The sequence below is a fragment of the Cupriavidus sp. 94F1 genome (genome assembly GCF_057798875.1).
The window spans coordinates 638,907-687,901 of the sequence record NZ_JBYOJT010000003.1 but is presented as its reverse complement, the minus strand read 5'-3'; the positions used below and the strand labels follow the sequence as shown (position 1 = coordinate 687,901).

Below are 48,995 nucleotides of genomic sequence, written 5' to 3'. Positions count from 1 at the left end.
CGCTGCCGTTCGACTTGCATGTGTAAGGCATGCCGCCAGCGTTCAATCTGAGCCAGGATCAAACTCTTCAGTTCAATCTCTGTGTGGTGCCGAAGCACCTCGCTCTTTCGAGCGGTCGCTCACTCTCAGAAAACTGACTGGTTCACGTCTCGCGACGCAAACCAACATGTTTTACTGTGCGAGCACTGATAACTTTTGAAGCATCACGAAGCCGAAGCTCCGTGGCGTTCGCCATCAAGCGCCCACACTTATCGGTTGTTTGTTTGTTAAAGAACCCGAGCGACCGGCTTTGCCGTTCGCTGTCGCTGCGTCTTTCGTCGCAGCGGAGAAACGAGATTATGCAGAGCATTCAACGTTTCGTCAACAGTTTTTGCAGAACTTTTTTCTGCCGGCCGGTGCCGCGAACATCGCAACGCCAACCTCCTGCCAACCCCGCAACCGTTGTCGCTGCTGCGTTTGCAGCGCGCTTTGTCTTGCGAGGGGGCGAATATTAGATGGGATTGGCCGGGGGCGCAAGCGCTTTCCGCGAAAAGTTCAAGGCGCCCGAATCGGCCCAACTGTCACGGGGGCGACAGCCTTGGTTTCGGAACTGTCCTAAGCTGGCAGCCAACCTATCAGAAGACGCTGTTGAAGGAGACACCCATGAAGCCATCCGTGCCCATCGACCGTTCACACGTGGTTGGTGCGACCGATATCCCGCTGTCCGACGATACGATCCCCGCGCTACTGGCGCGTGCCGTCACAGCAAACCCCGACGGCGACGCAGTGATCTTCAGGGAGCAGTCCATACGCTGGACCTGGCGGGAATTTTCCGATCAGGTCGATCGGCTGGCCACCGGCCTGCTGGCCAGAGGGATCTCCCCTGGCGACCGGGTAGGCATCTGGTCGCCAAACCGGGCCGAATGGCTGGTGACGCAGTTCGCCACCGCCCGGATTGGCGCAATCCTGGTCAATATCAACCCCGCCTACCGTCAGGCAGAGCTGGAATACGCGCTAAACAAGGCTGGCGTGCGGATGCTGATCACGGCGACTCGATTCAAGTCGAGTGACTATCTAGGCATGCTGCAGGCGCTGGCACCCGAATTGTCCGATGCGACGCCTGGACAGTTGCGCGCCGCCCGCCTGCCCCATCTCAAGTCAGTGGTTCGTCTGGGGGAAGACCCGACCCCGGGCATGCTCAACTATGCCAGCCTGCTCCAGCCGCCCGAACGCGGCGCGCTCGATACCGTCACCCGCCAGCTGGACGCCCAGGACGCGATCAATATCCAGTTCACCAGCGGCACCACCGGCAACCCCAAGGGCGCGACGCTGACCCATCACAACGTGGTCAACAACGGCCGCTTCGTTGCCATGGCCATGCGCCTGGGTGCCGCCGACCGCCTTTGCATTCCCGTCCCGCTATACCACTGCTTCGGCATGGTCCTGTCCGTGCTGGCTTGCGTGTCAGTCGGCGCCTGCATGGTCTTTCCGGGCGAGGCATTCGATCCACTGGCGACCATGCAGGCCGTTTCCGACGAGCGGTGCACCGCGCTGCATGGCGTGCCGACCATGTTCATCGCCCAGCTCGATCATCCGGACTTCCGCCAGTTCGATTTCTCGACGCTGCGCACCGGCATCATGGCTGGCGCCCCGTGCCCGATCGAAGTGATGAAGCGAGTGGTCACTGACATGCATATGGCGGAGGTGACCATTGCCTACGGCATGACGGAAACCAGCCCGGTGTCGTTCCAGAGCGCCACCGACGATCCGCTCGACAAGCGCGTGGCCACGGTGGGCCGCGTCCAGCCGCACCTGGAATGCAAGGTCGTCGATGCCACGGGCGACATCGTGCCGCGCGGCGAGACCGGCGAACTCTGCACGCGCGGCTACTCCGTGATGCGGGGCTACTGGGACGACGACAAGCGCACGCGCGAGGCCATCCGCGACGGCTGGATGCATACGGGCGACCTGGCGACCATCGATGCGGACGGCTATTGCAACATCGTCGGACGCGTCAAGGACATGCTGATCCGTGGCGGCGAGAACATCTATCCGCGCGAGATCGAGGAATTCCTGTTCCGTCATCCCAAAGTTCAGGCGGTACAGGTGTTCGGCGTGCCCGACCCCAAATACGGCGAGGAAGTCTGCGCATGGATCGTGCTCAAACCCGGACAGACCGCCACCGAGGACGATATCCGTGCCTTCTGCCGCGACCAGATCGCGCATTACAAGATTCCGCGCTATATCCGGTTCGTTGAAGAAATGCCGATGACTGTGACAGGAAAGGTGCAGAAGTTTGTCATGCGTGACACCATGATTCACGACCTCGGGCTGCAGCAGGCCGTCACGGCGTAATTCCGGAGATTCTGGAGACATTACGATGACCATCCGCATCGTCAGGCTCGGCGAACCGCGCACCCAGGGCGAAGGCCTGCGCATGGGCACCGTTCGCCGCCCGCCGCGCGGGGTGCCGAAAGCCGAATTCGCCAGCCGGGATTTCTACGATGTCTGGTATCCCGTGCTCTCGCCGTCCGCCGAACTTGTATCTGAAGCCCTGGCAGCCCAGGCCGCCAACGATCCCAAGGCATGGCGCGCCTTCGAGAAGCACTTTCGTGCCGAGATGGCCCAGCCCGATGCCAGCCGCACGCTCGATTTGCTGGCCGCCTTCTCCCATCAGACGAATTTCTCGCTCGGTTGCTATTGCGAGGATGCGTCGCACTGCCATCGCTCGATCCTGCGGGCGTTGCTGGCGGAACGCGGGGCCGACATCGCGTGAGACCGGCAGGCTATGATGCTGGGCTTCGCCGCGAGCCACGTGGCGAAGTCCTCCACTGGCCTTATTTACGTCGATGGCACTGAACCTCGTCTGGCTCGGATTCTTCCTACTTTCCTTCCTGGCCGCCTGTGTGCGGCTCATTGGCGGCGACACTACGGTGTTTCCCGCCCTGCTGACCAGCCTTTTCGACAGCTCCCGCACCGCGTTTGAGATTTCTCTCGGCCTGGTCGGCGTGATGAGCCTGTGGATCGGCATCATGCGGATTGGCGAACGCGCCGGGGTCATCGACCTGTTCGCGCGGCTGGTGAACCCGTTGCTGCGCCATTTCTTCCCGGGCGTGCCGCAGGGGCATCCGGCGCAGGGCGCGATGATGATGAATGTGTCCGCCAACATGCTGGGGCTGGACAACGCGGCCACGCCGCTGGGCCTGAACGCGATGCGCGAACTGCAGTCGCTGAACCGGCAGCCGGACACGGCGACCAACGCCCAGATCATGTTCATCGTGCTGAACACGGCCGGTCTGACGCTGATTCCGACCTCGGTCATCGCCATTCGCCAGGCCATGGCCGTCAAGCAGGGGCTGGTCAATTTCAATGCCGCCGACATCTTCCTGCCCACGCTGCTGGCCACGGGCGCGTCGTGCCTGGCCGGGTTGCTGGCCGTGGCGTGGGTCCAGCGACTGAACCTGCTCAAGCCCGCCGTGCTGGCCGCCTTTGCGGTGGCGGGCCTGGCCGTGGCCGGCCTGTTTGCCTGGCTGCGGCACGCCCCGCCCGATCAGGTCAGCCAGGTGACGGCGCTGGCCGGTAGCGGCTTTATCCTGTCGCTGATCACGCTGTTCCTGGTGTGCGGCGCGCTCCGCCGCGTCAATGTCTACGATGCCTTTATCGACGGCGCCAAGGAAGGTTTCGGCGTGGCCGTGCAGATCATTCCTTATCTGGTCGCGATCCTGGTGGCGATCGGACTTTTCCGGGCCAGCGGCTGCATGGACGTGGTCATGCAGGCGCTGACCGCCGGCTTTACGTGGCTGGGGATCAACACCGACTTTGTGCCGGCACTGCCCGTCGGGCTGATGAAGATCCTGTCCGGGGCCGGCGCCCGCGGCCTGATGGTCGATGTGATGACCACCTACGGCGTGGATTCCTTCCAGGGGCGGCTTGCCGCCATCATCCAGGGATCGACGGAAACCACCTTCTATGTGCTGGCGGTCTACTTCGGCAGCGTCAATGTGCGAAATACCCGGCACGCCCTGGGCTGCGCCCTGTTTGCCGACGTCGTCGGCATGGGTGCCGCGGTGTGGATTGCCTACCTGTTTCGGTGACTTGTCCGCCCTTGTTGTACGACAACAACGGTGATTGTGCTGGCTTGCAGTCATTTTTTTCGATGCCGCTTGGTGCGTCGCAACAAGTCGTGTATAGTGAAGTCTGTCTCCTCCACCACCTCGGTGGATTCCAACCCGCGCACAACCTGCGCGGGTTTTTTTTACCCAAAATCCGGGGAATCCCACCCCGACCGAAGTTCTTTCAATCGTAGAACTTCGGAAATGTGACAATTGCACCGTCTTGCGTCACATTTCCCGCCGTTGGTGCGATACCGCACACTTGCCGGGCAAAGGCGTCTGGATTCACGGAAATGTTGCGACGCAGCAATAGTCCCCGTAGAGTGGACTCCGTACTCACCCTGAGACGTCCACTCCCACGCCCCCCGACCATGCGCCGCGTCCCGCGCTCACTCTCCTTCTGGCCCGATTCCGCCTTCCTGCAGCGCGGCGTGGTCTATGCCGTTTCGTTTTTTGCGCTGGCCGGCATTGCCTGGCTGATGGGAGACAACGGCTATCTGTGGTCGGCCACGGCTTCGATCTGGACGTGTCTGGCAGATCGGCAAGGGACGGCGGGCGCTCGCATGCGCGGGCTTGGCGCGGTGGGGATCGGCGGGGCCGCGGCCAGCGTGCTCGGCGCCAGCCTTGCGTCGTCGCCCCTGATCGCGCTGGCGGTCGTGGTCTGCGCGGGCCTGGTCGCCGGTCTGGCGGAAATACGAGGCCCCGCCGCCGCGCTGTGCTTCAAGCTGCTCTATGTCGTGCTGATCGCCGCGTGCCTGCAGCCAGTGGCCGAGCCGTCGGTGCTGGTTCATGCCTGGACAGCCGGCGTGGATTATCTGCGCGGCGGTGTTTTTGCGTGCCTGATTTCGCTGGTGCTGATTCCCTCGCAGCGCGATGCACGGCCCCGGCCCGAGATCGCCGCCGTCTACGATGCCCTCCGGCGCTTTGCCGAGCACCTGGCGGCGCCGGGGCTGCAAGACACCTCGCTATACAAGAAAGAAATCCGCCTGCGGATCGAAGCCGCGCGCGCCGCCGTCATGGGCCGCCGCGGCATGGTCGATCCGGTCGGCATGCTGCACTACGCCTACGCGGTAACGGTGGCGGACGCCATCTTTGCGCTGCTGATCGTCGCCGGCGAACTGCGCGAGCGGGCGGGCGGACAGCACAGCCTGCCTCTGATGTATGCCGCGCGCTGCCTGGCCGATACGCAGGCGCAGGTACGGCAGGCGCTGACCCGCCATGCGCCCGACCTGCCCGCCCTGAGCGCCATGCTCGATCGCGATGTGCGCAGGCTGATCGGCCAGCGCGCCAACGCCGGCGCCCCGCCGGCCTATCAGTCCGCCCTGGCGGCGCTGGCCCAGCATCCATCGTTCGATCGCTGGCGCGAATCGTTTGCCTGGCCCAATGCCGGACTGGCCGGAATCGTCGATCGGATCGGCCATACGCTTGCCGATATCGCCGCACGTGATGCCAGAATCACGCGACATGCGCTGCGGATGGCGTTCGCCGGCGGCCTGAGCCTGCTGCCATCGCAACTGCTCCAGGTCGACCATGGCTATTGGGTGGCCGTCACGGTGATCATGGTATTGAGTCCGCGCCTGCAGACCACGCGGCAGATCTCGTTCCATCGCTTTGCCGGCTCGCTGGCTGGCGCGCTGCTGGCTTGCCTGGTGGGCCTGACCCATCCGAGCCCGACACTGGCGCTCGGGCTCAGCGCCATGTTCCTGGCCGCCGCCTACGCACTGCGGCTGGCCGGCAGCGCAGGCGGCTTCGCATTCTGCCTGACGCCGGCGGTCATTCTGTTTTCGTGGCTGGGCGAGCCCGCCTCGAGCAGCAGCCATGTGGCCGCGCTGCGCGGCATGGATACGGCCATCGGATGCCTGATCGCGCTGGCCAGCTATTACATACTGGCCCCGCGCGCCGAGTTGTCGCGCGCGTACCGGCACAGCCTGGACGCGCTGTCCGTCAATGCCGTCTACCTGCGTGCCGCAATCAGCACTGCCCGCAGCGTCACGCCGGCCCGCATGCGGCTGGAAGCCCTGCGCGTGGCGGCCGGCCGGGCTTCCACCCGCGCCGAAGATACGCTGGCCCAGTGCGCCGCAGACCTCGACCCACGCCTTGGCGCGGCCCATGCCGCCCTGCACGTCACGGCGCGACGCATGGCGTCGCTGGCCGGCCTGGTCCGGGCGGGCGCGGAATCGGGTGAAGTGCATGCGGCGCCCGGTGCCGCCATTCAATCGCTGCTCACCGATCTGGAAGCCCGCCTGGCCGAAGTGGCCGTCCGGCCGGGTCGCACCGGGGTCAGTGCCGCGATTGCCTCCGCGCGCATGGCGCCGCTGACGCCTTCCGATGCCCCGTTCGAACACTTTCTGGCCGAACAGTGCACCTACGCGGATGCGCATATCGATAGCGCCCATCGAACCGTTTCCCACCTGCGCGCGCTGGCGGCCGAGCAGGCCGAGGCGGGGCGCGTCCGGCTGCCGGGCGCGCGGGCCGGCTGACGCAGCGGATCGGGGCTTGCCCTGAGACACGGCCCTGTCCACTTGCCTGGCCACCGCGATTGCCTATATTGAACGGATATCCGCGATTTCCCCGTTCCCGGCAAGACGAGGTACGCCATGGTCGATATCACCTTCCCCAGCGCCGTTCCCACCTACTGCGGGGCCAGCCTGACGCTGTCCTGCCCCGCCACCGTGAACGGCACCCGGTCGCAATACTCGGTCACGGCAGAAGCACTGGAAGCCTATTGCGGGGCGCAATCGGCACGCGAGGAGGATCTCGTCCGCGCCTTCACCAGCAACCGCAGGCGTATCGAGCAGCTCGCGGAAACGCTATTCGAGCTGACCGAAGCCCGCGAGATCGTGCTGCGCGGCGGCCATTTCCGGTTCGCCGGCTGACCGCCGCATCGGCGCCGGCGGCCCTGCATGGCCGGCTGCCCGGCTCCCGGAACGACTACCTGTCGACGATCAATCGGCGGATGCCTTGCCGCGCACCAGCAGCACCGGCGTCGTCGATTGGCGAATCACGGCCTCGGCCACGCTGCCCAGCACCAGACGACGTACGCCCCGGCGGCCATGGGTGCCGATGACCAGCAGGTCCGCGCCCCATTCGCTGGCGGCCGCATTGATCGATCCCGCGATGTCGCCGATCACGGCCGGATCGGTCACCAGCTTCGTCTCGAAGGGCACGCCGGCATTGCCGAGCACCCGGCTGGCGGCCTCGAGCGCCTTCTTGCCGCTGTCCACATAGGCCCGTTCGATCTGCGTGGGATCGTAGAAACCCGCATCGAACAGCATCACGCCGTTATCGACCACATAGAGCGCCAGCACGGTGCCGCCGCCGCTGGCCACCCGAATCGCCTCCTGCAGTGCCAGATCCGACGTGCTGCTGCCATCCACAGCCACCGCGATCTTGCCGTAAGCCTTGCTCGACATAGCTTTGCCCTCCATTAAGACGTGGAAGCTCGATACTACACGTGGCGCCGAATCCACGTGTCCATCGTAAAACTATTAATTGACCGACCAGTCGGTTTATATTTATATTGAGCCAACTGACCGACCCCACAACAGTCCGCGCCGTTCTCGGCCGTATCGCGCCAGCGCACCAAAAAAACAGGTCGGCCCCTGCCAAAGACGAAAGTCAAGGAGACGTGATGTACACACAGAGCCTCGACCTGCCAGGCCAGCCGCAGCATGTGCCCACATCGGCCGACGCCGACCAGGCCACCCGGCAGGCCGCCTTTGACGCGCGCATCGCCGAAGACGCCAAGATCGAGCCGATGGACTGGATGCCCGAGGCCTACCGCAAGACGCTGGTGCGGCAGATCTCGCAACATGCGCATTCGGAAATCATCGGCATGCAGCCCGAGGGCAACTGGATCAGCCGCGCCCCGTCGCTCAAGCGCAAGGCCATCCTGCTGGCCAAGGTGCAGGACGAAGGCGGCCACGGCCTCTATCTATATAGTGCGGCCGAAACGCTCGATGCATCGCGCGACGACCTGCTCGATGGCCTGCATAGCGGCCGCGCCAAATATTCGTCGATCTTCAACTACCCTACGCTGACCTGGGCCGACGTCGGCGTGATCGGCTGGCTCGTGGATGGCGCGGCGATCATGAACCAGATCCCGCTGTGCCGCTGCTCGTACGGCCCTTACGCGCGGGCCATGATCCGCATCTGCAAAGAAGAGTCGTTCCACCAGCGCCAGGGCTTTGACGCGCTGCTGAGCATGATGCGCGGCACCGAAGCCCAGCGCGCCATGGTGCAGGACGCCGTGGACCGCTGGTGGTTTCCGGTGCTGATGATGTTCGGGCCGCCGGACGCGGCGTCCACCAACAGCACCCAGACCATGGCCTGGGGCATCAAGCGCATTTCGAACGACGACCTGCGCCAGAAGTTCGTCGATGCCACCGTCGAGCAGGCCAGGGTGCTGGGCGTGACGCTGCCCGACCCCGGCCTGGTCTGGAACGACGAGCGCGGCCACTACGACTACAGCCCACTGGACTGGGAAGAATTCTGGCGCGTGATCAATGGCGACGGCCCCTGCAATCGCGAGCGGCTGGCCACGCGCGTGAAGGCGCACGAAGACGGCGCCTGGGTACGCGAGGCGGCGCTGGCCCATGCCGAAAAGCGCGCCCGGCGCGCATCCCCGGCCAAGGCGGCCTGACCCGGAGACCACCATGACACAACAAAAGGAATGGCCGCTGTGGGAAGTTTTCGTCCGCAGCAAGCAGGGCCTGGAACACAAGCACTGCGGCAGCCTGCACGCCGCCGACGCGCAGCAGGCGCTGCACATGGCGCGCGATGTCTACACGCGCCGGCAGGAAGGCGTGTCGATCTGGGTGGTGCCGTCGGCGGCCATCACGGCCAGCGCGCCGGCCGAAAAGGCGGAGCTGTTCGACCCGGCCGCCGACAAGATCTACCGCCACCCCACGTTCTACCAGTTGCCCGACGAAGTGAACCATATGTAAGGCCGGCCCCATGACGCAACCCAACGTAGCCGACGGTATCGCCCTGGCACGCCTGCCGCTGGCGCAGACGGCCCCCCTGCAATACGTGCTGCGCCTGGCCGACAACGCGCTGATCCTGGGTCAGCGCAACGCCGAATGGTGCGGCCACGGCCCGGTGCTGGAAGAAGACATCGCGCTGGCCAATATCAGCCTCGACCTGATCGGCCAGGCACGCCTGCTGTACAGCCACGCCGGCGCGCTGGAAGGCCGGCTGACCGGCCGCGTGCGCCACGAGGACGACTACGCCTACTGGCGCAGCGAACCGGAATTCCGCAACTGGACGCTGCAGGAACTGCCGCACCACGGGCCACTGGCCGGCACGGCGCGCGCCGACCGCGACTACGCGGTCACCCTCATGCGCAACTTCCTGTACAGCGCGCTGATGGCCGAACTCTGGCCGGCGCTGGCGCTCAGCACCGACACCGAGCTGGCGGCCATCGCGGCAAAGTCGGCCAAGGAGGTGCGCTACCACCTGCACCATGCCGCCGACTGGGTGGTGCGCCTGGGCGACGGCACCGATGCGTCGCACGCGCGCATGCAACGGGCGCTCGATCACCTGCTGCCCTATATGAACGAGTGCTTCGTCGATGATGCGGTGGAGCAGCAAGTGGCTGCGCAGGGCGTGGGCGTGCTGACGTCCAGCGTGCGCGCGGCCTGGGAGGCCACCGTTGCCGCCACGCTCGATGACGCCACCCTGCGGCGCCCGGCCCCGTCGGCGTTTGTGTCCACCGGCAAGCACGGCGTGCATTCCGAACACATGAGCTACCTGCTGGCCGAACTGCAGGGGCTGGCGCGGGCCCATCCGGGCGCGCAGTGGTAATGCGAGGCCGGCCATGCGCACCCTTCCCGCACCGATGACACGAGGTCCGGCATCGCCATTCGCGCCGACATTCACTCACGGCGACGACTCCACGCCCGCCGGTTCCGCGGTTTCGCCCGAAGACCGGCTGGCCCGCGCCTGGGCCGCGCTGGAAGCCGTGCCCGACCCCGAGATCCCGGTCGTGTCGATCCGCGACCTCGGCATCCTGCGCGACGTGGCGCTGGCCGATGACGGCCACACCATCGAGGCCATCATCACCCCCACGTATTCGGGCTGCCCCGCGATGTCGCAGATCGAGGAAGACGCCGGCCGCGCGCTCGAAGCCGCCGGCCTGGCGCCGTGGCGCGTGCGCACCGTGCTGGCACCGGCCTGGACCACCGACTGGATCACCGAAGCCGGCCGCGCCAGCCTGCGCGCGTTTGGCATCGCGCCGCCGGGCCAGTGCGCCAGCCCGGCCACGCATGGTGGCAATGTCCGGCCATTGCGCTTCGTGCCGCGCCAGCCGCAGGCGCCGGCCATTGCATGCCCCCGCTGCGGCAGCGTCCACACGCAGGAGCTGTCGCGCTTTGCCTCCACGGCCTGCAAGGCGCTCTACCGCTGCCTGGATTGCCGCGAACCGTTCGACTACTTCAAACCCTATTGAGCACCGCCGGCCCATGACCCCACAGTTCCATCCGCTACGCGTGGCGCAGGTTCGCCCCGAGACGCCCGACACGGTCTCGATTGCCTTCGATGTCCCGCCGGACCTGCGCGATGCCTACCGCTTCACGCAGGGCCAGTTCCTGACGATCAAGGCGCCCGTCGAGGGCAAGGACGTGCGCCGCTCGTACTCGATCTGCTGCGGCGTGCAGGATTACGACGATCACGGCGAACTGCGCGTGGCCGTAAAGCTGGTGGACGACGGCGTATTTTCCACGTGGATCCACGACACCGTGGCCGTCGGCCAGGTGCTCGACGTCATGACACCCGATGGCCGTTTCCACGTGCCGCTCGATCCCGATGCATCGCGCCATTACGTGGCCTTTGCGGCCGGCAGCGGCATCACGCCGGTGCTGTCGCTGATCCGCACCACGCTGGCGCAGGAGCCGCGCAGCCGCTTTACGCTGGTCTATGGCAACCGCAGCGTCGATTCGATCATCTTCTCCGAGGCGCTCGAAGACCTGAAGAACCAGTATCTGTCGCGCTTCACGCTGTACCACGTGCTGTCGCGCCAGCCGCAGGAGGTGGATCTGCTGCATGGCCGGCTCGACCGCGACCGCGTGACCGCGTTCCTGCAGACCCTGCTGCCCGTGGACGACATCGACGCGGCCTTCGTGTGCGGCCCCGCGTCGATGATTGACGAAGTCGAGGACGCCCTCAAGGCCGCCGGGCTGGACCCGCACCGGATCCACGCCGAGCGATTCGGTGTGCCGCTGACCCAGCCCCGCCCGGCCCCGCCCGCCCATGCCGACCAGGCAGGCACCGCCGAACTGGTGGTGGTGCTGGACGGCAAGCAGCACAAGATGCGCCTGCCTTTGACCGATGGCAAAGTGCTGGACACCGCGCTGGCCGCCGGGCTGGACCTGCCTTATGCCTGCAAGGGCGGCGTCTGCTGTACCTGCCGCGCCAAGGTGCTGGAGGGCAAGGTCGAAATGGAAAAGAACTACACGCTCGAACCATGGGAGATGGAAAAGGGCTTTGTCCTGACTTGCCAGGCGCGCGCGCTGACGCCCCGGGTGGTGGTCAGCTACGACGAACGGTAAGGGCCGCCCAGCGGGGCTGACCGATGTCAAGGGTGTCGGGCCTATGGCGGGAATCCCCCATGTCAGACTGCCGCCGATGCCCGGCCGGCGTCGCACCGTGATTACAATGGCGGAACACGCTTCATGCGTCGCATCGCCCGCCGGGCGGCCGCCTGCCGGCGGTGGCGGCGGCCGCATGCGGAGGTCCGGCACCCGTCGCACCCTATACAATCACGGTCATGCAATACATACATGTCGTCAACGGCGATGTCGCGGGCAACACGCTGCGCCAGGCGCTGGCCCAGGCTGCCCGGCCCGACCCGGTGGTCGTCCTGCGCGACGATCTTGCCGTGGGCCCGATCGCCGATATCGACAGTACGGGCCTGATCCGCTCGGGCTTCTGGCAGCGCGTGGCGCCCCACACCGATATCGACTTCGCGGCCGAGATGCGTCAGGCGCTGGACCAGCTCCAGCAACTGCGTCGCGACGACATGGAAGTGGCCATCTGGCATGGCCAGAGCGCATCGGACCAGCTGATGCTGCGCCGGGTGGTGTTCCACCTCTACCAGGCCCCGCAGCGTATCAACGAAGTGGCGATGGACCTGCGCGAGCTGGAAGCCCCCACGCACGGCAGCCTGACCGCCATCGGCATGTATCCGTCCGCCCGCCTGGCACGTCGCTTTTCGACGATCGCGCCGGTCTCGGTGCTGCGCCTGGGCCGGCTCGGCTACGAGTGGCAGCAGAACGTCAAGGAAAACGCCGATGTGCGGCTGTGGAAGGGCAATACGCTGGTGCCGGCGGCCTATCACAACGTCGACGACGTGATCCTGGAGCGCGCCCCCGACGACTGGACGCCGGCCGCGCAGGTGGTGGGCAGCGTGATGGGTGCCATCGAAGGCCTGCTGGCCAGCGACTGGTTCGTTTTCTGGCGCTGCCGCGAGCTGGTCAGCACCGGGCCGCTGGCGCTGCGCGGCGACCCGCAAAGCCTCGAATCGTGCGAGATCCGCCGCAACCGTCTCGCCGCCCACACCGATTGACGCCGTACCGATAACAGAACAACAGGCGGATCGATCCGACCCCTATGGCACGAACCAAGGCGCCCGATTTCGAGGCGCAACGCGAACAGATTCTCGACCGGGCGGCCGCCGCCTTTGCCGCCTCCAGCTACCCCAGCACCTCGATGGCCGACCTGGCTGCGGCCTGCGGCACGTCCAAGGCCCGGCTCTACCACTATTACGAGAGCAAGGAAGCGATCCTGTTCGACCTGCTGGACCGCTACACCCGGCAGCTGATGCAGATCGTCACCGATGTAGAAGCCGAAGGCACGCGCCAGTCGCGCAGCCATCGCGAGACATTCGGCCATCTGCTGCGCGCCTTCCTCGCTGAATACGAGACATCGCAAACGCGCCATATCGCGCTGATCAACGATGTGAAGTTTCTGGCCGAGGAGCAGCGCGACCAGATCCTGCAACGCGAGCGCGACGTGGTGGCGGCGTTCGCGCGCCTGCTGCAGCGCGCCTATCCGGAGCGCGTGACACGCGACAACCAGACCGCGCTGACCATGACCGTGTTCGGCATGATCAACTGGACCTTCACCTGGCTCAAGCCCGGTGGCCGGCTGTCCTACGCGGCGTTCGCCGAGATGGTGGTCGGGCTGCTCGAACACGGCCTGGCACCGGGCATGCCGGGCGCCCGCTGAGCCAGTCAGGCCGGCCGGCGCACGGCTGCCGGGGCAACCTCAGGACCATTCGGCATCTTCCAGCTTGCGCCGCTGGTCGCGGTCCTGGCGGAACATCTCCTCCAGTTCGTCGCGCGCCTGCTTGGCCATCGAGACCAGCGTTTTCTGATCCTTGTAGTACGGGTAGAAACGCTCGATGGCCTCGATATTGTGGCGCCGGAAGCGCAGCGCCACGCTGCGCGCCTCCACCCGGTCAAAGCCCAGTCCCTCCAGCACCTTGCGTCCCAGCATCAGCGAACCTTCAAACATCTCGCGCTCGTAGTTGTCGATGCCGATGCCGCGATCCATGAGCTGGTAGACGTGCGACACATGCCGCGCGCGCGTGTAGATCTTCAGGTCCGGCCAGCGGTGGCGCACCTTGTCGATCAGACCCAGGTTGTCGTCCAGGTCCTCGATGGCCACGATCAGGATCTTCGCCTCGCCGGCGCCAGCCGCTTCGAGCAGGTCCATGCGCGTGGCATCGCCATAGAAAATCTTGAAGCCGTACTGGCGCAGGAATTCGATCTGGTCGGGATCATGGTCCAGCACCGTCACGCCGATGCCCTGCGCATACAGCAGGCGCCCGATGATCTGGCCGAAACGGCCAAACCCGGCAATGATCACAGGATTGTGATGATTGGTGATCTCGTCGTCGGGCCGCTTCGACATCGCGTTCAGACGCGGCGCCAGCAACTGGTCGAACAGCAGCAGCAACAGCGGCGTGGCCACCATCGACAGCGCCACGATCAGCACCAGCAGCGCCTCGGTTTCCTTGGGCAGCAGGCCGACCGTACGCGCCTCGGCAAACACCACGAACGCGAATTCGCCGCCCTGCGAGATCAGCAGGCCAAACAGCAGCCACTGCCCGCGCGACACCCGGAAACGCTTGGCCAGCAGCGTCAGCACCGCCGTCTTGATCAGCACGAACGCCGCCACGAACCCCATCACCTTGCCGGGCTGCTGGGCGAGGATGCCGAAATCGATCGACATGCCCACCGCCATGAAGAACAGTCCGAGCAGCAGGCCCTTGAACGGCTCGATGTCGGCCTCCAGCGCATGGCGATATTCCGAGTCCGCCAGCAGCACACCGGCCACGAAGGTGCCAAGCGCCATCGACAGGCCCACGGCGTCCATCATCAGCGCGATGCCGACCACGAGCAGCAGCGAAAACGCGGTGAACATCTCGCGCATGCCGGTGCGGGCAATCACGCGCAAGGCCGGCCGCACCAGGTAACGGCCGCCCACGACCACCGCGCCAATCACGGCCACCGCCTTGGCGGCGGTCTGCCAGTTCTCCGGGCCGTGGGCCGTGGCACCCGCGCCGTCCGCGGCCAGCAGCGGCAACAGCGCGATCATCGGAATCGCGGCGATATCCTGGAATAGCAGAATGCCGAAGCTGGCGGCGCCGGCGCCGGTCTGCATCAGGTTGCGCTCGGCCAGCGTGGCGAACGCAATCGCCGTGGACGACAGCGCCAGGCCCAGCCCGGCGACGATGGCCACCTGCCAGGGCGCGCCGAACAGCGCCGCAACGATGCCGATGGCCAGCGCGCACGCCGCCATCTGTATCGAACCGTAGCCAAAGATGCTCTGCTTCAGCGCCTTGAGCTTGCGCGGCTCGAGTTCGAGCCCGATCACGAACATCATCAGCACGACGCCGAACTCCGAGAAATGGAGGATCGACTCGACGTTGGTCACCAGGCGCAGGGCAAACGGACCGATGGCGGCACCCGCGATCAGGTAGCCCAGCACCGCGCCCAGCTGGAACCGGCGCGCGACCGGCACGGCCACCACGGCCGCCACCAGGAACACCAGCAGGGCAATCAGGAAGTCATGCTGGTTCATGGCGCGTCCTCCCCGCCGACCTCGGTTGCGGGCCATTCCTGTGTTTCCGGGGGCAGCGGCGGGGCTGCCAGGTGCCGCGCCACATGTTCGATGTGCAGCGCCACGGCGTCGGTGTCGGCGCGGTCGGCATCGTGCAGCACGACCGGGGGCATCCAGCTCATGCCGCACTGCAGGGCGGTCTGCTCCAGCGGCAGCAGGAAATCGCCAATCGGATGGCCGTGGGCGCCGTCGGGACCGTAAGCATCGGCCTGGCCGCCCGCGCTGACCACGGCCAGCATCGACTTGCCGCGCAGCGCCGTGCCGCCCGGACCGTAGGCCCAACCCAATTCGAGCACGTCGTCGAGCCAGAGCTTCATCAGCGCCGGCACGCTGTACCAGCGCACCGGGAACAGCAGCACCACGGTTTCGGCGGTCGACAGCAGCCGCTGTTCCGCTACGACGTCGATGTCGTAGTCGACATAAAGGTTGTAAAGCTCACGCACTGCCACATGGGGCAGTTCGGCAAGGGCTTGGGCAAGGGGATGGTTGACGCGCGAGCGTCGGGGCGCGGGATGCGCATAGATCACAACAATCGGTGGCTCGTTCATGAATGGGGCTTTGTCTTTCCCTTGGGGGATCGATGCGACAGACAAGCCAGCCGGTGCGGCGTTGCAACAAATCCACAACCCACACACCAGCGGCGTCCCAGCCGCGTTCATAACCTGTTGAATTGTCAGCGTTTTTTGATATGCACCGCTTCCGCGCCACAGTTAGGCGGACAGGTAGCTTACGCGATACTGACAATTCCACTACAATACTTTTCGCGCCGCAGCAACCTAGTGTTTGCCCGAATCCCGCATTCTGGATCACAAATCCAACTCATGCCGCACAGAGTTTGATGAAAGAGCAGGGACGACCACCGCGACGGTGCTATTTTTATACCGATCACTGAAGAAGGAAACCAAGTGAACCCGCTCGAACTGAGCAAGGCCGTCGGCGCAGTCACCGACGAAGATCTTCGCCGTGCAGCCGAGGCGAGCCAGGCAACCCAGCGTCCCACCACACTGGTGCGCGAGCTGGCTGCCCATCATCGCTCGCGCCTGCAGAAGCATTTTCTCGCCCTGGGCGAGGAAGATCGCCTGCTCCGTTTTGGCCAGTCGGTTGGCAACCACGTGATCGAAGCGTATGTGGAAAGCATCGATTTCGACCACGACAGCGTGTTTGGCGTCTATGACGAGCACTTGGAACTGGTGGGCGTCGGCCACTTCGCGAACCTGCGCGACAACGCTCAGGGCCGCGTTGCCGAGTTCGGCGTGTCGGTGTCGAAGAGCGCCCGGGGCCGTGGCATCGGCAGCGCCCTGTTCCAGCGCGCCGCCATCCATGGCCGCAATACCAACGTCCGCACGCTGTACATGCACTGTCTGTCGCGCAACGCCGCGATGATGCACATCGCCAAGAAGGCCGGCATGAAGGTGCAATATGCCTATGGCGAAGCCGATGCCTACCTGGAACTGCCGCCCGCCGACACGGTGAGCCGCCTGACCGAGGCCATCGACGAACAGGTGGCTGACCTTGACTACATGGTCCGCCGCAACCTGCGCGATGTCCGCCGCTTTGGCCTGCGTTTCTGGCGCTCGCTGGTGCCGCAGAAGGGCACCGCCTGATCCGTTCCGGCCGCCCCGGATGAAAAACGGCGCACCCGCAAGGTGCGCCGTTTCTGTTTGGTGCTGACGAACGCCCAGCCTGGGCCGCTGTCAGGCGCCGCCGGCCACGGGCAGCGCCGTGGTGTCCTTGATCGATTCCAGCGCGAAGCTGGAACGCACATCGATCACCGACGGATGCGCCAGCAATTGTTCCTGCATGAAGCGCGCAAAGTGCTCCATGTCTTCGACGTAGACCTTCAGTAGCAGATCCATCTCGCCCGTCATGGCGTGGCACGCGGCCACTTCCGGCCAGGTCTGGATGGCGGCACGGAACAGGTCCAGCGGCGCCTTGCCCTTGGGTGTGCCGCCCTGCTTTTCCAGCCGCACATTGATGTAGGCAAGCAGGCCCAGCCCGATCTTGTTCGGTTCGAGCAGCGCCGCATACTGGCGAATCACGCCAATTTCCTCAAGCCGACGGATGCGGCGCAGGCAGGGGCTCGGCGACAGATTCACGCGCTCCGCCACTTCCAGATTGGTCAGCCTCCCGTTGGTCTGCAGGACCTCCAGAATCTTCCGGTCGATCTTGTCCAGCTCCACCTTGCTCACGTTTTGTTGCTCCGCAATATGTTTGTCGGCAATTTTTTTGCGCAAATTTAGCAAGTCGTGCACAAGTCCGCAATTTATTTCATGCAGCGACGAGTACGGCAGCCATTTGCAGCGGGCGCATGCGTCACGTGGGGCGAGGCAAGGATGGTGCCAGCCAAATAAAAAAGCGCGGCCCGAAGGCCGCGCCTGGCAGATGCCGGGGCGATGGCTTAGTTGCCGCTCGGCGACGGAACGGCCGGGGCCGAGGCACCGTCAGGGCCGCGACGCTGCATGCGATCCATCCGGTCCTTGTGCATCTTCTGCATGTCCGACTGGATTTCGGCCATGGTCACCTTGCCGTCATGGTTCGCGTCGAGCTTGTCGAAGCGGTCGGCCATGCGCGGGAAGGCGGCCTTGAACTCGTCGCGCGTCAGCGCACCGTCGTTGTTCTTGTCCGCCGCCTTGAACCTGGCTTCGAATTCGGCCTTCATCTCGGCGCGACGCTGCTCCCAGGCCGCCTTGCGATAGGCAGCCAGTTCGGTCTTGTCGAGCTTGCCGTCGTGGTTGGTGTCGATCTTGTTGAACAGCGCGTCGGCTTCGGCCTTCGAGATCGTGCCATCGCCGTCGGTGTCCACCGACTTCATCCACATCATGCCGCCATGGTGGTGCTCGCCCGGTCCGCCCATGCGGTGGTGAGGCGCGGGGCCACCTTGCGGAGCCGCCTGCGGGGCGGCCGGGGCCGGCGTGGTTTGCGCGAAGGCGGCACCGGCAGCCATGAACACGGCCGAGGCGGCGATAAGGCTCTTGAGGATGTGCGTCTTGTGATTGCGTTGCATGTCTGTGCTCCTTGTCATCACGTTGGGCATGTACGGATTAGAACGCAGACAACCACGCCAAGTTGGCAGTTTTAATACGATGTTACGGGCCTCACAGAATCGACTCGGGCCGTAAACCGCCGCAATACAGTCAAAGATTGCGCAATATTGTGAAACTCGTATTTTTACGATTTGATCAGTCTTTCGGCAGCAGGTTCTCGGCCCCGTGCGGCGGCACTGACTGGAAGTCCTGCGGCGCGAAGCCCTGCTGTTGGGGTGCCGGCTGCTGGAACTGCTGAGGCTGCTGTATCGGCGCACTGGCCACCGGCGGCGGCGACTGCACGGGCGCCGGCATCGGCGTGGACAGCGGTGCGGCCGCACCGGACGGCGGCGCCGCTGGCGCATTGCCCGGACGACCAACCGATACGGTGTTCTGTAGCGGCAGCGCAATTTCCTGGCGCACACCATTGCGCTCGATCACGATATTGCGGCCATGAATTTCAACCAAGCGGATCTGCGGCGAGAGCGAGGCACCGGCGCGCACGGCCTTGGGCGGCCCGCCATCCAGCGACAGGATGGCTGCCGCCGGACCCACGCCATCGAGGTCCGCCACCACGCCGATCAACTGGATATCCCGCACACCCGCTTGCGCACTGCCGCCAAACAGCGTGGCCACCGCACCGGTTTCCACGGCCTCGGTCTGGGCGATACGTGCCGATTTGGGGACGGGAATCGTCCGCATCGCACTGAACGCCAGCACCCAGTGCGTGGCCAGTGCGCACAGTGCGACAAATAGCAACAGACCGGCTGCGCGCGGCAGCCATGAGGCGGAAAGGTCGAAGCGGAAGGCAGGCCGGGTCAGGGTTGGCACGAGCGGTACGCCAGGCGGCGGAATCCAGGAGGTCGCCTAGCGTACCAGACGCCGGTGTCGATTGTCTGTCCGTCGTGCCAGCCCGCGGCTGGCCGGGGCGACCAGGATCAGAGCAGGTCGTCGAGCAGGTCGGGACCGAACACTTCGCGGTGGATATGACCCACCGGAATCCCCGCATTGATCAGCGCATGACGCTGGGCTTGCATGAAGCCCAGCGGGCCGCACAGATAGAAGCGCGCATCGTTGAATGCCGAAGTGTCTGCGGCCTTGAGCAGCGATTCGATCGGCATCGTGCCGGCGTGGTCGTAGTCGCGGCCGGATACATCGGCGGCCTGCGGGGTTTCGTAGCTGATATGGGTACGCAGGTTCGGCATCCGTTCGCGCGCCCAGCTCAGGTCGCCGCGATGCGCGTGGTGCCCGCCATGGCGTGCCGCGTGCGCGAACAGCACCGGGCGGTGCGGATTTTCCCTGGCCAGCGTGCGCAGCACCGACACCATCGGCGTGACGCCGATGCCGGCCGACATCAGCACGATCGGGCGACGGTCGTCGATCACCGGCGCAAACTCGCCCCACGGCGTGCTGACATGCAGCGTGGTGTCGACATGCGCGTTGTCGTGCAGCCAGTTCGATACCGCACCGGCCGGGGTTTCGGCACTGCCGTCCTCGCGCTTGACCGAAATGCGCCACGTGGGCAGGCCGCGCTCGCCAGACAGCGAGTACTGGCGCAGCTGGCGATGGCCGTCGGCAAGCCTGGCTTCCACGCTGATGTACTGGCCCGGAGCAAAGTCGCGCAGCGGCTTGCCATCGGCGGCCGCCAGCGTGAGCGAGACCACCTGGTCGCCTTCCTGCTCGCGGGCGATCACGCGCACACGCTGCAGTTCGCCGGCCTTGACGCCGTGCCGCTCATACAGGCGCGCTTCGGCCGCGATCAGTTCGCCGGCCAGCAGCCAGTAGGCTTCGTCCCAGGCCGCCAGCAGCGGCGGGGTGGCGGCATCGCCCAGCACGGCGGCAATGGCTTCGAGCAGATACTTGCCGACGATCGGATAGTGGGCCGAGGTCAGGCCGACGGCCACGTGCTTGTGGACAATGCGCTCCACCACGGGCGCCAGCACATCGGCGCGGTCGACATTGGCGGCATAGGCAAACACCGCGGACGCCAGCGACTGCTGCTGCGAACCGTTGGCCTGGTTGCCCATGTTGAACAGATGCCTGAGCTCGGGGCGCGCCGCGAACATCTCGCGGTAGAAGTGCGTGGTAATGGCAAGACCGTGCTCGCGCAGCACGGGGACGCTGGCATCGATATAGGGGCGGGAAGCAGCGGACAGCATCAGCAAAAACTCCTGTGAATTCATGCATTGCAAATGCATGTTTTTTCGCACGATAAAGCCGGCGTCAGACTGCGGCTGGGGTCTCGCCCCGCTGCCTCAGGCCACGCGCCGGCTCAGGAAATCGCGATGCAGACTGATGATCGACTCGGCCGTCCGGCTGTTGCCGGAAACTTCGGCCAGCGTGACGCCGTCGAGCGCCTGGTAGAACGCCTCCTCGGCCTGCTCCAGCGCCCGCTTCAGCCGGCAATTGCCGTGCAGCGCGCACGGCGGGTCGGCACAGTCGATCACCGACTTGTGCCCTTCCAGCTCGCGCAGGATGGTACCGATCGACAGCGTCTCAGCGCCCGGGCCCAGCTGCAGCCCGCCATGCCGCCCACGCGTGGCCGAGATCCAGCCCAGCTTCGACAGCCGCGCCGCCACCTTCACGAGGTGATTGTGCGATATGTCAAACTGCTGGCCGACTTCGGCAATCGTGATCGGACGGGTGCCGTCGCCGCGTGATACATACATCAGCAGGCGCAAGGCATAGTCGGAGAATCGGGTCAGTTGCATCGTGCCTGAAATCATAGATAACATGCATCTTGAATGCAATATTTTTATTGCAGTTGCACATTGGTACATTTATCGGGCCCTGATACCCCGGCAGCACACCAAACGGTCATCTGGCGGGGGTTATACTCTCCGACCATACCTCGACCCTCAAGGCATACAACCGATGCGCAGAACCGTGACCCAGACTGCCGCCCTCCGGACGCAACTTCATCGCCGCCTCGCTCGCGGCTTCACCCTGATCGAAATCATGGTGGTGATCGTGATCCTGGGCGTGCTGGCGGCGCTGGTGGTGCCCAAGATCATGAGCCGTCCCGACGAGGCACGTATCGTTGCCGCGCGTCAGGATATCTCGTCGATCATGCAGGCGCTCAAGCTCTATCGCCTGGACAACGGCCGCTACCCGACCACCGAACAAGGCCTGGCGGCGCTGGTCAACAAGCCCACGACCGAGCCGATCCCCAACAACTGGAAGGGCGGCGGCTATCTGGAAAAGCTGCCCAAGGACCCGTGGGGCCATCCGTACCAGTACCTGAACCCGGGTGTGCGCGGCGAGATCGACGTGTTCAGCTTTGCCGCCGACGGCCAGGCCGGGGGCAGCGGCAACGACGCGGATATCGGCAACTGGGAATAAACCCCACCCCTTCCCTTCATGACTCCGGCGACGCCGCGCGGCCAGTCCGCCCTACTCCAGCGCCGCCGGCTGCACGGCTTCACGCTGCTCGAACTGCTGGTGGTCATGGTGATCGCCGGCATCGTCATCTCCCTGGTGGCGGTCAACGCCACCCCCAATGATCGCGGCCGCGTACTCGACGATGGCCAGCGCATCGCCCGCCTGTTCGAACTGGCCCAGGAAGATGCCCAGCTCGGCGCCCGGCCGCTGGCCTGGGAAGGCGACGCTTCGGGATGGCGTTTTCTGGAATCCACGCCGCAGGGCTGGGTGCCAATGCGCACCGACGTCTTTGCGCCGGGCCACTGGCGCATTCCGCTGGACAGCGCGGTCGTCGTACAGGGTGGCCGCCAGCTGGGCACCGGCCCGATACGGCTGGTCTTCGGACGCGAACTGATCGACGAACCGCAGCGGCTGGTGCTGACGCGCGGCGACATCCGCGTGGACGTGACCGGCGACGGCAGCGGCCGCTACGTAGCGACGGTGACGCAATGATCCGCCCGCCCTTCCCCGCCCACGCCCACGCCCGCGCCCCGGCCCGGGGCTTCACGCTGATCGAAGTGCTGGTCGCGCTGACCATCCTGGCCGTGGCGCTCACCGCCGCCATGCGCGCGATGGGATCGATGGTCGAGTCCAGCGCGTCGCTGCAGCAGCGCATGCTGGCCGAGTTCAGCGCCGAAAACCACCTGGCCACGCTGCGGCTGTCCAAGACCTGGCCCGAACCGGGCACGCGCGGCTACGACTGCCCCCAGGGCGGCGTGGCATTGTGGTGCGAGGAATTGGTCTCGGGCACGCCCAATCCGTCGTTCCGTCGTGTGGAAGTCGCCGTTTATCCATCCGCCGGCAACAAGTCGGTGCGGCTGGCATGGCTGGTCACACTGGTGCCTAATGAAACCCGCAATGTTCTCTGAGCGCCGCATCCGGCCCGGTGCCCGGCGCGGGTTCACGCTGCTGGAGATGCTGGTCGCCATCACGCTGCTGGCGGTGATGGCCGTCATCGGCTGGCGCGCGCTCGATTCCCTGACCCGCAGCCGCGAACGGCTGACCGACCACGACGCCCGGCTCGATGCGCTGAAGGTGCTCTACGGCCAGTTCCAGTCCGATTGCGAGCACCTGGCGCAACCGGCCCAGCTGCAAGCCAGCCCCGTGGAGATCGGCGCCAACCAGCTGCTGCTGGTGCGCGACCGCCGCGACGAAGGCCAGCCGCCGTCCTGGCAGGTGGTGGCCTACCGGCTCGACGGCAATACCGTCGTACGCGCGGCCAGCCGCGCCGCCTATTCCCGCAACGACGTGCAGGGCGCGCTGATGGCCCTGCGCCAGCCGGGCAGCGCAGGCCTGCAGATTCGCCCGCTGCTGGGCAACGCCGACCAGTTGTCGGCGCGTGCCTGGGTCGAGCCGGCAGGCTGGCTGATCGATACCGGCCGCATACGCACCGCGTTGATGCAGGGCAGCGCCGTGGCCAACGCGGCCGAGGCGGCGGCAGCGGCCGCGGCGGCCGCCTCGGGCGCCAGCGATGCCCAGGCCGGACTCGGCACGATCTCGAACAGCGTGGCCGTGCGTGCCGTCGAACTGAACGTGTTCGCGCGCATGGGCGACGGCGATGCCACGCGGCAGTTCCAGAAAATCTGCATGACGGGGATGTGATGACACGCACGCCCTTCGCCACATCGTTTCGCATGCGCCCGCGCCGCCAGCAAGGCGCCGCCGTGGTGACGGCCCTGCTGATGGTGACGCTGGCGGTGGTGGTGGTATCCGGCATGCTGTGGCGCCAGCAGGTGCAGATCCGCTCGATCGAGAACCAGCGGCTGGTGGCCCAGGCTGCCTGGATCGAACGGGCGGCGGTGGACTGGTCGCGCCTGATCCTGCGCGACGACCAGCGCCGCTCGCAGGTGGACTACCTGGGCGAGCCGTGGTCGGTGCCCGTGGCCGAAACCCGACTGTCCGACTTCCTGGGCGCGGGCGTCAGCACGTCCGAAGGCGGCGAGACATCGTTCGTGTCGGGCCGCATCCTCGACGCGCAGGCGCGCTTCAACCTGACCAACCTCTATATCTGGCAGGCCGATGGCACGGGCCGCGTGGCCAATATCGACCAGCCGTCGCTGCTGGCCTTCCGGCGCCTGCTTCAAACGCTGGGCATGAACGCCGGCCTGGCCGAGCCGACCGCGCAGTATTTCCTGCGCGCGGCCCGTGGCGTTTCGGCGAACGGCCAGCCCGCGCCGCGTCCGCCCGACAGCGTGGAAGACCTGCTTGCCGTGCCCGGCTATACGCCAGCAATGGTGGCGGTGCTCGAACCGTTCGTCACGGTGTTGCCCGAACGGTCCAAGGTCAACGCCAACACCGCCGAAGCCGAAGTCCTGTCCGCCGTGATCGACAAGTTGCCGCTCGACCGGGCGCGCGAGCTGGTGCGCCAGCGCGACCGCAGCTACTTCAACAACACCGGCGACGTGACGACCCAACTGCAAGGTATCGCCCCGCAGGCCGTCAACCCCGGCGACGCGGTGGACGTGCGCACGCACTATTTCCTGATCTACGGGCTGGTCCGGCACGAGCGGGCGCGCCGCCTGAAGGTGTCGCTGGTGTTCCGGGCCGACGTGCTAGGCAGCGGAAACACCACCAGGATCATCTGGACCCGCGACGCCGACGCCATGCCCGAGCAACGCTGAAACGGGGCCAGCCCGCAAGCCGTTTTTGCCCGGATGCGTGTAGGAATCAACGTTCTGCAGAATCAGCCGGACCACTATTGACGCGCGTAAGTCACACAGGCAAGGTATGCTGCTGCGCCGAGCCGGGTCCGGTGCCGCCAACTGCCGCCAGGCCAGGGATTGTGCCCGCCAGCCTGCCCCGGCGCATGGCGCCATGGGCGCCAGCGGGCGGCTGACCGGCCAGTCACGCGCCTCCAGCGCATCTTCGCCACAGACAACAGGGAAATCTTGAGTACCACGCTCTACGTCCGCCTGCCGCACCGGCCGCATGACCAGCCGCAACCGTGGCAGTTTGGCGCGATGCCTTTTGCGCTGGTACGGGCATCCGCGGAAAAAAGCCGCGCCGGCGGCCTGTCGGCGGCGCCCGAGCTGTTGCGCGAAGGCCACGCCCTGGCGGCGGAAATGCCGGCGGCGGACCGCCTGGTCCTGATTCTGGCCGCCAGCGATGTGCTGCTCACGGCAGCCATGGTGCCGCCGCTGCCGCCCGCCCGGCTGCGGCTGGCCCTGCCGAACCTGGTGGAAGACATGCTGGCCACGGACGCCGCGCCATGCCATATCGCCCTGGGGCCGGCGCTCGATCCCGCCGCCCCGGCGCGCGGCCCGCGCCGTCGCCTGTTGATGGTCACCGACCGCGCCTGGCTGCGCGCCGCGCTCGACCAGTTCACCGAACACAAGCACCGCCGGCGCAACGTGCTGCCGGCCCAGTTGTGCCTGCCACTGGAGGAAGCCACCGCGCCGGCGCCGGCACCCGTCGATGTCGTCGATGTCCCGGCACCGACAGCGACACCGGAACCGGCGATGGCCGGAGACGCCGCGCCCGCCCCCGCGCCGCAGCCGTCTGTCCCCGAGGCACCCGCCACGGCCGATGACGCGGCCCAGCCGGCGACGCTGGTGGTGGAAGCCGCGACATCGGCGCTGGCCCAGTCGGCCTCGCTGCTGGACGCCGCCGCGCCGCCGCCGGCCGCCGCCGACACTGCCCGACTCTGGCAGCTGACGGTCCGGACCGGCCCTTACGACGGCTACGGCCTGTTGCTCAATGACCAGGCCCTGGCCGCCTGGCAGGTGCTGGCTCCGGCCGGCGTATGGCACGGCGACCCTGCCGCACTGGCCCACGCGCCGGTCCCGGCGCTGCGTGCGCAGCGGCCGGTCGCACGTGCATCGCGGATTTCCGAAAACTGGCGTATCTGGCTGGCGGGCGCCGAAGCCTGCCTGCGCGATCCGCAGGTTGACCTGGCGCAGTTCGAGTTCGCGCAGGGCCGGATGGACCGCTGGAACGTGCTGGCCTGGCGCCTGCCGGTGGCGCTGGCCGTCGGGCTGGCACTGGTGCAGATCATCGGCATGAACGCCCAATGGCTGATGTTGCGTCAGGAGTCGAAGCGCATCGAAGCCGCCCAGATCGATATCCTCCATACCGCCTTTCCGAACGTGCCGCCGGTGGCCGAGCCGCCGCTGCTGATGCGCCGCCAGATGGAACAGCTGCGCACGGCAAGCGGCCGCAGCACACCGAGCGATTTCCTGCCGCTGGCCGACGGCTTCGCACGCGCCGCCCACAGCCTGCCCCCCGATGCGCTGTTGCAGCTCGACTATCGCGCCGGCGCGCTCTACGTCACGCTCAAGCCGGGCACCAATACCAATGCGCTGCGCAGTGCGGCGCGGCAAGCAGGCCTGCAGATGGAAGAAGACAAGACGCCGCCGGACGCCGCCGTGCGTGCGGGCGGCGCCCCGACCCCGCCCGGCTCGCGCTGGACGATCAAGAGCGAAGCGCGCGCCGACAGTCCGGCGCAAGGCAGGGCCGGCGCATGAAGTTCGGTCCATCCGCAAAGCGCCCCGCCGCCGGCACCGCCGCAACGGGTACGTCCGCTGGCCGCCTCGGCCGGCTGCGCCCGCGCGTGCCCGACGCATGGCGCGAACGCTTCGACACGTTCTGGAACGCCCGCAATCCGCGCGAACAGGCGATCCTGGGCGGTGGCGCGGTGGTGCTGGTGCTGGTGTTCGGCTACCTGGTGCTGTGGGAGCCGGCCGCGACCGGCCGGGACCGCCTGATGCGCAACCTGCCGGCGCAACGCGCCGACCTGGCCGAAATGGAAACCCTGGCGCAGGAAGCGCGCGGCCTGCAAGCCAGCCCGGCGCCGTCGTTGCGGGGCGATGCGCTGACCCAGGCGCTGCAGGACAACCTCGGGCAGCATGGCCTGAAGGCCACGCGCCTGGCGGCCACCGGCGACAACGCTGTGCAGGTCCAGCTGGACAAGGTGGCCTTTGGCGCGGTGGCCAGCTGGCTGCAGGATGTGCGCGCCCAGCAGCGGCTCAAGGTCACGGACGCCCGCATCAGCTATGTCGGCGCCACGGCGCTGGTCAATGTCACGGCAACGCTGCAAGGCCCCGGTGCCGGTGGCCGCAACTGATGGCGCGGCTCGAGGCCCTGCGCCTGCCCCGTCGGCGCGTCCGCGCGTCGCGCGGCTCGCAATGGCTGCGCTGGGCGCTGCTGGGCGCGGCAACCGTGGTGGTGACGGTGACGGCTTCGTTGCCCGCCACGTGGATGGCCGAACGCATTGCCACGGAAAGCGGACGCCGCGTGCTGCTGGCCGATGCGGCCGGCACGCTGTGGCACGGCAGCGCCACGCTGGCGCTGTCCGCCGGCGCGGGCAGCCAGACATCGACCGTGCTGCCGGGCCGGCTGACCTGGGACGTGGCGTTCTGGCCATTGCTGACCGGCACGCTGCGCCTGGTGCTGGAACAGGACATGACGATGGCCGCGCCGGTAGCGGTGGCGGTGACGCCCGCCGGCTGGACTGTGCAGTCGGGCGGCATCCGCCTGCCGGCGTCGCTGCTGGAAGGCATTGGCGCCCCGTTCAACACGCTGCGGCCGGACGGCACGATGCGGATCGACTGGACGGCGCTGCAGGGCAAGTTTGCCGGCAACCAGAAATTCGGGCATCTGACCTTGCAACTGGACCAGATGTCGGCGGCGGTGAGCCGCCTGCGCCCGCTGGGCAGCTATCGCGCGGAAGTCGACCTGGCCGGCGCCGCCGGCCGCCTGCAATTGAAGACCACGGCCGGACCGCTGCATCTGGAGGGCAGCGGCACGCTCGGCCGGCAGTCCCGCTTCGAAGGTACGGCCCATGCCGACCCCGAGGCGGCCACCCAGCTGGCGGGCCTGCTGAGCCTGCTGGGACGAACAGAAAACAACGTGACAAGGCTGCGCTTCTGATCGCCGAAGCCCGGGCCTGAAACCGATGATGACAACGCAAGCACACCACCACCTCGTCCGCACCGTCTGCGCCCGCGCTACCGCGCTGCTGTGCACCCTGTCGCTGCTGTCGCCCGCCATGGCGTGGGCCCAGCCGCAGCAGCAGGTACCGCAGCCCAACGACATCTCGCCACGCAACCGTGACCAGGTGGTGTTGAACTTCGTCAACGCCGATCTCGAATCGGTGGTGAAGGCGGTGGGCCAGGCCACGGGCAAGAATTTCGTGATCGACCCGCGCGTGAAGGGCACCGTGAACCTGGTGACCGAGCAGCCGGTGTCGCGTGCCCAGGCGCTGGAAACGCTGGGGTCGGTCCTGCGCATGCAGGGCTACGCGATGGTGGAATCCAACGGCTTCACGAAGGTGGTGCCCGAGGCCGATGCCAAGCTGCAGGGGTCGCCGACCGTGATCGGCGGCGGCGCCGGCCGTGGTGACCAGGTGGTGACGCAGGTGTTCCGGCTGAACTACGAGTCGGCCAACAACCTGGTGCCGGTGCTGCGTCCGATGATCGCGCCCAACAACACCATCACGGCCTACCCGGCCAACAACACGCTGGTGATCACCGACTACGCCGACAACCTGCGCCGCCTGGCCCGCATCATCGCGGCCGTGGATGCGCCGGCATCGGGCGAAGTCGAACTGGTTCCGCTCAAGAACGCCGTGGCCAGCGATGCGGCCGTGGTGCTGCAGAAGCTGCTCGACCCATCGGCGGCCGGCGGTGCCGGGGGCGGCGCGGCAGCCGGCGATGCGTCGCTGCGCACGACCGTAGTTGCCGAGCCACGTAGCAATTCGCTGATTATTCGCGCCACCAGCCGCGCCCGGGTACAGCAGGCGCGCCAGTTGATCGAGAAGATCGACCAGCCCTATGCGCGCCCCGGCAATATCTGGGTGGTGCCGCTGAAGAATGCCGATGCGGTGAAACTGGCGGCCACGCTGCGCGCCATCGTCGCGGCGGATAGCAGTTTCGCGAGTTCGACGCAGGGCGGTCAGGCCGGCGGCATCGCCGGCGCCACTGGCGCCACGTCGCAGACCACCTCGCTGCCGCAGGGCGGCCAGTACACCGGCGGCAGCAGCAGCGGCTACAACCGCAGCGGTTCGGGCTCGTCGGGCTTTGGCAGCTCGGGCGGCGGCTCGAATGCGTTCTCGTCGTCGTTTGCCGTGAACCAGCAGCCCACCACGGGCGGCATCATCCAGGCCGATCCGTCAACCAATTCGCTGATCATCACGGCCAGCGAACCGGTCTACCGCAACCTGCGCGGCGTGATCGAGGATCTGGACGCGCGCCGCGCGCAGGTCTACATCGAATCGATGATCGTCGAGGTGACGTCCACGCAGGCCAGCGAACTTGGCATCCAGTGGCAGGGCCTGGTCAACAGCGGCGGCAGCGTCACCGGCTTTGCCGGCACGAACTTCGGCACGGGCGGCCAGAACATCGTCAACCTGACCGCGGCCGGCGTGCTCTACGGCGAGAACAAGACCGCCGGCCTGGCGGCGATCCAGCAGTTGCTGCCCACGGCGGGCGGCCTGAACCTGGGCGTCGTGAACAAGGCCCTGGGCCTTGGCGCGCTGCTGCGGGCACTGGGCACCAATGGCAGCGTGAACCTGCTGTCCACGCCGAACCTGATCACGCTCGAGAACGAAGAGGCCAAGATCCTGATCGGCCAGAACATTCCGATCACGACGGGCTCCTATGCGCAGACCGGCAGCAGCGCCTCGGTGACGCCGTTCCAGACCTTCGACCGCAAGGACGTCGGTATCACGCTGCGCGTGCGCCCGCAGATCAGCGAAGGCGGGCTGGTCAAGATGCAGATCTACCAGGAATCGTCGTCGGTGGTCGCCGGCACGCTCGCCAACACCTCGGGCCCGACCACCAACGTCCGCTCGATCGAGACGAACGTGCTGGTCGATGACGGCCAGATCATCGTGCTGGGCGGCCTGATCGAGGACAACTACGGCGACGGCGTGCAGAAGGTGCCGCTGCTGGGCGACATCCCCTGGATCGGCTCGCTGTTCCGCTACGAAAACAAGAACCGCGCCAAGACCAACCTGCTGGTGTTCCTGCGCCCATATGTGATGCGTACGACGGCCGCCACCGACCGCCTGACGCAGGACCGCTACGACTACATGCGCACGCAACAGCAAGGCTTCGTGTCGCCTAACATGATCGTGCATGACGCGGTGACGCCGGTGCTGCCGCCGGCCAACGCGCCGACCACGCCGTTCGTGGATCCGCGCGGCGGCACCCTGCAGCAGGGTCCGCTGCCGCTGGACCAGACGCCCGGCCAGCCGGGTTCGCAACCGGGTTCGCAGCCGGCGCCGCAACCGCTGCCGCAACCAGCGCCGCAACAGGCGCCCCAGTCCGCGACACCGCGGCCGCTGTCGTTCAACGACGAGTCGTTCGCGGCGCGTCAGGCCTCGCAGAGCTGAGCATCATCGACATGGCCACCGAAACACTCGCCACCGCCGCCGGAGCCGAAGCGCCTCTGGAGCCGCCGTCGCCGATGGCGGCGCGGCTCGTGCCGTATTCGTTCTCGCGCGAGGCGCCGCTGCTGATTGCGCACCAGCGCCCGGACGGGCTAGAAGTCTGGGTCAGCCGCCAGACGTCGCCCGCCGCGCTGGCCGAAGTGGCGCGCGTGCATGGCGCGCTGCACCTGCGCGTGCTGGAGCCGGCGGCGCTGGACGCGGCGATGTCGGATGCCTACAACCGCCAGGATGGCTCGGCCGCGCAGGTGGTGGGCGAGGTCGAGGGCGAGGTGGATCTGTCGCGCCTGATGCAGGACATTCCCGCCGTCGAAGACCTGCTGGAATCCGAGGACGACGCGCCGATCATCCGCATGATCAACGCGCTGCTGACCCAGGCCGCGCGCGAGCAGGCATCGGATATCCACATCGAGCCGTTCGAGTCGTCGTCCGTGGTGCGCTTCCGCGTGGACGGCACGCTGCGCGACGTGGTGCGGCCCAAGAAGGCGCTGCACGGCGCGCTGATCTCGCGGATCAAGATCATGGCGCAGCTGGACATTGCCGAGAAACGCCTGCCCCAGGACGGCCGCATCACGCTGCGCGTGGGCGGGCGCCCGGTAGATGTGCGCGTCTCGACGCTGCCCACGGGCCACGGCGAGCGCGCGGTGCTGCGTCTGCTGGACAAGGAAGCCGGCCGGCTGGACCTGGCCCGGCTGGGCATGGCACCCGAAACGCTGGCCGGTTTCGACCACCTGGTACGCCAGCCCCACGGCATCGTGCTGGTGACCGGGCCGACCGGCTCCGGCAAGACCACCACGCTCTACGCGGCGCTGTCGCGGCTCGATTCCCACACCACCAACATCATGACCGTGGAAGATCCGATCGAGTACGACCTCGACGGCATCGGCCAGACGCAGGTCAACCCGCGTATCGACATGACGTTCGGCAAGGCGCTGCGCGCCATCCTGCGCCAAGACCCGGACGTGGTGATGATCGGTGAAATCCGCGACCTGGAGACCGCGCAGATCGCGGTGCAGGCTTCGCTGACCGGCCACCTGGTGCTGGCCACGCTGCACACCAACGATTCGGCATCGGCCGTCACGCGGCTGGTGGACATGGGCATCGAGCCGTTCCTGCTGTCGTCGTCGCTGCTTGGCGTGCTGGCGCAGCGGCTGGTACGGCGCCTGTGCCCGCACTGCAAGCGCGAGGAAGTGATCGAGGTCAAGGCGACGGAGTCGGAAGCCCTGCACGCGCAGGGCAAGCCGCTGCAGCGCGTGTGGCACGCGGTGGGCTGCGACAAGTGCGGCCATTCGGGCTACCAGGGCCGGATGGGCGTCTACGAGCTGCTGACCGTCGACAACGAGATCCAGACCATGATCCATCGCCAGCAGCCGGAATCCGAGATCAAGCAGGTGGCGCTGGCCAAGGGCATGCACACGATGCGCGGCGATGCGCAACGCTGGATCGACAGCGGCGCCACCTCGCTGGAAGAGGTGCTGCGCGTGACGCGCGAATAAGCCGGGGACCGCAGCATGCCTGCCTATCGCTACGAAGCTGCCGATGCCTCTGGCCGCGCCGACCGGGGCGTCGTCGAGGCCGACAGTCCCAAGCAGGCGCGCGCCCAGTTGCGTGCGCGCGGCCTGACGCCGCTTACCGTCGATCCGCTGGCCGGTGCCGGCCTGGCCCAGCGCAGCAGCAGTACCCTTTTCGTGCGGCGACTGTCGACGCAGGAGCAGGCGCTGTTCACCCGCCAGCTGGCCAGCCTGATCGTGTCGGGCCTGCCGCTCGACGAAGCGTTGGGCGCGCTGGCTGACCAGGCCGAGCGCCAGTACGTGCACGAGCTGCTGGCTGGCATCCGGGCCGAGGTCATGGGCGGCAGTTCGCTGTCCGTGGCGCTGGCCCAGCATCCCAAGGACTTCCCGGACATCTATCGGGCGCTGGTGTCGGCGGGCGAGCACTCGGGCCATCTGGGCGTGGTGCTGGAGCGGCTGGCCACCTATATCGAGACGCGCAACCAGCTGACGTCGAAGATTCGCCTGGCGTTCACCTATCCGGCCATCGTCACGTTCGTGGCGTTCGCCATCGTGATCTTCCTGCTGTCGTACGTGGTGCCGCAGGTGGTCAGCGTGTTCGCCAACACCAAGCAGAAGCTGCCCATGCTGACCATCATCATGCTGTGGCTGTCCGATTTCGTGCGCAACTGGTGGTGGGCCGCGGTGGCCGTGATCGCGGTGATTTCGGCGATCATCCGCAGCCTGCTGAAGCAGCCCGACATCAAGCTGTCTTGGCATCGCTGGCTGCTGACCGCGCCGCTGGTGGGCAAGCTGATTCGCGGCTACAACACCGCGCGCTTTGCCAGCACGCTGGCCATCCTGGTGTCGGCCGGGGTGCCGATCCTGCGCAGCCTGCAGGCGGCAGGCGAAACGCTGACGAACGTGGCGCTCAAGAACAACGTCGACGACGCCACCACGCGCGTGCGCGAAGGCGCGTCGCTGGCCCGCGCGCTGGCCGCGCAGAACCAGTTTCCGCCGGTGCTGGTGCACCTGATCCGATCCGGTGAAGCCACGGGCAACCTGCCCATCATGCTGGAACGCGCCGCCACCGGCGAAGGGCAGGAACTGGAGCGCCGCACGCTGTTCCTGACCAGCCTGCTGGAGCCGCTGCTGATCCTGACGATGGGGGTGGTGGTGCTGCTCATCGTGCTGGCGGTGCTGATGCCGATCATCGAGATCAATCAGCTGGTGCGGTAAAGCGGTAGCCGTTCACGCTCCCTGCGGGCCGGCTAACGCTTATTCCGCAGCCTTGGCCGCCTTCTTCGCCGGCGCACGCTTGCGCGGGGCGGCCTTCTTTGCGGCGGGCTTCCGCTTGGCGGGTGCCTTGGTCTCCGTTTCGGCTTCGGGCGCCGATGCCTCGGCGACATCGGCGGCAGGCTCGGCCGATGCCGCCGGCACTGCCTCCGTCACCTGCGCCGCCAGGACCCTCGTACCCGGTGCGGCGAATACCGACTGATCGATCGGCCATGGCGTTTCGCTGAGCGTCACATCCGGACGCCGGGAACGCCTGCCGCGCGGTGCCGGCATCTCATCGGCGGCTTCCACGGTCTCGGGGATCAGCGTCGAGGCCGAGCCGGCTGCCTCGTCGTCTGCCGACAGCGCAGGCGCGGGTTCAGGAAGGGCTTCCATGTCCACCACCGGCGCGGGCGTTTCCACCGGGGGGACCGGCTGTGCCACGGTCTGCGTGGGAATGGGTGCGGGTGCCGGCTTCACCGGGGCCGGGCGCTGGGCCTGGGGTTGCGGCTGCGCCTGCTGCGGCTGGCCACCCTGGTGGGCCTGGCCACCCTGCTGGCCGCCTTGGCCGCCCTCGCCCTTGCCGCGCTTCTTCAGCCGCACCCAGATCGTCTTGTTGTTGCCGCCGTTGCGGGCTTCCACTTCGAACAGGTTGGTGGCGGCAACCAGCTCCGACAGCTTGCCGTAGCCGTAGTTGCGCGAATCGAATTCGGGGGCCTGCTTGGCGATGTAGTTGCCGATGCCGCCGAGCGTGGACCAGCCGTCCTCGTCCGATACGGCCTGCGATGCGCTCTGCAGCAGCCGCACCAGGCGCGAGTCCTGCCGCAGCTCCTGCGAACTGCGGCGGCGCGTCGGTGCCGTGCCGGTGTCGGTGTCGGCATCGGCGTCCGTGTCGGCATCGCCGCGCAGCACGTCCGCGTAGATGAACTTGTCGCAGGCGGTGACAAACGGCTTGGGCGTCTTGCGCTCGCCGAAGCCGTACACGGTCAGGCCCTGCTCGCGGATGCGCGACGCCAGGCGGGTGAAGTCGCTGTCGCTCGACACGATGCAGAACCCATCGAAACGGCCCGTGTAGAGCAGGTCCATGGCGTCGATGATCATGGCGCTGTCGGTGGCGTTCTTGCCCACCGTGTAGCGGAACTGCTGGATCGGCTGGATCGAATGGGCCAGCAGGCGGTCCTTCCAGCCCGACAGGTTCGGGCGCGTCCAGTCGCCGTAGATACGCTTGACGGCGGCCACGCCGTACTTGGCCACTTCGGCCAGCAGGCCTTCGACGATGGCGGGCGCCGCATTGTCGGCGTCGATCAGCACGGCCAGGGTAGCGCCCTGGCGGGGGGAATTGGTCATGTTCGGTTCTTCTGGTGGGGCCGGGTTGCACCATGGCGGCGCCCCCGGCGTGTGGCGCGCAGACATCATCGATCTTACGCGCGCGCCATTTGGATGCACCGCAGTGTACACGTGCAGCATAGGCGTATACGGGAAAGCACGGGGGTGTCTGGCGCGTTTTATGCTGCATCGCACGGTACCGCGGCCTGCACGCCGGTGCTACCATGCCGCGCAGAGACACGGCCGCCCGACGCCTCCACAAGAGACCCTGGGCGGCTGCCCATCAATGATGTGTCGGTGATCCCGACAGCATGCCCCACGCAGGGCCCCAAAGAGGAGCACATATGAATGCCCCCCTGACCCCACCGGTCAGCGACGCCATCCGCCGCGCGCTCGAAAACGTTTCCCTCGAAGACAAGTACACGCTGGAGCGAGGCCGCATCTACATCAGCGGCACGCAGGCCCTGGTACGTCTGCCGATGCTGCAGCAGGAACGCGACCGCGCCGCCGGCCTGAATACCGCCGGCTTCATTTCCGGCTATCGCGGTTCCCCGCTCGGCGCACTCGACCAGTCGCTCTGGAAGGCCAAGAAGCACCTGGCGGCGCACAACGTCGTGTTCCAGGCCGGGCTGAACGAAGACCTGGCCGCCACGGCGGTCTGGGGCTCGCAGCAGGTCAACATGTATCCGGACGCCAAGTTCGATGGCGTGTTCGGCATGTGGTACGGCAAGGGCCCCGGCGTCGATCGCACCGGCGACGTCTTCAAGCATGCCAACTCGGCCGGTTCCAGCAAGCACGGTGGCGTACTGGTGCTGGCCGGCGACGACCACTCGGCCAAGTCCTCGACGCTGGCGCACCAGTCCGAGCACATCTTCAAGGCCTGCGGCCTGCCCGTGCTCTACCCATCCAACGTGCAGGAATACCTGGACTACGGCCTGCACGCATGGGCCATGAGCCGCTACTCGGGCCTGTGGGTGGCCATGAAGTGCGTGACCGACGTGGTGGAATCGTCCGCCTCGGTCGAACTTGATCCGCACCGCGTGCAGATCGTGCTGCCCGACGATTTCATCCTGCCGCAGGGCGGGCTCAATATCCGCTGGCCCGATCCGCCGCTGGAGCAGGAAGCCCGGCTGCTGGACTTCAAGTGGTACGCCGGCCTGGCCTACGTGCGGGCCAACAAGATCGACCGAATCGAGATCGATTCACCGCACGCGCGCTTCGGCATCATGACCGCGGGCAAGGCCTACCTCGACACGCGCCAGGCGCTGTCCGACCTGGGCCTCGACGACGCCACCTGCGCCCAGCTGGGCATCCGGCTGTACAAGGTGGGCTGCGTCTGGCCGCTGGAAGCCCACGGCGCGCGTGCGTTTGCCGAAGGCCTGCAGGAAATCCTGGTGGTCGAAGAAAAGCGCCAGATCATGGAGTACGCGCTCAAGGAAGAGCTGTACAACTGGCGCGACGACGTGCGCCCCAAGGTCTACGGCAAGTTCGACGAAAAGGACAACGCGGGCGGCGAATGGTCGATCCCGCAGAACAACTGGCTGCTGCCGGCGCACTATGAACTGTCGCCGGCGATCATCGCCAAGGCCATCGCCACGCGCCTCGAAAAGTTCGACCTGCCCGCCGATATCCGCGCGCGGATCGAATCGCGGCTGGCCATCATCCACGCCAAGGAGCGTGCGCTGGCCACGCCGCGCGTGACCGCCGAGCGCAAGCCGTGGTTCTGCTCGGGCTGCCCGCACAACACGTCGACCAACGTGCCCGAGGGCTCGCGCGCGCTGGCCGGCATCGGCTGCCACTACATGACGGTCTGGATGGACCGCAACACCAGCACCTTCAGCCAGATGGGCGGCGAGGGCGTGGCCTGGATCGGCCAGGCGCCGTTTGCCGGCGACCAGCACGTATTTGCCAACCTGGGCGACGGCACCTACTTCCATTCGGGCCTGCTGGCGATCCGTGCATCGATCGCGGCCGGCGTGAACATCACCTACAAGATCCTCTACAACGACGCCGTGGCCATGACCGGCGGCCAGCCGGTGGACGGCCAGCTGTCGGTGCAGGACATCGCGTTCCAGGTGGCCGCCGAAGGCGCGAAGAAGATCGTCATCGTCACGGACCAGCCCGAGAAGTACAACAGTGCGATCAAGCTGCCCGAAGGGCTGACCGTGCATCCGCGCGAACAGCTCGACACGATCCAGCGCGAACTGCGCGAGGTGCCCGGCTGCACCATCCTGATCTACGACCAGACCTGCGCCACCGAGAAGCGCCGCCGCCGCAAGCGCGGCACCTTCCCCGACCCGGCACGCCGTGCGTTCATCAACGACGCCGTCTGCGAAGGCTGCGGCGACTGCTCGGTTAAGTCGAACTGCCTGTCCGTGGAGCCGCTGGAAACCGAACTGGGCACCAAGCGCCAGATCAACCAGTCGTCGTGCAACAAGGACTTCTCGTGCGTGAACGGCTTCTGCCCGAGCTTTGTCACCGCCGAAGGCGCGCAGGTGCGCAAGCCCAAGGCCAGTGGCGTGTCGATGAGCGGCCTGCCCGACCTGCCGCTGCCGGCGCTGCCGCAGATCCGACGCGCATACGGCATCCTGGTGACGGGCGTGGGCGGCACGGGCGTGGTGACGATCGGCGGCCTGCTGGGGATGGCGGCACATCTGGAAAGCAAGGGCGTGACCGTGCTGGACATGGCGGGCCTGGCGCAAAAGGGTGGCGCGGTGCTGTCGCACGTGCAGATCGCGGCCAGGCCGGACGACCTGCATGCCACGCGCATCGCCATGGGCGAGGCCGACCTGGTGATCGGCTGCGATGCCATCGTGTCGGCCACCGACGAGGTCATCTCGAAAACGCAGTCGGGCCGCACGCGCGCCGTGGTGAACACCGCGCAAACCCCGACCGCCGCATTCATCAAGGACCCGAAGTGGCAGTTCCCGGGCCTCTCGGCGGAGCAGGATATCCGCAACGCCGTGGGCGAGCAGTGCGACTTCCTCAACGCCAGCGCGCTGGCCGTGGCCTTGCTGGGCGACACGATCTACACCAACCCGCTGGTGCTGGGCTACGCGTGGCAGAAGGGCTGGATTCCGCTGACGCTCGAGGCCCTGGAGCGCGCCATCGAGCTGAACGGCGTGTCGGTCGACAAGAACAAGGCCGCCTTTGACTGGGGCCGCCATATGGCCCACGACCCGGACCGCGTGCTGTCGCTGGCCGGCAAGCTCAAGACGCAGACCGAGGGCGCCGACGTGGTGAAGCTGCCGACGTCGAGCGGCGCGCTGCTCGAAAAGCTGATCGCCAACCGCGTGGAACTGCTGACGAAGTACCAGAACGCGGCCTACGCCGAGCAGTATCGGGATGTCGTGAACCGCGTGCGCGCGGCCGAAAGCACGCTGGTGGGCGCCGGCAAGCCCCTGCCGCTGACCGAGGCGGCGGCGCGCAACCTGGCCAAGCTGATGGCCTACAAGGACGAGTACGAGGTGGCGCGGCTGTACACCGACCCGATCTTCCTCGACAAGCTGCGCGCGCAGTTCGAAGGCGAACCGGGCCGCGACTACCAGCTGAATTTCTGGCTGGCGCCGCCGACCACGGCCAAGCGCGACGACAAGGGCAACCTGGTCAAGCGCCGCTTCGGCCCGTCGACCATGACGCTGTTCCGCATCCTGGCCAAGCTCAAGGGCCTGCGCGGCGGTGCGCTCGACATCTTCGGCAAGACCGAGGAACGCCGCACCGAACGCGCGCTGATCGGCGAATACCGCGCGCTGCTGGACGAGCTGTCGAAGGGCCTCACGGCCGCCAACCACGGCACCGCCGTGGAGCTGGCCAACGTGCCCGACGACATCCGCGGCTTCGGCCACGTGAAGGACAACAACCTCAAGGCCGCGCGCGGCAAGTGGGAGCGCCTGCTGAAGCTGTTCCGCGATCCGCAGGCAGGGCAGCAGGCGGCGTAATCGATCGTCGGGCAGCCTGGTCCCCTCTCCCGCCGAGGCGGGAGAGGGGCCGGGGGAGAGGGCGGCCCTTTCAACAACCGATCGGTCATGGCTACACTGGGAACCCGTATGACTCCCAGCCGACCCATGCAACTCCGCCCCTACCGCCCCGCCGATGAAACCGCCGTTGTCGGCCTGTGGAAAGCCTGCGGCCTGACCCGGCCGTGGAACGATCCGCACAAGGACATCGCGCGCAAGCTGACCACCCAGCCCGAGCTGTTCCGCGTGGGCGAAGTGGACGGCCAACTGGTGGCCACGGCGATGATCGGCTACGACGGCCACCGCGGCTGGGTCTACTACCTGGCCGTGCATCCCGAGTTCCAGGGCCGCGGCTACGGGCGTATGCTGATGGCGCACGCCGAGGCCCTGCTGATCGAGCGCGGCTGCCCGAAGATCAACCTGCTGGTGCGCGAGACCAACGACGCCGTGCTGGCGTTCTACGACCGGCTCGGCTATGGCCGCGATGCGGCGGTCAGTCTGGGCAAGCGGCTGATCCCGGACCAGTGACCGTCAATAGCCAGACACGGCAAACCGGAGACACCATGACCACGTATCAGGGAAGCTGCCACTGCGGCCGCGTCGCCTTCGAGGCCGACGGCGAGCTCACGCAGGTACTGCAATGCAACTGCACGATGTGCCGCCGGCGCGGCCACCTGCTCTGGTTCGTGCCCAAGGCGAACTTCCGGCTGAAGACGCCCGACGCGAACGCGTCGACCTACCGCTTCAACACGATGAAGATCGCCCACCGCTTCTGCCCCACCTGCGGCGTCGGGCCATACTCCGAGGCCACCGACCCGCAGGGCAATCCCACCGCCGCCGTGAACGCGCGCTGCCTGGACGGCGTGGACCTGGCCAGCCTCAAGGTGATCGAGTACGACGGGCTGCACAAGTAGCCACGCACGGGACTGACGCGCCATGTTCGCGATCCGGGGTATCGACCACCTGGTGTTGCGCACCGCCGACGTCGCGCGGCTGGTGCGTTTCTATGTCGATGTGCTGGGCTGCTCGGTGGAAAAGGAACAGCCCGCCTTCGGCCTCACCCAGTTGCGGGCCGGCGGCAGCCTGATCGACCTGGTGTCGCTGGACGGGCCCATCGGCCAGGCCGGCGGCGCAGGGCCGGGTACGGAAGGCCGCAATCTCGACCATTTCTGCCTGAGTATCGACCCGTTCGATGCCGATTGGGTTTTTCAGCATCTGAGTATTCATAATGTCGATGCCAGTCCGGTGCAACGCCGTTATGGCGCCGAAGGCGAGGGTCCGTCGATCTACGTGAAGGACCCCGACGGCAACACGGTCGAACTGAAGGGCCCGCCGGACGGCGCCGGTTCTGGCGGCTGACCGCTTGATACCCCCCGGCGTGCGCCTTCCCTCACCCGTGGCTGCGCCGATACAATTTCCGCTCCACTGACCGCACCGCCACCGGCGCCCCCACAATCGCGCCGGGCGCGCCATGACTGCTTCCGCCGCCCCCGATTCCACCGCAGCCTCGGCCCAGCTATCGCCTCGCCAGATCGTCTGGACCCTCGGCATCACCGAGATCATCAGCTGGGGCACGCTGTACTTCACGTTCACCGTCTTCATCGGCCCGATGAACGACTCGCTGGACTACGGCAAGCCGTTCCTGGCCGGCGGTTTCTCGCTGGGACTGCTGGTGTGGGCGATGTGCTCGTTCGCGGTGGGCCGCCTGCTCGACCGCGTGCCGGCGCGCAAGGTGATGGGCATCGGGTCGGTGCTGGCCGCCATCGGGCTGCTGCTGTGGGCCTGGTGCCCGTCGCCGGCGCTGTTCCTGCTGATGTGGCTGCCGCTGGGGCTGGCCATGGCATCCACACTCTACGAACCGGCCTTCGTGGTACTGCGGCAGGCGTTCGGCGATGGCTACCAGAAGCCGATCGTCCAGGTGACGCTGTTCGCCGGCTTTGCCAGCACCATCTTCATTCCGATCGGGCAGTGGCTGGTGCTGCATCTGGGCTGGCGCGAGACGCTGGTCATCTTCGCGGCGCTGAACCTGTTTGTCTGCGCGCCGCTGCACGCCCGGCTGCGCTACGCGGTGCACCCCAGCTATTCCCATACCGGCGCACACACCAGCACCCCGCTGGCCGCCGCGTCGCCCAGCATCACGCGCACCACGCTGCGCCAGCCCGTCTTCTGGGCCGTGGTACTGGCCTTCACGGCCACCGCCGTGATCGCGTCGCTGCTGGGCGCCCACCTGATTCCGATGCTGACCGAAAAGGGCCTGCCGGTGGGCCAGCAACTGGTCGTGGCGGCGCTGATCGGGCCGGCCCAGGTGGCGGGCCGTCTGGCCATGGCGCGGTTGCCCATCGATCACCCGGTGCGGCTGTCGATGCCGGTGTATATCGTCATGAGCCTGGGCCTGCTGTGCCTGACGCTCGGCGACGGCTACTGGCTGATGGTGGCGGCGGTGTGCTATGGATGCGCCAACGGCGTCAACACCATGCTGCGCGCGATGGCCATGCCCGAGTTGATCTCGCGTCATCACTATGCAACGCTGAACGGGCTGATGATGACCCCGGTGTTGCTGATGCAAGCCGCCGCGCCGTGGATTGGCGCCCTGCTCTGGCGCGTGGCCGGCGGCTACTGGCTGATGCTGTGGGTCATGGTGGCGCTGGCCATCGGTGCCCTGGCCGCATTTGCCTTCGCCCTGCACCAGCGCGGCCTGCTGCGGCCTGGCGCCGCGCCGGCCTGAGTGTTTCCGATCCGTGCCTCGCCGTGCCTCATTGTCCCGGCCGTACCCGGCCGTACCCCGTTGTCCAGATTCCTGATGTCTGATTATTCGATCGAAACGTCTTCGCCCTCCGTCTCCGTTCCAGCCCCGTCCCCGTCGGCCGTCTCGCGCGCCACGCGCGGCACCATGGCGCTGTTCTTTGCCAATGGCGCCACGTTTGCCACCTGGGGGGTCCACATTCCCACCATCAAGGCCCGCTTCGGGCTGTCCGACGCCATGCTGTCGCTGGCCATGCTGGCCGTGGCCGGCGGGGCGATCCTGGTGATGGGGCCGGTGGGCCGCTGGGTGGGCAAGATGGGCAGCGCCCGGGCGTCGATGCTGGGCGGTGTCGCGTTTGCCTGCATGACGCTGATGATCCTGACCATGCCCAGCTTTGCGCTGCTGCTGCCCGCCCTGCTGGTATTCGGCATGGCCAATGCGATGTTCGATGTCGGGATGAACGCGCAGGCCGCCACCGTGGAGGCCAGCCGCAGCACGCGGCCCGTGATGTCGGCGCTGCACGGCATGTTCAGCCTGGGCGGCATGATCGGCGCCGCATTCGGCGGGCTGATGCTGAGCCTGCAGGTGCCGCCGCTGCTGCACACGGCGCTGATCGCGGCCATGACGGCGGCCGTGGCGCTGGGCACGCATCGCGGGCTGCTGGCCGACCATCCGGTGCTGCCCACGGCCGAGCATCACAAGGACCACGCCACGCGCGGCCTGTGGCTGCTGGGCCTGATGGCGTTTCTGGGGCTGGTGGGCGAAGGGGCGATGTACGACTGGACCACGGTCTACATGCGCGAGGTCACCGAGGCGCCGCTGGCATGGATCAGTTTCGGCTACGCGGCCTTTTCGGGCGGCATGGCCTGCGGCCGCTTCGGCGGCGACCGCCTGCGGGCCCGTTTTGGCGATGCCCGCACGCTGACCGGCAGCGCCTGGCTGGGCTTTGCCGGTATCGCACTGGCCATTGCCGTGCCCTGGCCGCTGGCCGCGCTGATCGGCTTCAGCCTGATGGGCCTGGGCGCCGCCAACATGGTGCCGATCTTCTTCGTGGCGGCGTCGCGCCTGCCCGGCGTGACCGCTGCCGAAGCCATCGCTCGCGTGGCGCGCTTTGCCTACGTAGGCCTGCTGCTGGGCCCCGTGATGATCGGCGGCGTGGCGCACCTGGCCAGCCTGCGCATCGGCATCGCCGTGGTGGCGCTGACGATGGGCTATATCGCGCTGTTCGGCGCGCGGTCGGTGCGGCGCTATCTGACGACCTGACCGGCGCCAGCGCCGGCCCGGCCGGGATCAGGCAGCCATCAGGCCGCCTTGGGCAGCGGTGCGTGGCCGGTGCCGATGCCGTCGAACACGAAGGTGTCCATGGCCAGCACGCCGTACGTGACTTCGTCGGCCACACGGGCCACGCTGGCGTCCTTGCCTGCCGTCGCGTCCGGGCCGATGGCCGCACCCAGCGTCACGTAGAACGGCAGCAGGTGCTCGTCGGTCGGATGGGCCCGGCGCGCAAATGGCGCCTGGGTGCGGTAGTCGGCAATCCGGCTCACGTCGCCGGTGGCCAGCGCATCGTTCAGCGCATCGGCCATCCAGTCACGGAAGGCGTCCACATAGGGCTCGGTCTCCGGGCCATGCTGCGCCTTGCGGGCGCCGCCGCCAAACACTTCCTGCAGGTTATGGGTGAAGCTGCCCGATCCGATCACCAGCACGCCTTCGGCGCGCAGCGGCGCCAGCGCGCGGCCGATCTCGATCTGGGTCGCCGGGCTCAGGTATGGGTTGAAGGCCAGCTGCACCACCGGCACATCGGCATCGGGGAAAAAATGGCGCAGCGGCATCCAGGCGCCGTGGTCGAGGGGACGTTCCTCGTCTTCCGCCACGAATCCGGCGCCCGGAATGGCGGCGGCCTCGATCAGCGATTTCACGCGCGCGGCCAGGTCGGGCGATCCCGGGGCGTCGTAGCGCAGCGCGTACAGCTCGCGCGGAAAACCGCCGAAGTCGTGCCAGGCTTCCTGGCGCGCGCGCGTGCTGACGGCCAGCGTGCTGTAGATCCAGTGGGCGGAAATCACCAGCACGGCCTTCGGTTTCAACGCGCGCAGGCGCACGCCAAGCGCGTCGAACGCGGCGCCGGTGGGGCCGGGATCGATCGCCAGCATCGGCGATCCGTGTGACACATAGATGGCGGGCAAGAGGGTAGTCATGGCGTCGGGCCGGTAAGCGGAGGTATCCAATGGATGCAGTCTGGCAAAGATGTCACGCCGTGACACATGGCTTTTGCGGACAAGTCCTGCAAAAAACTTGAAGGTCCGGCGCCCCGTGCATGCTGGGCGTTGGATACCGCACACACCCCGCGCGGTTTCCCCAAACACCGACAGCGGCCGTAGCACGAATCGGCCTATGATGTGCTCCAGAGATGCGGCTCACGCATCCGCCGGAGAAAGCCCGTGTCAAAGCGTTTCGATCCCCTGCACGCCCTGCCCCACGCGCTGTGGTGGCAGCCCGGCGTTTACGGCAGCGGCCCGGCCGTGCTGCTCTGGATCGTCGCGCGCCTGCCGGCCGAGATGCTGGCCGACGTGTTCGGCACGCCGCTGGCGCCGGCCCTGCTCAACCATGCCGGCGACACCGTCTTCGTCATTGGCTGGCTCTCGAGCGCCGCCTGGCTGTGGTTCACGCGCAAGCGCCCGTTGCCGGCCCGCGACATGACCCCGCTCAACCTGACCGCGCCCACCCAGACGCCCCACACGCCCAACCATCATGGGCACGGCGCCGGCTAGGGCCGTCGCGGTTCGGGAGCCTGGGCAACAGGTGATGCATCGACAACCTTTGTCGGAACATCCGTATGACAAATCGATGTAAGGAATCGCTTAAGATGCTGGCTTGCGTCACCGCCGGGGCACACTGGCGGGGGCATCCACCGGTTCCTTCATCGTTGTAGCCAGCCTTATGTCCGTTACTGCAGCATCCGCCAACGACCTGTCCAAAGCCACCCGACGGCGCGCGATCATCGCCGCCACCATCGGCAATGGCCTGGAATGGTTCGATTTCACCGTCTACAGCTTCTTCGCGGTCATCATCGCCAAGCTGTTCTTCCCCACCGGCAACGACCTGACATCGTTCCTGCTGACCGTGGCCACGTTCGGCGTGGGCTTCTTCATGCGCCCGGTGGGCGCCATCGTGCTGGGCGTCTACGCCGACCGCGTGGGCCGCAAGGCCGCGCTGACGCTGACCATCCTGCTGATGGCGCTGGGTACGGCCATCATCGGCCTGGCCCCCACCTATGCATCGATCGGCCTCTGGGCACCGGCGCTGATCGTGCTGGCCCGCCTGATCCAGGGCTTCTCGGCCGGCGGCGAAGTGGGCGGCGCCACGGCGTTCCTGATCGAGCATGCGCCCGACGAGGAGCGCGGCGCCTACGCCAGCTGGCAGCAGGCCAGCCAGGGCATTTCGTTCATGCTGGGCGCCGCCATGGGCGCGCTGGTCACCAACGGCCTGGACCAGGCCCAGATCGACGCGTGGGGCTGGCGCATCCCGTTCCTGTTTGGCCTGCTGATCGGCCCGGTGGGCATGTACATCCGGTCGCACCTGGAAGAGCCGCCCGAGTTCGAGCAGCGCCAGGCGGAGCGTCGCGCCAACAATGTGAAGTTCTCGCCGCTGTCGCAGGTACTGCGCGACCATCCGCGCGAAGTGCTGGCCGGCCTGGGCGTGACTATCCTGTGGACGGTCTGCACCTATGTGCTGGTGTTCTACATGCCGTCGTACGCGAAGCAGCAGCTGGGTCTGCCGCTGGGTGCGACGTTCCAGTCCACCGCCATCTGCGGCGCCATCATCCTGGTGCTGTGCCCGCTGATGGGCATGCTGTCCGACCGCGTGGGCCGCAAGCGCATGCTGAGCGTGGTGGCGCTGGCCATCCTGGTGCTGGCCTACCCGCTGTTCCACTGGCTCAACGTGTCGCCGACCACCGCCACGCTGCTGCAGGTGCAGATCGTGCTGGGCATCCTGCTGGCCGCCTTCACGGGCCCCGCGCCGGCCGTGCTGGCCGAGCAGTTCCCGACCGAAGTGCGCTCCACCGGCCTGTCGCTGGCCTACAACTTCGCCGTGACGATCTTCGGCGGCTTCGCCCCGCTGATCGTGACGTGGCTGATCGAGTCCACCCACAACAAGCTGGCCCCGGCGTACTACGTGATTGCCGCCGCGGCCATCAGCCTGGTTGCTCTGGCATTCATGCACGACCGTACGGGCAAGAAGCTGGCCTGACCCGGCAGTTTCCCCGCCGCAAGGAAGCCAACCTCCGGGTTGGCTTTTTTTCGCCCGCGATGCGCCGCCGTTTGTCAGTTGGATGTCCGGATCCGGCGGGCCGCGGTCTTTACGGCGTGGCCTTCCGGGCGCATGATCGCTGCGGCGCCCGTGTGCGCCATGGACCCAAGGAGCGAAGGCGAATGACGACGACATCCGCGCCGCAGACCCCGGTACGCTGCGGCTGGTGCGGGGATCTGGAGGACTACTGCCACTATCACGACAACGAATGGGGCTTTCCGGTGGACGACGACCGGCGCCTGTTCGAAAAGCTGTGCCTGGAAGGCTTCCAGTCCGGCCTGAGCTGGCTGACCATCCTGCGCAAGCGCGAGGCCTTCCGCAAGGCCTTCGCCAATTTCGAGATCGACAAGGTGGCGCGATTTACCGAGCGCGACGTGGAGCGGCTGCTGGGCGATGCGGGCATCGTGCGCCATCGCGGCAAGATCGAGGCCGCCATCCACAACGCGAAGTGCGCCCAGGAACTGCTGAAGACCGAGCCGTCGCTGGCGGCCTACTTCTGGAAGTTCGAGCCCGACCCGAAAAGCCGGCCGAAGACGCTGACGCCCGACGTGCTGCGCACGATGGCCATCAGTCCCGAATCGACGGCGCTGTCGAAGGATCTCAAGAAGCGCGGCTGGAAGTTTGTCGGCCCGACCACGATGTATGCGCTGATGCAGGCCATGGGGCTGGTCAACGATCACATGGACGGCTGCGCGACGCGTGCCGCGGTGCTGCGGGCGCGCAAGGCGTTCAAGGTGCCGCGCTAGGGGGCCATGGGTGGTCGGCGGGCTGCCCCGGCGCGTTTCGCGCAACGGTCCGTATACGTATACCGACATTGTTTACGTATACATAAATAGTAGTAGTAATGGTTAACACCAGTCGCCAGCCGTGGATAACCTCGCTTCTTCCTTTTGGATCAATGGGTTACAGAACAGATAACCCTATGGGAAACAGTGCGGCGCATACGTGGACGGAGGTGGGTAACCGCAGGACGACGCCGGGGCGCTGGCGTATACGTGACGGGTTGTGCGTATACGCCCCACAGGCGGCCCCCACGCCCGCCCACAGGCTTGTTCACGCGGTTATCCACAGGAAGCACGTGCATATCGGCGCGAATCGGCTCACACTGGCGCCTCGCCAATGCGGCGCCTTTCCGGAGCGCGTTCGATGGATAGCACAACTCTCTTTCTTTACCTGATTGCGGTAGCCGCCGTCATGGTCACACCGGGCCCGACGATGTTGCTGGCCCTGAGCAACGGCGCCACCCGGCCGATGCGCGTGGCTGCCTGCGGCATTGCCGGGGCCGCGCTGGCCGACCTGATCCTGATCGGCGCCGTGGGCTGTGGGCTTGGCGCGGTGCTGCAGGCATCCGAGCACCTGTTTACGGCGGTCAAGTGGATCGGCGCGGCCTACCTGTTCTTCCTGGCGGTCTCGATGTGGCGGGCGCCCACGCGGGAACTGGTGGCGACGTCGGACGCCACGTCGGCCAGCGGCCGCGCGGCCTTCCTGCGCGCGCTGTTCGTGGCCCTGTCGAACCCCAAGACCATCCTGTTCACGTCGGCCTTCGTGCCGCAGTTCGTCCACGCGGACAAGCCCGTGGCCATCCAGTACGTGATCCTGGCCGTGATTGCCGCGCTGATGGATATCGTGATGATGGCGATTTACGCGTTCGGCGGCCGCCACGCGGTGCGAACGCTGTCGGCGCGGGCCGTGCAGTGGATCAACCGCGGCTGTGCCGGCATGCTGGCCTTCCTGGCCGTGGGCCTGAGCCTGTACCGGCGCAGTGACCTACGCTGACTCGGCCGGCGCCGGCTGCGTGCGTGGCACCCTGACCGGGTCCACATGCGTCATGACGTTCAGGACGTCGTCACGCTCCATCGCGCGACGGCGCGCCTCGGTGGCAATCGCATGGCCCTGCTCGACGGTCAGGTCGGCCTGGATCTCCAGGTGCACGTCGACCAGGATCATGTCCCCCATCTTGCGGGTCTTCAGGTCATGCAGGCCCAGCACGCCGGGGGTATCCAGCATCGCGTCGCGCAGGCTGGCCACCACATCCTCGTCGGCGGCGCGGTCCATCAGATCGTTCATCGCATCCCAGCCAAATCGCAGGCCCATGCGCGACACCATCAAGCCCACCACGATGGCCGCCACGGGATCGAGCACGTGATACCCGAGCAGATTGCCGCCAATGCCCAGCGCCACCACCAGTGACGACGCCGCATCGGACCGCGCATGCCAGGCATTGGCCACCAGCATGCTCGACCTGACCCGCTCCGCCACGCGCAGCATATAGCGGAACAGCCCCTCCTTGGCCGCCAGCGCCGCCAGCGCCACCCACAACGCCACCGTCTGCACCGGCTGCGCCCCGTCCGGATGCTGGATCTTGCCAACCGCCGCCCACAGCATGCCCACGCCCACCGCCAGCAGCAGCGCGCCCAGCGCCAGCGAGGCCGCCGTCTCGAACCGCTGATGCCCGTACGGATGATCGGTATCGGCCCCCTTGCGGCTGTGATGGCCGGCAAACAGCACGACAAAATCGGAAACGAGATCGGACAGCGAATGAAGCGAATCGGCCACCAGCGCCTGAGAGCCGGCGACGACCCCGATCACGCCCTGGGCAATCGTCAGTCCAATATTGACAAAAACGCTGACCAGCGTGGACCGCCGCCCAGCCAGGTGGCGGGCTTCGGCATCAAGGTTGTCGGCGCCAAGGGCGGGAGCGACGTGCGGTTCACGCATGGGTGAAGACAGAGGGTGGGCGATAGGTGGAACGGTAGCATTTCTTGGGGTTCGGCTGCGCCGTCTCATTTACCGGCCGATTCCTGCGGGGTCATGTACGCGCGAATAATGATGTAGCGTTGCCCATCTGGCTCCCCCGACAATCACAACGGCAAATACGAGAAAGAAAACGGCGGATCGGCGCCAACCGATGACTCGGGCCAATGTGTAGGTCAGGAGATAACTGCACACCCCCGCGATGGCGCCGCCAACGATGAGGCCGGCCGAAAATGCGAAGCAGTCTTCGCCGCATATTGGCACCGCCTGTGCTGCAATGAGGCCGCCCAATCCGCCAAGAAGTCCGCCGGCCATGCTTCCAGCCACCAGACGGAAAAGGCCTCTCATGAGATTTGCCAAAACAGAATCCTTTGGGCATTCGCCAGATCCGAATACCAGAGGGCTCCAGCGCCTACCGTGAAGCGCATGAAGTTGGTCACGCGCCCCCGCCAGGAGACCGCTGTCAGCCGTTCACCATTCCACAGATCAATGTGATCGCCCGTCGGACTGCTTTCTCCCTTTCGCAGCCAATAGTCCTTAAAGAAAATGAGGCCAGTTTTACCCTGCGCCTTCGAAACCCAATCGATTCAAGCGAGCATTTTGGACGCATTGCGCTCCAGCGAACAATCGGATCGATACGAAACTGCTCGAGCGGACGAATATCCAGTCAAGGCTGGCCTTCAGAATCTGCCCCCCAAAGCAAAACAACGCACTACATCGCTAGACGTAGTGCGTTGTTTTACAAGAGAAATCCTGGTGGACCGAAGGAGGATCGAACTCCCGACCTCTGCATTGCGAACGCAGCGCTCTCCCAGCTGAGCTATCGGCCCGTCGCGACTGATTGTAGCCGAATCGCGAGCGGCCTTTCAATCGCATCGAACCAACACTTTGGCGCGTTTCAGGTCGCCGCCATGCCGGGATTGCCGTCCATGCCGCGCACCGTGGGCAGGTTCAGTGGGCGGGCGCTAACTTCCCTGGTGGCGCGCAGCCACTGGGCCATCAGGTCCCAGATCGGGGCGCCGCCGGTCTGGCGGGCTTCCTCGGACACCGGGGCCCAGCCGGCTACCTTGTACGTCTTGCTGGCGTCCAGCGGCTGGCCGGC

47 protein-coding genes, 1 tRNA gene and 1 rRNA gene (1 of these 49 only partly in view) are annotated in these 48,995 nt (G+C 66.9%); 34 read left to right on the top strand and 15 right to left on the bottom strand.

Features of this window, described 5'->3' with window-relative positions:
* Nucleotides 1-74 (bottom strand): 16S ribosomal RNA (locus AC3FJ6_RS10905); the annotation flags it as partial.
* Between the two features lie 568 nt (nucleotides 75-642).
* Between AC3FJ6_RS10905 and AC3FJ6_RS10900 the strand changes: the two genes are divergently transcribed.
* From AC3FJ6_RS10900 to AC3FJ6_RS10880, 5 genes are all read left to right on the top strand, one after another.
* Complete coding sequence (locus tag AC3FJ6_RS10900; protein ID WP_488771844.1) at nucleotides 643-2,334, top strand: AMP-binding protein; 1,692 nt, start codon at nucleotides 643-645, stop codon at nucleotides 2,332-2,334.
* Between the two features lie 25 nt (nucleotides 2,335-2,359).
* The gene (locus AC3FJ6_RS10895; protein WP_488771843.1) at nucleotides 2,360-2,755 is read left to right on the top strand and encodes a DUF488 domain-containing protein; all 396 of its coding nucleotides are present in this window, start codon (nucleotides 2,360-2,362) and stop codon (nucleotides 2,753-2,755) included.
* 73 nt (nucleotides 2,756-2,828) lie between these two features.
* Entirely contained in the window at nucleotides 2,829-4,073 is a 1,245-nt protein-coding gene (locus tag AC3FJ6_RS10890; RefSeq protein WP_488771842.1) for a nucleoside recognition domain-containing protein, read from the top strand.
* Between the two features lie 389 nt (nucleotides 4,074-4,462).
* Nucleotides 4,463-6,571: an FUSC family protein gene (locus AC3FJ6_RS10885; protein WP_488771841.1), complete on the top strand. Its 2,109-nt coding sequence runs from the start codon at nucleotides 4,463-4,465 to the stop codon at nucleotides 6,569-6,571.
* 117 nt (nucleotides 6,572-6,688) lie between these two features.
* Complete coding sequence (locus AC3FJ6_RS10880) at nucleotides 6,689-6,967, top strand: DUF1488 family protein (RefSeq protein WP_153946438.1); 279 nt, start codon at nucleotides 6,689-6,691, stop codon at nucleotides 6,965-6,967.
* Nucleotides 6,968-7,036: 69 nt separating this feature from the next.
* Here AC3FJ6_RS10880 and AC3FJ6_RS10875 read toward each other — a convergent pair whose 3' ends face one another.
* A complete protein-coding gene (locus AC3FJ6_RS10875) occupies nucleotides 7,037-7,504 on the bottom strand; it encodes a universal stress protein (protein WP_153946437.1) in 468 nt (155 codons plus the stop codon).
* Between the two features lie 218 nt (nucleotides 7,505-7,722).
* Here AC3FJ6_RS10875 and paaA point away from each other — a divergent pair, with 218 nt between their 5' ends.
* The 7 genes from paaA to AC3FJ6_RS10840 all read left to right on the top strand — a co-directional run bounded on the left by paaA (nucleotide 7,723) and on the right by AC3FJ6_RS10840 (nucleotide 13,316).
* Nucleotides 7,723-8,733: a 1,2-phenylacetyl-CoA epoxidase subunit PaaA gene (paaA, locus tag AC3FJ6_RS10870; RefSeq protein WP_488771840.1), complete on the top strand. Its 1,011-nt coding sequence runs from the start codon at nucleotides 7,723-7,725 to the stop codon at nucleotides 8,731-8,733.
* Between the two features lie 13 nt (nucleotides 8,734-8,746).
* Nucleotides 8,747-9,037, top strand: coding sequence for a 1,2-phenylacetyl-CoA epoxidase subunit PaaB (gene paaB / locus AC3FJ6_RS10865; protein ID WP_153946435.1), 291 nt, complete (start codon nucleotides 8,747-8,749; stop codon nucleotides 9,035-9,037).
* A 10-nt stretch (nucleotides 9,038-9,047) separates the two neighbouring features.
* Nucleotides 9,048-9,896 (top strand): 1,2-phenylacetyl-CoA epoxidase subunit PaaC, encoded by an 849-nt coding sequence (paaC, locus tag AC3FJ6_RS10860; protein WP_488771839.1) that lies wholly within the window; start codon nucleotides 9,048-9,050, stop codon nucleotides 9,894-9,896.
* 13 nt (nucleotides 9,897-9,909) lie between these two features.
* Complete coding sequence (paaD, locus tag AC3FJ6_RS10855) at nucleotides 9,910-10,539, top strand: 1,2-phenylacetyl-CoA epoxidase subunit PaaD (protein WP_488771838.1); 630 nt, start codon at nucleotides 9,910-9,912, stop codon at nucleotides 10,537-10,539.
* Between the two features lie 13 nt (nucleotides 10,540-10,552).
* The gene (gene paaE / locus AC3FJ6_RS10850) at nucleotides 10,553-11,638 is read left to right on the top strand and encodes a 1,2-phenylacetyl-CoA epoxidase subunit PaaE (RefSeq protein ID WP_488771837.1); all 1,086 of its coding nucleotides are present in this window, start codon (nucleotides 10,553-10,555) and stop codon (nucleotides 11,636-11,638) included.
* 218 nt (nucleotides 11,639-11,856) lie between these two features.
* On the top strand, nucleotides 11,857-12,654 hold the full coding sequence (locus AC3FJ6_RS10845) for a DUF1835 domain-containing protein (protein WP_400394043.1): 798 nt from the start codon (nucleotides 11,857-11,859) through the stop codon (nucleotides 12,652-12,654).
* A gap of 44 nt (nucleotides 12,655-12,698) precedes the next feature.
* Nucleotides 12,699-13,316 carry a TetR/AcrR family transcriptional regulator gene (locus AC3FJ6_RS10840; protein ID WP_488771836.1) on the top strand — a complete coding sequence of 206 codons (618 nt, stop codon included), beginning with the start codon at nucleotides 12,699-12,701 and terminating at the stop codon, nucleotides 13,314-13,316.
* A 39-nt stretch (nucleotides 13,317-13,355) separates the two neighbouring features.
* Here AC3FJ6_RS10840 and kefC read toward each other — a convergent pair whose 3' ends face one another.
* Nucleotides 13,356-15,176, bottom strand: a complete 1,821-nt coding sequence (gene kefC / locus AC3FJ6_RS10835; protein ID WP_488771835.1) for a glutathione-regulated potassium-efflux system protein KefC — start codon at nucleotides 15,174-15,176, stop codon at nucleotides 13,356-13,358.
* On the bottom strand, nucleotides 15,173-15,763 hold the full coding sequence (kefF, locus tag AC3FJ6_RS10830; protein WP_488771834.1) for a glutathione-regulated potassium-efflux system oxidoreductase KefF: 591 nt from the start codon (nucleotides 15,761-15,763) through the stop codon (nucleotides 15,173-15,175). The genes kefC and kefF overlap by 4 nt, the downstream gene beginning before the upstream one ends.
* A gap of 357 nt (nucleotides 15,764-16,120) precedes the next feature.
* Between kefF and AC3FJ6_RS10825 the strand changes: the two genes are divergently transcribed.
* The gene (locus tag AC3FJ6_RS10825) at nucleotides 16,121-16,819 is read left to right on the top strand and encodes a GNAT family N-acetyltransferase (RefSeq protein WP_249640854.1); all 699 of its coding nucleotides are present in this window, start codon (nucleotides 16,121-16,123) and stop codon (nucleotides 16,817-16,819) included.
* Nucleotides 16,820-16,909: 90 nt separating this feature from the next.
* Here AC3FJ6_RS10825 and AC3FJ6_RS10820 read toward each other — a convergent pair whose 3' ends face one another.
* The 5 genes from AC3FJ6_RS10820 to AC3FJ6_RS10800 all read right to left on the bottom strand — a co-directional run bounded on the left by AC3FJ6_RS10820 (nucleotide 16,910) and on the right by AC3FJ6_RS10800 (nucleotide 20,949).
* On the bottom strand, nucleotides 16,910-17,404 hold the full coding sequence (locus tag AC3FJ6_RS10820; RefSeq protein ID WP_029051418.1) for an Lrp/AsnC family transcriptional regulator: 495 nt from the start codon (nucleotides 17,402-17,404) through the stop codon (nucleotides 16,910-16,912).
* Between the two features lie 209 nt (nucleotides 17,405-17,613).
* Nucleotides 17,614-18,219, bottom strand: coding sequence for an EF-hand domain-containing protein (locus AC3FJ6_RS10815; RefSeq protein ID WP_488771833.1), 606 nt, complete (start codon nucleotides 18,217-18,219; stop codon nucleotides 17,614-17,616).
* Nucleotides 18,220-18,394: 175 nt separating this feature from the next.
* Nucleotides 18,395-19,069, bottom strand: coding sequence for a hypothetical protein (locus tag AC3FJ6_RS10810; protein ID WP_488771832.1), 675 nt, complete (start codon nucleotides 19,067-19,069; stop codon nucleotides 18,395-18,397).
* A 107-nt stretch (nucleotides 19,070-19,176) separates the two neighbouring features.
* On the bottom strand, nucleotides 19,177-20,397 hold the full coding sequence (locus AC3FJ6_RS10805; RefSeq protein ID WP_488771831.1) for a globin domain-containing protein: 1,221 nt from the start codon (nucleotides 20,395-20,397) through the stop codon (nucleotides 19,177-19,179).
* Between the two features lie 96 nt (nucleotides 20,398-20,493).
* Nucleotides 20,494-20,949: an RrF2 family transcriptional regulator gene (locus AC3FJ6_RS10800; protein WP_194946470.1), complete on the bottom strand. Its 456-nt coding sequence runs from the start codon at nucleotides 20,947-20,949 to the stop codon at nucleotides 20,494-20,496.
* Between the two features lie 175 nt (nucleotides 20,950-21,124).
* On the opposite strand from AC3FJ6_RS10800, the gene gspG reads away from it, so the two are divergent.
* The 11 genes from gspG to gspF all read left to right on the top strand — a co-directional run bounded on the left by gspG (nucleotide 21,125) and on the right by gspF (nucleotide 32,773).
* Nucleotides 21,125-21,580: a type II secretion system major pseudopilin GspG gene (gene gspG, locus AC3FJ6_RS10795; protein WP_400393935.1), complete on the top strand. Its 456-nt coding sequence runs from the start codon at nucleotides 21,125-21,127 to the stop codon at nucleotides 21,578-21,580.
* Between the two features lie 18 nt (nucleotides 21,581-21,598).
* Nucleotides 21,599-22,111: a prepilin-type N-terminal cleavage/methylation domain-containing protein gene (locus tag AC3FJ6_RS10790; protein WP_488771830.1), complete on the top strand. Its 513-nt coding sequence runs from the start codon at nucleotides 21,599-21,601 to the stop codon at nucleotides 22,109-22,111.
* Nucleotides 22,108-22,527 (top strand): type II secretion system minor pseudopilin GspI, encoded by a 420-nt coding sequence (gspI, locus tag AC3FJ6_RS10785; RefSeq protein ID WP_488771829.1) that lies wholly within the window; start codon nucleotides 22,108-22,110, stop codon nucleotides 22,525-22,527. Before AC3FJ6_RS10790 ends, gspI begins: the two co-directional genes overlap by 4 nt.
* The gene (locus AC3FJ6_RS10780; RefSeq protein ID WP_488771828.1) at nucleotides 22,517-23,260 is read left to right on the top strand and encodes a PulJ/GspJ family protein; all 744 of its coding nucleotides are present in this window, start codon (nucleotides 22,517-22,519) and stop codon (nucleotides 23,258-23,260) included. Before gspI ends, AC3FJ6_RS10780 begins: the two co-directional genes overlap by 11 nt.
* Nucleotides 23,260-24,279 (top strand): type II secretion system minor pseudopilin GspK, encoded by a 1,020-nt coding sequence (gene gspK / locus AC3FJ6_RS10775; RefSeq protein WP_488771827.1) that lies wholly within the window; start codon nucleotides 23,260-23,262, stop codon nucleotides 24,277-24,279. The genes AC3FJ6_RS10780 and gspK overlap by 1 nt, the downstream gene beginning before the upstream one ends.
* A gap of 267 nt (nucleotides 24,280-24,546) precedes the next feature.
* A complete protein-coding gene (gspL, locus tag AC3FJ6_RS10770) occupies nucleotides 24,547-26,121 on the top strand; it encodes a type II secretion system protein GspL (protein WP_488771826.1) in 1,575 nt (524 codons plus the stop codon).
* Nucleotides 26,118-26,720, top strand: a complete 603-nt coding sequence (locus AC3FJ6_RS10765; protein WP_488771825.1) for a type II secretion system protein M — start codon at nucleotides 26,118-26,120, stop codon at nucleotides 26,718-26,720. The genes gspL and AC3FJ6_RS10765 overlap by 4 nt, the downstream gene beginning before the upstream one ends.
* Nucleotides 26,720-27,526: a type II secretion system protein N gene (locus tag AC3FJ6_RS10760; protein WP_488771824.1), complete on the top strand. Its 807-nt coding sequence runs from the start codon at nucleotides 26,720-26,722 to the stop codon at nucleotides 27,524-27,526. Before AC3FJ6_RS10765 ends, AC3FJ6_RS10760 begins: the two co-directional genes overlap by 1 nt.
* Nucleotides 27,527-27,554: 28 nt before the next feature.
* Nucleotides 27,555-29,990, top strand: coding sequence for a type II secretion system secretin GspD (gspD, locus tag AC3FJ6_RS10755; RefSeq protein WP_488771823.1), 2,436 nt, complete (start codon nucleotides 27,555-27,557; stop codon nucleotides 29,988-29,990).
* 11 nt (nucleotides 29,991-30,001) lie between these two features.
* Nucleotides 30,002-31,540 (top strand): type II secretion system ATPase GspE, encoded by a 1,539-nt coding sequence (gspE, locus tag AC3FJ6_RS10750; protein WP_488771822.1) that lies wholly within the window; start codon nucleotides 30,002-30,004, stop codon nucleotides 31,538-31,540.
* Nucleotides 31,541-31,555: 15 nt separating this feature from the next.
* Nucleotides 31,556-32,773, top strand: coding sequence for a type II secretion system inner membrane protein GspF (gene gspF, locus AC3FJ6_RS10745; protein ID WP_488771821.1), 1,218 nt, complete (start codon nucleotides 31,556-31,558; stop codon nucleotides 32,771-32,773).
* Nucleotides 32,774-32,812: 39 nt separating this feature from the next.
* Here gspF and AC3FJ6_RS10740 read toward each other — a convergent pair whose 3' ends face one another.
* The gene (locus tag AC3FJ6_RS10740; protein WP_488771820.1) at nucleotides 32,813-34,156 is read right to left on the bottom strand and encodes an NYN domain-containing protein; all 1,344 of its coding nucleotides are present in this window, start codon (nucleotides 34,154-34,156) and stop codon (nucleotides 32,813-32,815) included.
* Nucleotides 34,157-34,479: 323 nt separating this feature from the next.
* Here AC3FJ6_RS10740 and AC3FJ6_RS10735 point away from each other — a divergent pair, with 323 nt between their 5' ends.
* From AC3FJ6_RS10735 to AC3FJ6_RS10710, 6 genes are all read left to right on the top strand, one after another.
* Nucleotides 34,480-38,073: an indolepyruvate ferredoxin oxidoreductase family protein gene (locus tag AC3FJ6_RS10735; RefSeq protein WP_488771819.1), complete on the top strand. Its 3,594-nt coding sequence runs from the start codon at nucleotides 34,480-34,482 to the stop codon at nucleotides 38,071-38,073.
* A gap of 126 nt (nucleotides 38,074-38,199) precedes the next feature.
* A complete protein-coding gene (locus tag AC3FJ6_RS10730) occupies nucleotides 38,200-38,619 on the top strand; it encodes a GNAT family acetyltransferase (RefSeq protein ID WP_488771818.1) in 420 nt (139 codons plus the stop codon).
* 35 nt (nucleotides 38,620-38,654) lie between these two features.
* Complete coding sequence (locus AC3FJ6_RS10725) at nucleotides 38,655-39,005, top strand: GFA family protein (RefSeq protein ID WP_400395201.1); 351 nt, start codon at nucleotides 38,655-38,657, stop codon at nucleotides 39,003-39,005.
* 22 nt (nucleotides 39,006-39,027) lie between these two features.
* The gene (locus AC3FJ6_RS10720; RefSeq protein WP_488771817.1) at nucleotides 39,028-39,450 is read left to right on the top strand and encodes a VOC family protein; all 423 of its coding nucleotides are present in this window, start codon (nucleotides 39,028-39,030) and stop codon (nucleotides 39,448-39,450) included.
* Nucleotides 39,451-39,562: 112 nt separating this feature from the next.
* On the top strand, nucleotides 39,563-40,816 hold the full coding sequence (locus tag AC3FJ6_RS10715) for an MFS transporter (RefSeq protein WP_488771816.1): 1,254 nt from the start codon (nucleotides 39,563-39,565) through the stop codon (nucleotides 40,814-40,816).
* A gap of 165 nt (nucleotides 40,817-40,981) precedes the next feature.
* Nucleotides 40,982-42,097: an MFS transporter gene (locus AC3FJ6_RS10710; RefSeq protein WP_488771871.1), complete on the top strand. Its 1,116-nt coding sequence runs from the start codon at nucleotides 40,982-40,984 to the stop codon at nucleotides 42,095-42,097.
* 38 nt (nucleotides 42,098-42,135) lie between these two features.
* On the opposite strand, the gene AC3FJ6_RS10705 is transcribed toward AC3FJ6_RS10710, so the two are convergent.
* A complete protein-coding gene (locus AC3FJ6_RS10705) occupies nucleotides 42,136-43,026 on the bottom strand; it encodes a DODA-type extradiol aromatic ring-opening family dioxygenase (protein ID WP_488771815.1) in 891 nt (296 codons plus the stop codon).
* A 285-nt stretch (nucleotides 43,027-43,311) separates the two neighbouring features.
* Here AC3FJ6_RS10705 and AC3FJ6_RS10700 point away from each other — a divergent pair, with 285 nt between their 5' ends.
* From AC3FJ6_RS10700 to AC3FJ6_RS10685, 4 genes are all read left to right on the top strand, one after another.
* Nucleotides 43,312-43,599, top strand: coding sequence for a hypothetical protein (locus AC3FJ6_RS10700; protein ID WP_488771870.1), 288 nt, complete (start codon nucleotides 43,312-43,314; stop codon nucleotides 43,597-43,599).
* A gap of 169 nt (nucleotides 43,600-43,768) precedes the next feature.
* Nucleotides 43,769-45,079 (top strand): MFS transporter, encoded by a 1,311-nt coding sequence (locus tag AC3FJ6_RS10695; protein WP_092602366.1) that lies wholly within the window; start codon nucleotides 43,769-43,771, stop codon nucleotides 45,077-45,079.
* Between the two features lie 182 nt (nucleotides 45,080-45,261).
* A complete protein-coding gene (locus AC3FJ6_RS10690; RefSeq protein WP_153946407.1) occupies nucleotides 45,262-45,885 on the top strand; it encodes a DNA-3-methyladenine glycosylase I in 624 nt (207 codons plus the stop codon).
* A 400-nt stretch (nucleotides 45,886-46,285) separates the two neighbouring features.
* The gene (locus tag AC3FJ6_RS10685; RefSeq protein ID WP_488771814.1) at nucleotides 46,286-46,915 is read left to right on the top strand and encodes a LysE family translocator; all 630 of its coding nucleotides are present in this window, start codon (nucleotides 46,286-46,288) and stop codon (nucleotides 46,913-46,915) included.
* On the opposite strand, the gene AC3FJ6_RS10680 is transcribed toward AC3FJ6_RS10685, so the two are convergent.
* From AC3FJ6_RS10680 to soxB, 4 genes are all read right to left on the bottom strand, one after another.
* The gene (locus AC3FJ6_RS10680; protein ID WP_488771813.1) at nucleotides 46,907-47,857 is read right to left on the bottom strand and encodes a cation diffusion facilitator family transporter; all 951 of its coding nucleotides are present in this window, start codon (nucleotides 47,855-47,857) and stop codon (nucleotides 46,907-46,909) included. The two genes, AC3FJ6_RS10685 and AC3FJ6_RS10680, sit on opposite strands and share 9 nt — an antisense overlap.
* A gap of 380 nt (nucleotides 47,858-48,237) precedes the next feature.
* Nucleotides 48,238-48,480: a T6SS effector amidase Tae4 family protein gene (locus AC3FJ6_RS10675; RefSeq protein WP_488771869.1), complete on the bottom strand. Its 243-nt coding sequence runs from the start codon at nucleotides 48,478-48,480 to the stop codon at nucleotides 48,238-48,240.
* 167 nt (nucleotides 48,481-48,647) lie between these two features.
* Nucleotides 48,648-48,723: transfer RNA gene (locus tag AC3FJ6_RS10670), tRNA-Ala, on the bottom strand.
* Between the two features lie 68 nt (nucleotides 48,724-48,791).
* On the bottom strand, nucleotides 48,792-48,995 hold the 3' end of the coding sequence (soxB, locus tag AC3FJ6_RS10665; RefSeq protein ID WP_488771812.1) for a thiosulfohydrolase SoxB. It continues 1,521 nt past the right edge of the window; the window shows 204 of its 1,725 coding nt (coding positions 1,522-1,725); the start codon falls outside the window, past its right edge — the gene reads right to left on this strand; it ends in the stop codon at nucleotides 48,792-48,794.

Excerpts from the sequence above, each read along its gene's own strand:
- AC3FJ6_RS10900 (WP_488771844.1), top strand. The coding sequence starts at position 643 with ATGAAGCCATCCGTGCCCATCGACCGTTCACACGTGGTTGGTGCGACC.
- AC3FJ6_RS10895 (WP_488771843.1), top strand. The coding sequence starts at position 2,360 with ATGACCATCCGCATCGTCAGGCTCGGCGAACCGCGCACCCAGGGCGAA.
- AC3FJ6_RS10890 (WP_488771842.1), top strand. The coding sequence starts at position 2,829 with ATGGCACTGAACCTCGTCTGGCTCGGATTCTTCCTACTTTCCTTCCTG.
- AC3FJ6_RS10885 (WP_488771841.1), top strand. The coding sequence starts at position 4,463 with ATGCGCCGCGTCCCGCGCTCACTCTCCTTCTGGCCCGATTCCGCCTTC.
- AC3FJ6_RS10880 (WP_153946438.1), top strand. The coding sequence starts at position 6,689 with ATGGTCGATATCACCTTCCCCAGCGCCGTTCCCACCTACTGCGGGGCC.
- AC3FJ6_RS10875 (WP_153946437.1), bottom strand. The coding sequence starts at position 7,504 with ATGTCGAGCAAGGCTTACGGCAAGATCGCGGTGGCTGTGGATGGCAGC.
- paaA (WP_488771840.1), top strand. The coding sequence starts at position 7,723 with ATGTACACACAGAGCCTCGACCTGCCAGGCCAGCCGCAGCATGTGCCC.
- paaB (WP_153946435.1), top strand. The coding sequence starts at position 8,747 with ATGACACAACAAAAGGAATGGCCGCTGTGGGAAGTTTTCGTCCGCAGC.
- paaC (WP_488771839.1), top strand. The coding sequence starts at position 9,048 with ATGACGCAACCCAACGTAGCCGACGGTATCGCCCTGGCACGCCTGCCG.
- paaD (WP_488771838.1), top strand. The coding sequence starts at position 9,910 with ATGCGCACCCTTCCCGCACCGATGACACGAGGTCCGGCATCGCCATTC.
- paaE (WP_488771837.1), top strand. The coding sequence starts at position 10,553 with ATGACCCCACAGTTCCATCCGCTACGCGTGGCGCAGGTTCGCCCCGAG.
- AC3FJ6_RS10845 (WP_400394043.1), top strand. The coding sequence starts at position 11,857 with ATGCAATACATACATGTCGTCAACGGCGATGTCGCGGGCAACACGCTG.
- AC3FJ6_RS10840 (WP_488771836.1), top strand. The coding sequence starts at position 12,699 with ATGGCACGAACCAAGGCGCCCGATTTCGAGGCGCAACGCGAACAGATT.
- kefC (WP_488771835.1), bottom strand. The coding sequence starts at position 15,176 with ATGAACCAGCATGACTTCCTGATTGCCCTGCTGGTGTTCCTGGTGGCG.
- kefF (WP_488771834.1), bottom strand. The coding sequence starts at position 15,763 with ATGAACGAGCCACCGATTGTTGTGATCTATGCGCATCCCGCGCCCCGA.
- AC3FJ6_RS10815 (WP_488771833.1), bottom strand. The coding sequence starts at position 18,219 with ATGCAACGCAATCACAAGACGCACATCCTCAAGAGCCTTATCGCCGCC.
- AC3FJ6_RS10805 (WP_488771831.1), bottom strand. The coding sequence starts at position 20,397 with ATGCTGTCCGCTGCTTCCCGCCCCTATATCGATGCCAGCGTCCCCGTG.
- AC3FJ6_RS10800 (WP_194946470.1), bottom strand. The coding sequence starts at position 20,949 with ATGCAACTGACCCGATTCTCCGACTATGCCTTGCGCCTGCTGATGTAT.
- AC3FJ6_RS10790 (WP_488771830.1), top strand. The coding sequence starts at position 21,599 with ATGACTCCGGCGACGCCGCGCGGCCAGTCCGCCCTACTCCAGCGCCGC.
- gspI (WP_488771829.1), top strand. The coding sequence starts at position 22,108 with ATGATCCGCCCGCCCTTCCCCGCCCACGCCCACGCCCGCGCCCCGGCC.
- AC3FJ6_RS10780 (WP_488771828.1), top strand. The coding sequence starts at position 22,517 with ATGTTCTCTGAGCGCCGCATCCGGCCCGGTGCCCGGCGCGGGTTCACG.
- gspK (WP_488771827.1), top strand. The coding sequence starts at position 23,260 with ATGACACGCACGCCCTTCGCCACATCGTTTCGCATGCGCCCGCGCCGC.
- AC3FJ6_RS10765 (WP_488771825.1), top strand. The coding sequence starts at position 26,118 with ATGAAGTTCGGTCCATCCGCAAAGCGCCCCGCCGCCGGCACCGCCGCA.
- AC3FJ6_RS10760 (WP_488771824.1), top strand. The coding sequence starts at position 26,720 with ATGGCGCGGCTCGAGGCCCTGCGCCTGCCCCGTCGGCGCGTCCGCGCG.
- gspD (WP_488771823.1), top strand. The coding sequence starts at position 27,555 with ATGACAACGCAAGCACACCACCACCTCGTCCGCACCGTCTGCGCCCGC.
- gspE (WP_488771822.1), top strand. The coding sequence starts at position 30,002 with ATGGCCACCGAAACACTCGCCACCGCCGCCGGAGCCGAAGCGCCTCTG.
- gspF (WP_488771821.1), top strand. The coding sequence starts at position 31,556 with ATGCCTGCCTATCGCTACGAAGCTGCCGATGCCTCTGGCCGCGCCGAC.
- AC3FJ6_RS10740 (WP_488771820.1), bottom strand. The coding sequence starts at position 34,156 with ATGACCAATTCCCCCCGCCAGGGCGCTACCCTGGCCGTGCTGATCGAC.
- AC3FJ6_RS10735 (WP_488771819.1), top strand. The coding sequence starts at position 34,480 with ATGAATGCCCCCCTGACCCCACCGGTCAGCGACGCCATCCGCCGCGCG.
- AC3FJ6_RS10730 (WP_488771818.1), top strand. The coding sequence starts at position 38,200 with ATGCAACTCCGCCCCTACCGCCCCGCCGATGAAACCGCCGTTGTCGGC.
- AC3FJ6_RS10725 (WP_400395201.1), top strand. The coding sequence starts at position 38,655 with ATGACCACGTATCAGGGAAGCTGCCACTGCGGCCGCGTCGCCTTCGAG.
- AC3FJ6_RS10720 (WP_488771817.1), top strand. The coding sequence starts at position 39,028 with ATGTTCGCGATCCGGGGTATCGACCACCTGGTGTTGCGCACCGCCGAC.
- AC3FJ6_RS10715 (WP_488771816.1), top strand. The coding sequence starts at position 39,563 with ATGACTGCTTCCGCCGCCCCCGATTCCACCGCAGCCTCGGCCCAGCTA.
- AC3FJ6_RS10710 (WP_488771871.1), top strand. The coding sequence starts at position 40,982 with ATGGCGCTGTTCTTTGCCAATGGCGCCACGTTTGCCACCTGGGGGGTC.
- AC3FJ6_RS10705 (WP_488771815.1), bottom strand. The coding sequence starts at position 43,026 with ATGACTACCCTCTTGCCCGCCATCTATGTGTCACACGGATCGCCGATG.
- AC3FJ6_RS10695 (WP_092602366.1), top strand. The coding sequence starts at position 43,769 with ATGTCCGTTACTGCAGCATCCGCCAACGACCTGTCCAAAGCCACCCGA.
- AC3FJ6_RS10690 (WP_153946407.1), top strand. The coding sequence starts at position 45,262 with ATGACGACGACATCCGCGCCGCAGACCCCGGTACGCTGCGGCTGGTGC.
- AC3FJ6_RS10685 (WP_488771814.1), top strand. The coding sequence starts at position 46,286 with ATGGATAGCACAACTCTCTTTCTTTACCTGATTGCGGTAGCCGCCGTC.
- AC3FJ6_RS10680 (WP_488771813.1), bottom strand. The coding sequence starts at position 47,857 with ATGCGTGAACCGCACGTCGCTCCCGCCCTTGGCGCCGACAACCTTGAT.